The 57,671-nt window shown below is 29.9% G+C and carries 50 protein-coding genes, 1 riboswitch and 1 other annotated feature (1 of these 52 running past the window's edge); of the genes, 8 read left to right on the plus strand and 42 right to left on the minus strand.

Annotated features, from left to right (window positions below; genetic code table 11):
• Nucleotides 1–70 precede the first annotated feature (70 nt).
• The gene (locus CLCHR_RS11450) at nucleotides 71–448 is read left to right on the plus strand and encodes a CBS domain-containing protein (protein ID WP_079439938.1); all 378 of its coding nucleotides are present in this window, start codon (nucleotides 71–73) and stop codon (nucleotides 446–448) included.
• A 139-nt stretch (nucleotides 449–587) separates the two neighbouring features.
• Here CLCHR_RS11450 and CLCHR_RS11455 read toward each other — a convergent pair whose 3' ends face one another.
• The 13 genes from CLCHR_RS11455 to eno form a co-directional block, all read right to left on the minus strand.
• The gene (locus CLCHR_RS11455; protein WP_079439939.1) at nucleotides 588–1,853 is read right to left on the minus strand and encodes a helix-turn-helix transcriptional regulator; all 1,266 of its coding nucleotides are present in this window, start codon (nucleotides 1,851–1,853) and stop codon (nucleotides 588–590) included.
• A gap of 24 nt (nucleotides 1,854–1,877) precedes the next feature.
• Nucleotides 1,878–3,179 (minus strand): helix-turn-helix transcriptional regulator, encoded by a 1,302-nt coding sequence (locus tag CLCHR_RS11460; protein ID WP_079439940.1) that lies wholly within the window; start codon nucleotides 3,177–3,179, stop codon nucleotides 1,878–1,880.
• Between the two features lie 255 nt (nucleotides 3,180–3,434).
• Nucleotides 3,435–3,608: a YtxH domain-containing protein gene (locus tag CLCHR_RS24440; protein WP_119368104.1), complete on the minus strand. Its 174-nt coding sequence runs from the start codon at nucleotides 3,606–3,608 to the stop codon at nucleotides 3,435–3,437.
• A 93-nt stretch (nucleotides 3,609–3,701) separates the two neighbouring features.
• Nucleotides 3,702–4,646, minus strand: a complete 945-nt coding sequence (locus CLCHR_RS11465; protein WP_079439941.1) for a ribonuclease H1 domain-containing protein — start codon at nucleotides 4,644–4,646, stop codon at nucleotides 3,702–3,704.
• 65 nt (nucleotides 4,647–4,711) lie between these two features.
• Nucleotides 4,712–5,674: a YkvA family protein gene (locus tag CLCHR_RS11470; RefSeq protein WP_079439942.1), complete on the minus strand. Its 963-nt coding sequence runs from the start codon at nucleotides 5,672–5,674 to the stop codon at nucleotides 4,712–4,714.
• Between the two features lie 247 nt (nucleotides 5,675–5,921).
• Entirely contained in the window at nucleotides 5,922–6,752 is an 831-nt protein-coding gene (locus CLCHR_RS11475; protein ID WP_079439943.1) for a MetQ/NlpA family ABC transporter substrate-binding protein, read from the minus strand.
• An 11-nt stretch (nucleotides 6,753–6,763) separates the two neighbouring features.
• Nucleotides 6,764–7,402, minus strand: coding sequence for a methionine ABC transporter permease (locus tag CLCHR_RS11480; RefSeq protein ID WP_079439944.1), 639 nt, complete (start codon nucleotides 7,400–7,402; stop codon nucleotides 6,764–6,766).
• Nucleotides 7,402–8,370, minus strand: a complete 969-nt coding sequence (locus CLCHR_RS11485; RefSeq protein WP_079439945.1) for a methionine ABC transporter ATP-binding protein — start codon at nucleotides 8,368–8,370, stop codon at nucleotides 7,402–7,404. The genes CLCHR_RS11480 and CLCHR_RS11485 overlap by 1 nt, the downstream gene beginning before the upstream one ends.
• A gap of 150 nt (nucleotides 8,371–8,520) precedes the next feature.
• Nucleotides 8,521–8,635: riboswitch (SAM riboswitch) on the minus strand.
• A 211-nt stretch (nucleotides 8,636–8,846) separates the two neighbouring features.
• Nucleotides 8,847–12,107, minus strand: coding sequence for a bifunctional metallophosphatase/5'-nucleotidase (locus tag CLCHR_RS11490; protein ID WP_079439946.1), 3,261 nt, complete (start codon nucleotides 12,105–12,107; stop codon nucleotides 8,847–8,849).
• Nucleotides 12,108–12,311: 204 nt separating this feature from the next.
• A complete protein-coding gene (gene smpB, locus CLCHR_RS11495; RefSeq protein ID WP_079439947.1) occupies nucleotides 12,312–12,782 on the minus strand; it encodes an SsrA-binding protein SmpB in 471 nt (156 codons plus the stop codon).
• Between the two features lie 156 nt (nucleotides 12,783–12,938).
• Nucleotides 12,939–15,146, minus strand: coding sequence for a ribonuclease R (rnr, locus tag CLCHR_RS11500; protein ID WP_139376231.1), 2,208 nt, complete (start codon nucleotides 15,144–15,146; stop codon nucleotides 12,939–12,941).
• A 308-nt stretch (nucleotides 15,147–15,454) separates the two neighbouring features.
• The gene (gene secG / locus CLCHR_RS11505) at nucleotides 15,455–15,688 is read right to left on the minus strand and encodes a preprotein translocase subunit SecG (RefSeq protein WP_079439949.1); all 234 of its coding nucleotides are present in this window, start codon (nucleotides 15,686–15,688) and stop codon (nucleotides 15,455–15,457) included.
• Nucleotides 15,689–15,893: 205 nt separating this feature from the next.
• Nucleotides 15,894–17,189, minus strand: coding sequence for a phosphopyruvate hydratase (gene eno, locus CLCHR_RS11510; protein ID WP_079439950.1), 1,296 nt, complete (start codon nucleotides 17,187–17,189; stop codon nucleotides 15,894–15,896).
• A 310-nt stretch (nucleotides 17,190–17,499) separates the two neighbouring features.
• On the opposite strand from eno, the gene CLCHR_RS11515 reads away from it, so the two are divergent.
• Complete coding sequence (locus CLCHR_RS11515; RefSeq protein WP_079439951.1) at nucleotides 17,500–18,021, plus strand: cell wall-binding protein; 522 nt, start codon at nucleotides 17,500–17,502, stop codon at nucleotides 18,019–18,021.
• A 105-nt stretch (nucleotides 18,022–18,126) separates the two neighbouring features.
• On the opposite strand, the gene CLCHR_RS11520 is transcribed toward CLCHR_RS11515, so the two are convergent.
• The 14 genes from CLCHR_RS11520 to abc-f form a co-directional block, all read right to left on the minus strand.
• Nucleotides 18,127–18,726: a protein kinase gene (locus CLCHR_RS11520; protein WP_079439952.1), complete on the minus strand. Its 600-nt coding sequence runs from the start codon at nucleotides 18,724–18,726 to the stop codon at nucleotides 18,127–18,129.
• Between the two features lie 251 nt (nucleotides 18,727–18,977).
• A complete protein-coding gene (gene gpmI / locus CLCHR_RS11525; RefSeq protein WP_079439953.1) occupies nucleotides 18,978–20,516 on the minus strand; it encodes a 2,3-bisphosphoglycerate-independent phosphoglycerate mutase in 1,539 nt (512 codons plus the stop codon).
• Between the two features lie 303 nt (nucleotides 20,517–20,819).
• Nucleotides 20,820–21,566 carry a triose-phosphate isomerase gene (gene tpiA, locus CLCHR_RS11530; RefSeq protein ID WP_079439954.1) on the minus strand — a complete coding sequence of 249 codons (747 nt, stop codon included), beginning with the start codon at nucleotides 21,564–21,566 and terminating at the stop codon, nucleotides 20,820–20,822.
• A 302-nt stretch (nucleotides 21,567–21,868) separates the two neighbouring features.
• Complete coding sequence (locus CLCHR_RS11535) at nucleotides 21,869–23,044, minus strand: phosphoglycerate kinase (RefSeq protein WP_079439955.1); 1,176 nt, start codon at nucleotides 23,042–23,044, stop codon at nucleotides 21,869–21,871.
• A 129-nt stretch (nucleotides 23,045–23,173) separates the two neighbouring features.
• Complete coding sequence (gap, locus tag CLCHR_RS11540) at nucleotides 23,174–24,175, minus strand: type I glyceraldehyde-3-phosphate dehydrogenase (RefSeq protein WP_079439956.1); 1,002 nt, start codon at nucleotides 24,173–24,175, stop codon at nucleotides 23,174–23,176.
• A gap of 59 nt (nucleotides 24,176–24,234) precedes the next feature.
• The gene (locus CLCHR_RS11545) at nucleotides 24,235–25,308 is read right to left on the minus strand and encodes a sugar-binding transcriptional regulator (protein ID WP_079439957.1); all 1,074 of its coding nucleotides are present in this window, start codon (nucleotides 25,306–25,308) and stop codon (nucleotides 24,235–24,237) included.
• Nucleotides 25,309–25,673: 365 nt separating this feature from the next.
• Nucleotides 25,674–27,065, minus strand: a complete 1,392-nt coding sequence (gene rpoN, locus CLCHR_RS11550) for an RNA polymerase factor sigma-54 (protein WP_079439958.1) — start codon at nucleotides 27,063–27,065, stop codon at nucleotides 25,674–25,676.
• A 477-nt stretch (nucleotides 27,066–27,542) separates the two neighbouring features.
• Nucleotides 27,543–28,379, minus strand: coding sequence for a DegV family protein (locus tag CLCHR_RS11555; RefSeq protein WP_079439959.1), 837 nt, complete (start codon nucleotides 28,377–28,379; stop codon nucleotides 27,543–27,545).
• Nucleotides 28,380–28,399: 20 nt separating this feature from the next.
• Nucleotides 28,400–28,861, minus strand: a complete 462-nt coding sequence (locus CLCHR_RS11560; RefSeq protein ID WP_079439960.1) for a tRNA (cytidine(34)-2'-O)-methyltransferase — start codon at nucleotides 28,859–28,861, stop codon at nucleotides 28,400–28,402.
• 261 nt (nucleotides 28,862–29,122) lie between these two features.
• A complete protein-coding gene (locus CLCHR_RS11565; RefSeq protein ID WP_079439961.1) occupies nucleotides 29,123–30,610 on the minus strand; it encodes a VanW family protein in 1,488 nt (495 codons plus the stop codon).
• 182 nt (nucleotides 30,611–30,792) lie between these two features.
• Entirely contained in the window at nucleotides 30,793–31,734 is a 942-nt protein-coding gene (locus tag CLCHR_RS11570) for a glycoside hydrolase family 25 protein (protein ID WP_079439962.1), read from the minus strand.
• 76 nt (nucleotides 31,735–31,810) lie between these two features.
• Nucleotides 31,811–33,319, minus strand: coding sequence for a sensor histidine kinase (locus tag CLCHR_RS11575; RefSeq protein ID WP_079439963.1), 1,509 nt, complete (start codon nucleotides 33,317–33,319; stop codon nucleotides 31,811–31,813).
• Nucleotides 33,309–34,016, minus strand: a complete 708-nt coding sequence (locus tag CLCHR_RS11580) for a response regulator transcription factor (protein WP_079439964.1) — start codon at nucleotides 34,014–34,016, stop codon at nucleotides 33,309–33,311. The genes CLCHR_RS11575 and CLCHR_RS11580 overlap by 11 nt, the downstream gene beginning before the upstream one ends.
• A 233-nt stretch (nucleotides 34,017–34,249) precedes the next feature.
• Nucleotides 34,250–36,175 carry a ribosomal protection-like ABC-F family protein gene (gene abc-f, locus CLCHR_RS11585; RefSeq protein ID WP_079439965.1) on the minus strand — a complete coding sequence of 642 codons (1,926 nt, stop codon included), beginning with the start codon at nucleotides 36,173–36,175 and terminating at the stop codon, nucleotides 34,250–34,252.
• 427 nt (nucleotides 36,176–36,602) lie between these two features.
• Between abc-f and CLCHR_RS11590 the strand changes: the two genes are divergently transcribed.
• On the plus strand, nucleotides 36,603–37,217 hold the full coding sequence (locus CLCHR_RS11590; RefSeq protein ID WP_079439966.1) for a TetR/AcrR family transcriptional regulator: 615 nt from the start codon (nucleotides 36,603–36,605) through the stop codon (nucleotides 37,215–37,217).
• 88 nt (nucleotides 37,218–37,305) lie between these two features.
• On the opposite strand, the gene CLCHR_RS11595 is transcribed toward CLCHR_RS11590, so the two are convergent.
• On the minus strand, nucleotides 37,306–37,782 hold the full coding sequence (locus CLCHR_RS11595) for a hypothetical protein (RefSeq protein WP_079439967.1): 477 nt from the start codon (nucleotides 37,780–37,782) through the stop codon (nucleotides 37,306–37,308).
• Nucleotides 37,783–37,939: 157 nt separating this feature from the next.
• On the opposite strand from CLCHR_RS11595, the gene CLCHR_RS11600 reads away from it, so the two are divergent.
• Nucleotides 37,940–39,247: an aminotransferase class V-fold PLP-dependent enzyme gene (locus CLCHR_RS11600; protein ID WP_079439968.1), complete on the plus strand. Its 1,308-nt coding sequence runs from the start codon at nucleotides 37,940–37,942 to the stop codon at nucleotides 39,245–39,247.
• A 126-nt stretch (nucleotides 39,248–39,373) separates the two neighbouring features.
• Here CLCHR_RS11600 and CLCHR_RS11605 read toward each other — a convergent pair whose 3' ends face one another.
• Nucleotides 39,374–40,591, minus strand: coding sequence for a 6-phosphofructokinase (locus CLCHR_RS11605; RefSeq protein WP_079439969.1), 1,218 nt, complete (start codon nucleotides 40,589–40,591; stop codon nucleotides 39,374–39,376).
• Nucleotides 40,592–40,779: 188 nt separating this feature from the next.
• Between CLCHR_RS11605 and CLCHR_RS11610 the strand changes: the two genes are divergently transcribed.
• Nucleotides 40,780–41,331 carry a manganese efflux pump MntP gene (locus CLCHR_RS11610; RefSeq protein ID WP_079439970.1) on the plus strand — a complete coding sequence of 184 codons (552 nt, stop codon included), beginning with the start codon at nucleotides 40,780–40,782 and terminating at the stop codon, nucleotides 41,329–41,331.
• Between the two features lie 114 nt (nucleotides 41,332–41,445).
• Nucleotides 41,446–41,856 (plus strand): Fur family transcriptional regulator, encoded by a 411-nt coding sequence (locus CLCHR_RS11615; protein WP_079439971.1) that lies wholly within the window; start codon nucleotides 41,446–41,448, stop codon nucleotides 41,854–41,856.
• A 676-nt stretch (nucleotides 41,857–42,532) separates the two neighbouring features.
• Here the strand turns inward: CLCHR_RS11615 and CLCHR_RS11625 are convergent.
• The 6 genes from CLCHR_RS11625 to CLCHR_RS11650 form a co-directional block, all read right to left on the minus strand.
• Complete coding sequence (locus CLCHR_RS11625) at nucleotides 42,533–43,438, minus strand: D-alanine--D-alanine ligase (protein WP_079439973.1); 906 nt, start codon at nucleotides 43,436–43,438, stop codon at nucleotides 42,533–42,535.
• 215 nt (nucleotides 43,439–43,653) lie between these two features.
• Nucleotides 43,654–44,295 carry an endonuclease III gene (gene nth / locus CLCHR_RS11630; protein WP_079439974.1) on the minus strand — a complete coding sequence of 214 codons (642 nt, stop codon included), beginning with the start codon at nucleotides 44,293–44,295 and terminating at the stop codon, nucleotides 43,654–43,656.
• 16 nt (nucleotides 44,296–44,311) lie between these two features.
• Complete coding sequence (locus CLCHR_RS11635) at nucleotides 44,312–45,016, minus strand: lysophospholipid acyltransferase family protein (RefSeq protein ID WP_079439975.1); 705 nt, start codon at nucleotides 45,014–45,016, stop codon at nucleotides 44,312–44,314.
• A gap of 507 nt (nucleotides 45,017–45,523) precedes the next feature.
• Complete coding sequence (gene epsC, locus CLCHR_RS11640; RefSeq protein ID WP_079439976.1) at nucleotides 45,524–46,114, minus strand: serine O-acetyltransferase EpsC; 591 nt, start codon at nucleotides 46,112–46,114, stop codon at nucleotides 45,524–45,526.
• 141 nt (nucleotides 46,115–46,255) lie between these two features.
• On the minus strand, nucleotides 46,256–47,167 hold the full coding sequence (cysK, locus tag CLCHR_RS11645; RefSeq protein WP_079439977.1) for a cysteine synthase A: 912 nt from the start codon (nucleotides 47,165–47,167) through the stop codon (nucleotides 46,256–46,258).
• A gap of 84 nt (nucleotides 47,168–47,251) precedes the next feature.
• Nucleotides 47,252–47,510 (minus strand) — a binding site (T-box leader).
• A gap of 98 nt (nucleotides 47,511–47,608) precedes the next feature.
• Nucleotides 47,609–48,859, minus strand: coding sequence for a magnesium transporter MgtE N-terminal domain-containing protein (locus tag CLCHR_RS11650; RefSeq protein WP_182629454.1), 1,251 nt, complete (start codon nucleotides 48,857–48,859; stop codon nucleotides 47,609–47,611).
• A gap of 691 nt (nucleotides 48,860–49,550) precedes the next feature.
• Here CLCHR_RS11650 and CLCHR_RS11655 point away from each other — a divergent pair.
• Nucleotides 49,551–51,557 (plus strand): YgiQ family radical SAM protein, encoded by a 2,007-nt coding sequence (locus tag CLCHR_RS11655; protein ID WP_079439978.1) that lies wholly within the window; start codon nucleotides 49,551–49,553, stop codon nucleotides 51,555–51,557.
• Between the two features lie 52 nt (nucleotides 51,558–51,609).
• Here the strand turns inward: CLCHR_RS11655 and CLCHR_RS11660 are convergent, their stop codons facing one another.
• On the minus strand, nucleotides 51,610–52,263 hold the full coding sequence (locus tag CLCHR_RS11660) for a hypothetical protein (RefSeq protein WP_079439979.1): 654 nt from the start codon (nucleotides 52,261–52,263) through the stop codon (nucleotides 51,610–51,612).
• A 51-nt stretch (nucleotides 52,264–52,314) separates the two neighbouring features.
• Entirely contained in the window at nucleotides 52,315–53,193 is an 879-nt protein-coding gene (locus CLCHR_RS11665) for a YegS/Rv2252/BmrU family lipid kinase (protein ID WP_079439980.1), read from the minus strand.
• Nucleotides 53,194–53,495: 302 nt separating this feature from the next.
• Here CLCHR_RS11665 and pssA point away from each other — a divergent pair, with 302 nt between their 5' ends.
• Nucleotides 53,496–54,029 (plus strand): CDP-diacylglycerol--serine O-phosphatidyltransferase, encoded by a 534-nt coding sequence (gene pssA, locus CLCHR_RS11670; protein WP_079439981.1) that lies wholly within the window; start codon nucleotides 53,496–53,498, stop codon nucleotides 54,027–54,029.
• A gap of 86 nt (nucleotides 54,030–54,115) precedes the next feature.
• Here pssA and CLCHR_RS11675 read toward each other — a convergent pair whose 3' ends face one another.
• The 5 genes from CLCHR_RS11675 to yhbH all read right to left on the minus strand — a co-directional run.
• Nucleotides 54,116–54,460: a hypothetical protein gene (locus CLCHR_RS11675; protein ID WP_079439982.1), complete on the minus strand. Its 345-nt coding sequence runs from the start codon at nucleotides 54,458–54,460 to the stop codon at nucleotides 54,116–54,118.
• Nucleotides 54,461–54,541: 81 nt separating this feature from the next.
• Nucleotides 54,542–54,874, minus strand: a complete 333-nt coding sequence (locus tag CLCHR_RS11680) for a hypothetical protein (protein WP_079439983.1) — start codon at nucleotides 54,872–54,874, stop codon at nucleotides 54,542–54,544.
• 11 nt (nucleotides 54,875–54,885) lie between these two features.
• The gene (locus tag CLCHR_RS11685) at nucleotides 54,886–55,428 is read right to left on the minus strand and encodes a rubrerythrin family protein (RefSeq protein ID WP_079439984.1); all 543 of its coding nucleotides are present in this window, start codon (nucleotides 55,426–55,428) and stop codon (nucleotides 54,886–54,888) included.
• Between the two features lie 180 nt (nucleotides 55,429–55,608).
• Nucleotides 55,609–56,979, minus strand: coding sequence for a SpoVR family protein (locus CLCHR_RS11690; protein ID WP_079439985.1), 1,371 nt, complete (start codon nucleotides 56,977–56,979; stop codon nucleotides 55,609–55,611).
• 4 nt (nucleotides 56,980–56,983) lie between these two features.
• A protein-coding gene (gene yhbH / locus CLCHR_RS11695; RefSeq protein WP_079439986.1) for a sporulation protein YhbH crosses the window boundary here: on the minus strand, nucleotides 56,984–57,671 show its 3' portion. 485 nt of this gene lie beyond the right edge of the window; the window shows 688 of its 1,173 coding nt (coding positions 486–1,173); the start codon falls outside the window, past its right edge — the gene reads right to left on this strand; the stop codon is at nucleotides 56,984–56,986.

The following is a 57,671-nucleotide window of genomic DNA, read 5'->3' on the forward strand; positions in this document are numbered from 1 at the left end:
CTACATACATATCTAGTCATATATTAATTAATGATTTAGGAATACTAAATTTTTAAAAGAGGTGATAATAATGAAAATAAGTTCTATTATAAAACCAAATTTTCATACCATAAATGTAAACGATACTATAAATCAAGCTTTAGATTTAATGGACAAACTAAATGTTAATGGTATGCCAGTAGTAGATAACAAAGAGAAACTTGTCGGAATGGTAGTTAAAGCCGACATATATAGATTTATGGTACATCCAGGTCACTATGTTAGTTGCCCTGTTGAATGGGTTATGTCTAAATCAGTAATACTCGCGCAACCTGATGAAGAGATAATTGCAGTTTCAAAGCGTTTGAGAGAAAATGATATCATTGCTATGCCTGTGGTTGAAGACGAAAGAATTGTGGGTGTAATTAACATCGAAGATTTGTTAGATTATTTCCTAAAAGTTGAATAAGTTTTATATATAGTTACCATGTATCTATATAGTTACCATGTATCTATATAATTTATTAGCTATTTTACAACAAAAAGGTAGGAGGATTCTTTATAATAAAGCGTCCTCCTACCTTTTTATCTTCGGATGTCAAAAAATATTATATTTTCTTATCTACAGCTAAAGCTAAATTAAAATACTTTAATGAATCTGCTGTAGATCCAAGCTCATAATACAACTTGCCCATATCTATATATCTATTTTTCCTTTCATCTCTCGTTCCAAATTTGAACAAAGAATCTAATGATAAATTCATATATTTCTCCGCTTCGGCATATCTATTCATTCTTTGGAGAATTACTCCTTTTAAGTAATATGACTTTTCAATTAGTTTTATATTATCTGTAATAATTGCTAAATTTAATGCTTCCTCTGTAATTTTATAAGATATTTCATATTCTAAATTATCGATAAGTATTTTAGTGCAATAATTTAAAAATTCTACGTTTTTTTCTATATTATCTGTAGGAAATATTTTTATTCCTTCTTGTATTTCTGCAATTGCTTTATCTTTCTCTCCTATTTCAAAATAATATTTTCCATAGTTTCCATGTGATAACGCTAACGAAATAGGATTATACTTTTGATATTCAAAAGCTTTATTTTTATATTCATCAACACTATCCTTATTTAGTTTAATACATACAGCTGCATAGATATGATATATTTTACCTTTACTTTCATCAGTTTTAAGATTCTCAACATAACCTATGATTTCTGATAATATACTATAAGCTTCTTCTGATTTTCTTATATTCTGATAACATAACGCCTCATTATAACCTACTAAACAATATTCTATACCATCAAAGCCATCCTTTTTTTGTTGGAACATTTCTCTTAACTTACTATAGTAAGAAATAGCTTCTATGTATTCTCCATTCTGAGAAAGATACCTAGCCATATCTTTAAAATATATAACTGTATTTTCTTCATTATTATTTCTTTGGTAGAGGTCATAATACTGAGAAACTATCAATTGGATATTTTCAGCCTTATTCTCTTCCACATAATAAGAAAATAAGATGTGTATCAATTCGAAAGCTAAATCATAGTATTTATACTTAAGTGCGTAACTCAAATTATCTTTTAACTTATTTTCAGACTCTTTATCACATGAAATATTTTTTTTAATCATCTTTAGATTATTCAATATCTGCTCGTAAACATCTTCTACCAAATAGTCTAAATCAATTTCAATCTTTTCTGATATAAATTTTAATAATTCTTTATCTGCTTTAATTTTTCCATTTTCTATGCAACTCATCTTCGCTATTGATATTTTATTTTCACATAGTTCTTTTAATGTAATGCCTTTGAATATTCTAGCCCTTTTTATCTTTTCACCTATAGACAGTATTTCCAAATATATCACCCATTTACTCATTTTTTAGTTTTTAAAATTTTCTGCCTTGTTATATAACTTTATTCCTTGATTCAAATAATAAGAAGCTTCTTCCTCTTCCTTTTTATCCATGAAATATTTTCCAACCCTCATGGCTAATTCTGCTGCTTTTATTAGTCTTCCACTATTCTTGGCTAGTACATATGTATCAATTAATACACTTTCGGCTTGTTCTAACTTATCATCAATATTAAACATTGTATATTTAATAAGTTTACATTCAATTCTTCTATCAATATCGTTTTCGCCAATACTATTTTCAATATTTTTTAGTATTTTACCACACTGTTCAGTATTTTTTAGTTTTAAATAATTTTTACAAATATCAAGTAATATATCATTTAAACACCCAACACGATTTTGTACACTAACATTCTTAGATATCTCATAATGCTTGAGTGATTCATCTAAATCCCCCAATTCATAGAATAACTTACCTAAATTATGCTCTATATTAACTATGCTCCTGTTATATTGTATCTTTTTATAAACTTCTAATGTTTTCTTTGAGTATTTTATAGCATTTAATAAATCACCTTTTTTATTAAAATCTTCGGCAAGAGAGAATAGATTTTTCGCATAATCTTCATCATTATATATCTGTTCAAATCTTTTTTTAGCTGAATACGAGTACTGTAGTGCTAAATCCAATTCTTCAATATCATAATATGTTCTAGCCATATTATAATGAATCTCACCCATTAAAAATTCATCTACAATTTTATTATCTAAATAAACTTTTTCAGCTTGTTTTAAGTAGCTGCTTGAAGAATGATACGCCTTCAATTCCAAAGCTATGTTGGCTAAATTTAGAAAAGTTTTTATTATTTGTTCATGATTGGTATTCTTTACGAAGATTACGTTGGCTGATAAAAAAAACTTTTGAGCCATAGGGAAATCTTTTTTATACATATATGATTTCGCTGTTATGAAATATATCATTGCTTTTCTATATTCTAGGTTATATTTGTCACAATAATATAATGCATTATCTATATATCTTTGACCTTTTTCATAATCTCCCTGAAAGATACACGATTCTCCTACCTGCTCATAATAAAGACTTATTTTTTCTGCTTGACTTTCCTCTGATTCCATCAAATATTCGACAGTTGTGTTTAATGCCTCTGCTAAATATTCTAACAAATCTACTGATGGATTTGAACGTCCCGATTCAACTAAACTTATTTGTCCCGGAGTTATTCTGTCTCTAGCCAAATCCTTTAAGGTCATATTTAGTTGCTTTCTTCTTCTTTTTATTTTTTCTCCTAATGATAGAATTTCCATCTTTTCAATCCTTTTCTATTCAACAAATTATTTAATTCATTTAATATAATTTTCTTAATTATAACATAAATTCATAAAAAACTGCATAAAAATATAAATCTACCCCAAATATTATATAATTTAATTTTATTATCCATTTTTATGGATAAAATTATAAAGAAAATAAACAAAAATAAAAAGGCATGAAATTTACTCATACCTTTTTATTTAAAATAATATCATTTATGTTGATATTTTTATAGGCGACTCAAATCATTATCTCATCCAATCTTGAATTCCATGATAAGTAGACTCAGCCACATCTTTCATTCTTCTTCCAGCTCTTTTCATTGTTCTTTGAGTCCTTCTGTTATAGTGTGGCATCATAGCCATTTCAACAGCTACTCCTACTAAAATTCCTGCTACCATTCCCTTTGAAAATCTTTCCATAATCAATAACACCTCTTTAATATTTATTTAATTTTATACAAATAGGTTATGTATTAATTAAAAAGTTATCCAAGTTAATTTTTTCTATTTATTCTAATTTATATTATCTAACAAGTATAAAATAAACTCTTCTTTTTCTTTACTTAATAATTTGGAGATAATTTTTTTGCCCTCTTTATAGTTGCTTCTATATAAACTTATAATCTCCTCAAACTTAATAGTATTAGTAAGTTCATGTTCTTTAATTACTGTATTATTTATGCTAGCGTCAGAATTTTCATCGCTTAAAATTATATTCTCAGCAAAATTAGGTGCTAAACTTAAAATTTTAGATTTCACATCATTATTAGAAACCCTTATTGTATTTTTACTTAACCATTTTTCGATAACTTTATCCGAATTTATTCCTAAACATTCTTTACATTTTTCATCTACAAGCTCATTAAATAAATCCCCAGTATGACTGTCAACTTTTACAAAAATAATTTCAATTCCAGATTTCATTAGCTCCTGCATCTTATTATAATACTCAATAGATGACTCTTCTTTTCTCCCCCATGCTCCAGTTGCATGATGAGCTATGCCTTCATAATCATGAAATACAACAATCTTTTTTTGTCCATTCTCTATAGCATACTCAACAGCTTTAACAGCACCCTTTAATTCACCTGCTATTTGTCTTATGTCTCTTCCTCCTGATAAATTTTTCTCAGCATTACTCTCTATATACTCTACCACATTGTTGTTAACACAAACTACGCCATAAGAGTATCTTCCATCAGAAGAATTATAACTACCATCAACATAAGCATGAATACAGTCCTTAGGATATTTCTCATCACTTTTCTTTAACATTCTGTTACCCTCATTTAAGTAAGCTTTAGCCTCATCTATACTTTCAAAACTCTTATATTTAGCACCTTTAACACCTTTTACATAAGTCAAGCACTCTGCCCATGTATCTACCATAATATTTTCTATACTTCTATTATTATTAAAATCAAATCCCGATTGTATTGCATAAATTTTCTTTGCCATAAATTTTATACTTTCTCCTTTAACTGCATTTCACTTTTTTATTCTATAAAATATAAACTCTTATTTTATAAAGTCGATAAATCCTCTATCACTCCATATAACTTTTCAACATTCTTTGCCCCTGTGAAATTAATTAAATACTCAATTCCTTTTTTTAATACCAAAAGTAAATCATTTTCTCCCTGCCAATTCTCCACAATTATTGGTAATGGAACATCTTTAATAATTTTATTCACTGCAAAAAATGCAACTCCTACATCATCAATTACTCCTATAAAAGGTATATTATTGGGTATTATATTGATTGGTACTGTAATATATGTAATTGCTATTGACATAACCAGTTTGGTTTTTATAGGTACTCTTTTATCCTTAAGTAACCTATAAACTAAAGAAGCTATATCAGGTAACATAAAAATATACTCTTTATACTTTTTAGATTTTTCCGGCAACTTATTCTCTAAGATCTTTCTTCCCTCTGAATAATTATCATGCACTTTATTAACACTTTCTAATTCTGATAGGTTTTCTTCTTCATTTTCTAAAGTTTCTTTCGTTTCAATACTCTTTATTAAATTTCCCGCTAATGAAATTCTAATGCTACTAGCTTCTACCCATACTTCTGATTTTTTCATATATATTTCATTTATATTTAAATCAACAAAGGATATATCCTTAAGTATTGTATTTATATCAATTATTACTTTATCTTTATCATTGCTTATTCCATATTTTTTAAACATTTTAGATAGTTGATTTAATGCAAAACTTCTTAATATCCTAAACATACCTAAGTTTAGAATCTTCACTTTAACTATTCTAGCAACGATTTTATTATTTATACATTCTATTAATTGAATCTTAACAAAAAATTCTATGTTTAATCCCTTTTTTAAGTTTCCTTCCAATATTATTCCATCATCTATAGATACATTTTTTATACTCAGGCCTTCAATCTTAATAAATTCATTTATGATACTTAATATATCACTCCCTAATAGTTTAACCTTAACCCCCGATATATCCATACATCATCCCCCTTTAATAATCTCTTTATTAATTTTAGGTTAATTTTTCCTAAACATACTTAAAAGTATACAATATTCCAATCAATTATTAAAGGCAGGCTTTGAGGATATTATTAATATTATCACACTAAAAAAGAGAGGCATATATGTTTGCATATTCGGAATTATCCTAATTCTACACAACATGTATGCTCTCTCTATTTATAGAATATCTCTAGGCAATTTAAGTAGCTATTACTATTCTATCTTAGAATACTGGAATTACTGATCCATTGTATTCTTTTTCTATAAATGCCTTAACTTCTGGTGAAGTCATTGCCTTTACTAAAGCTTTAATTTTTTCTTGATTTTCGTTACCTTCTTTTACAACAACTATGTTTGCATAAGGCTTAGCAGCTTCTGAATTTTTATCTTCAATAATAATTGCATCATTTGCTGGATTGAATTTAGCTTCAATTGCATAATTTCCGTTTATTACAGCTGCATCAACATCATCTATAGCTCTTGGAACTGCTGCTGCTTCTAATTCATTGAACTTTAAGTTTTTAGGATTTTCTGTGATATCCTTTGGTGTAACTAATTCACCATCTTTAATTTTTATTAATCCTTTTCCTGCTAATAACTTTAGTGCTCTAGCTTCATTTGATGGATCATTAGGAACAGCAATTGTTGCCCCGCTCTTAAGTTCATCTAAACTCTTAACCTTATGAGAATATAATCCCATTGGTTCTAAATGTACAGCACCTACAGATACTAACTTAAAGCCTTTTGATTCATTTTGTTCTTTTAAATAAGGCATGTGTTGGAAGAAGTTTGCATCTAATGATCCTTCAGATACTGCAGTATTTGGTTGAACATAATCATTAAATTCTGTTATTTCTACAGTATACCCTTCTTTTTCAAGTAACGGCTTAGCTATATCCACTATTTCTTTATGTGGTTTTGGTGTTACACCAATTTTTATTACCTTATCATTTTTTGAATCTTTACTTCCTGAAGTAGCTGTGCCCCCACATCCTACTAATCCAAATGCTACTACTCCTGCTAAAACTACTGATAAAATTGATTTCTTTTTCATATTTTTTCCCCCTATTTTGATAATTTATTGTAAAAATAATTTCCTAGAACTTGTAGTCCTTGTACTACTATAATTAAAACAATACATGTTACTACCATATAATCTGTTTGGAATCTTTGGTATCCATAACTTATAGCTACTTGACCAAGACCTCCTCCTCCAATGGTTCCTGCCATAGCAGAATATCCAACAATACTTATTATTGTAAGCGTGATCCCTGATGCTATTGAAGGAATGGCCTCTTTAAGCATAACCTTAAATATAATCTGAGTATTTGATGCTCCAAAAGATTTTGCCGCTTCAATTATTCCCTTATCAACTTCTCTTAATGATGATTCTATAATTCTTGCTACAAAAGGAGCTGCTGCAATTGTAAGTGGAACTATCGCCGCTTCTGTACCTATAGATTTACCAGCAATGAATCTAGTTAAAGGTATAATTGCTACCATCAATATAATAACCGGAAAACTTCTTAATACATTAATAATTAAATCTAGAATAGTATAAATAACTTTATTTGGTTTTAATCCATCCTTCGCAGTAACTGTTAATATTATTGCAGGTATAAATCCTAAAATAAGTGAACCAATAGTTGACGCAAAAACCATTTCTAATGTCTCTATTAAAGCTTTTACTATTACCTCATTCATTATTCAATCACCTCCAATAAAATATCTTTATTTTCAAGATATTTTATAACCTTATCTTTATCTTCCTCTTTAATATTTATTACAAGCCCACCTAATATTTCACTTCTAAATTTTTCAAGTTTTCCCCAAACTATAGAAAAATCTATTTCTAAATCCCTAGCCATTTTTGTAATAAGAGCATTTTCAGAAGAATCACTTGGGAAGAACAACTTAATATTAACTCCATCTTCTGGCAATATTCCATTTTCATCTTCTTCACCTAAGAATTTTCTTAAAGATTTTCCTGGTTTTAAGAACAGGTCCTCTGATTTTCCTTCAGCCTCTATCTTTCCTCCATCAATTAACGCAACCTTTTCGCATACTTCTTTTATTACTTCCATTTGATGAGTAACTATTACTATTGTTATTCCCAATTCTTTATTAATTTTAGAAAGTAACGCTAAAATATCTTTTGTAATTTTAGGATCTAATGCTGACGTTGCTTCATCACAAAGCAATACTTTAGGATCTAGTGCTAATGCTCTTGCTATTGCTACTCTTTGCTTCTGACCACCACTAAGTTCTGATGGTTTGCTTAATTTTTTATCTTTTAATCCAACTAAATCTAATAATCTTAATACTTTGTTTTGAATTTCATTTTTACTATATCCCCACACTTCAAGTGGAAGTGCTACATTATCAAAAACATTCTTTCTTTGCATAAGGTTGAAATTTTGAAAAATCATCCCCAAATCTTTTCTAAATTCTCTAAGGCTAGTCCCTGCTAATGAAGAAACCTCTTTCCCCATTACTTTTACTGATCCTCCATCATAAGTTTCAAGTCCATTTATGCATCTAAGTAATGTCGATTTTCCTGCCCCACTATGCCCTATTATTCCATAAATTTCGCCCTCTTTAATACTTATTGATACGTCTTTTATAACTTGTGTTTCCCCAAAATTCTTGACTACATTTCTAATTTCTATCAAAACACATTTTCCTCCTTTGACTTTGTTTTGTTAGTTTCCGGATAACTAAGGTAGTAATTTAAGTAACTTTTCAGATTATTTAATTAATACCTCAAAACAAAAGCGCCAGAGAATAAATCTCTAGCGCATAAAACACCATTCAAATTTATCCTCTCATCTATCAGCTAATGCTGCTGGAATTAGCACCATATAAATATCGACTTTTATACAATATTTAGGTTGCCGGGTTTCTCAGGGCCAGTCCCTCCACCACTCTTGATAAGATATCAGATTATTTAATTTAGTTACTGAAATGATTATATAAATTTTTTTTTCATTTGTCAATCTCTAAATAATAACCATTGAATCCATTTAATCCAAAGTATTATGCTCGGATTACTATCATTATATATAGTAGATTAACATATTGCAAGAACTTTTTAATATTTACATATAAATTTTAAAATAATATTATAGTTTTATTATCAATAAGATAATTATGCTGCTTTTTTCTGAGTAGAACCATTTGTTGTAATATTCCAGTTATTTGAGTATTGTGGAGATATTTGTCCATGTTCTTTAATATAATTTGTCATCAAGCTTCTCACTTGACCGTCATCTCCAAGAACTTTACCCGAATCATAATTTACAATACTTGCATCAGTATTACTCAATCCAGCTGCTTTCATAAAACCGCCGCCACCATTATATCTATAATTGTTTATGGCAACAGTAAATTCATCACTATCTTTTACTGCCACATCATTTACTTTTAAATTTTTTATTCTATTTCCAGAAATTACTCTTCCAGTTGTTTTATCCACTATACATGAAGGCTCTGTTAAATCTATATCATAGGTTGCTCCATATAGTTGATCTAAATTATAATCTGGAATGTTTAATGCCGAGTCCTTAGCAACTACTTGATTACTGCTATTAGTTTGAGCATAATATCTAACAGAACACTCCATCCAATCTTTAAGCTGCTTACCATTCATCTTTATACCATATAAGAAATTCTCAAATGTATAAACCGCCATCATATCTTTTATTGTAATATCGCCTTTTGGTATGAATGCTGATGAACTTAAAGGTGCAGCAATTGAAATCTTAGTTCCAGCAGATTCTTTTTGAACCTTATTAATTAGCTCCATAATTGCTGTAGGCTGATTTGTTTGTCCTTGCCCAGTGAACTCTCCACTTGAAGTTCCTATTTTTGTATCTACATACTTCAAAGTTGCATCTTGATATGGTTTAATTAGAGTTACTATCTCAGAATCCTCTCCTATATTCTTATCAATAACAACATTCTTAGTTGAAATCCCTGAAAGTTTTCCATTTGAATCAATATTCATTTCAAATTGAGCAATCCCTGTTGCTCCTTTTGTTGATTCCACTATTGGCACGACTTTTCCTTCTGGATTTTTCTTAGTTAAGTCATTGACTTTTAGATGAGTATGACCTGCAACAATTGCATCAATTCCGCTTACTTGCGTTGCAATTTCGTTAATCTGATTTTCTGACAAAACATCTGCTTCTGTTTCTTCCCCACTATGAGCTGAAACTACAACAATATCTGCCCCTTTAGCCTTAACCTCTTTAACCCATTTTTTTGCTTCATCTACAAGATCATTAAACTCAAGCCCTTCATAGTGCGATTTGTCTTCCCAACTTGGTACACATTTATTTTCTAAACCTATTACTGCAAGCTTAACTTCTTTACCATTTACATTGAAGCTTTTTATAATATAAGGTTGAACAAAATTTGAATTATCTCCTTTATATACATTAGCAGCAAGAACTGATATTCCTTCACTTTGGTAATCCTTAATAACTCTATTTAATACCTCTAAACCATAATTGAATTCATGGTTACCTAAAGTCCATGAATCATATTTCATAGCCCCCATTACTTTCGCCATAGGATACTCTAAATTTTTATCCATTACATCATAATAATACGATAAAGGCGTTCCTTGGATAGTATCTCCATTGTCAATTAATATAACATTTTTATTATTTTGTCTAACATTTTTAACATATGTTGAGACTCTTGCTAGCCCTTGACCTTTCTCCGTTGCCTTTCCCATTGCGTAATCATAATCTAATACTGTTCCATGTACATCAGTTGTTGCTAATAATATTATTGAACTCGATAAGTTTATCATTCTTTCTATTTCCTTGTTAGGAATTGTATTTTTGCCATTCTTATCTTTATTATCTTTGCACCAATCAATAAATGCATCTCTTACTAAAATATGAGTATCATTAGCTACATTTAATCCACCATATTTTTTAAATGCTGTAAATGAATCTCCACCCTGAGCAACAAAGTCCGGCAATGCTACAGATAAGTTTTCAGAATCCTTAATTGCGCTTCCATCTTCTCTTGTTATATCCTTAATTCTTTCTCCAGATGGAAGATTTGAGTTATAGGTAAACTTAATTCCTGATACTTGCATTCCCTTGCTATTATCTGCAACTCCTTGTTCTAAAGCTTCTTTTAATTGAGCTTTTGTCATACTTAGTTTGTAAATGGTGTTATCAAAAGGCATAAATTGCCACATAGTACCTACTGTCATATCACCTTGTGGTATATCTATTCTTAGCCCTCCATTATTTTGAATTCCTACATCTGCGTTAACTGCATTTCTTGTGACATCTGTAGCCCAATTTCCCAAGACCGATGAACCATATGGAGAAATATTTATTTTTCTTGTAAGTTCTTTTTCATTATTGTACCCGATAACCTCATTAGTAGTTGATTTTATTTCATTATTAGCATTATCCACCATCTCATTAATATATCTATCCGTTTCTGGATTTTCGGCTTTATATCCCTTATCATTATCCAATGCTATATAAGAAGATTCTATTGTTGGCGTATCAAACTTCACTTTTTTATCACCAGTTATCTTAAACTTAGCATCTATAAATCCTTTACCTGCAGAATTTCCAATAAAAACTGGAATATTTGTGACTTTAGCAATTGCTGAAGTTTTAGTATGGCTGTGGCCACCAAATACCGCATCTATATTTTTAAGTTTGTCTGCTATATTAAATATAGCTCCAGTTGCATTATCTCCGTTATCTCCTTCATGTATTAATGCTAATATTATGTCTGCAGAATTATTCTGCTTCAATTCTCCTGCTATGGAATTAACTTCATTTGCTAAATCTTTAAATTCATAATCTTTCACATACTTAGGTGATACAATTGTTGATGTTTCTGGAGTTATTCCTCCTATTACTGCAATCTTTATTCCATCCTTAGTAACGATTTTATAAGGATCAAATATCCTTTTTCCTGTTGACTTACCATAAAGATTGCTACAAATTATTGAGTATGATGCTCCCTTCATAGTTTCATTTAAAAGTGTATCTAGTCCCCAATCAAATTCATGATTTCCAAGAGTTGTCACTTCCAGACCTATTTTTGACATAACTTCTTGAACTGGAACCCCTTTCATAATATTTGAAATTGCAGATCCCTGATATAAATCTCCACCGCCTAAAATTAGAGTTCTATCTGGATTAGAAGTTTTTATTTTATTTATTCTATCTGCTAAGACTCCTGCAACAGGCTTTCCTGATGCGTCATTTAATGCTCCATGAAAATCAGTTATTTCAACAACATCAAAAGTTTTATCATTTTCTGTTGCATAACCTTTTACGGAGACCCCAGTGAATAAAGTGATTGCGAAAAATAAACTTGTCAAAATTGATACAATCTTTTTAATTTTAAATATTTTTTTCAAAACAATTACCCTCCCCTAATTACAACTCATTTTACATATATTACCTGAAGTCAAATTATATACCATTGAATTTTGTAATACTATATGTTTATTATTTATCAAATTTGAATTTTCATTAAAAATAAATTATATAATATTATTAAATTTAGACTAATTAAAAAGCTACCAAAAATATTTCATCTATATTTTTGGTAGCTTAATTTATTAATATTTACTTCTTTCTTTTATCGCCCTATCCATATCTCTCTTATGAGCTTTTTCTAGCATAGAGTCTCTTTTATCATAATTCTTCTTACCTCTGCATACCCCAAGTGCAACCTTAACTTTACCCTCTTTTAAATATAATGATAATGGTACTAACGTATATCCGTCTTGAGATACTAAACCATCAAGTCTTCTTATTTGATCTCTGTGAAGGAGTAACTTTCTTTCTCTTAATGGATCTACGTTAAATATATTTCCTTGTTCATAAGGAGAAATATGCATATTTTTTATAAATATTTCACCATTATATATATCGGCATAGCAATCCTTAAGATTGACTCTCCCATTTCTTATTGACTTTACTTCAGTTCCAACTAGAACTAATCCAGCCTCCATTGCTTCTTCTACAAAATAATCATGTCTTGCTTTTCTATTTTCCGCTAATGAATTTTCATTTCTTTTTCTTGCCATTATAATCACCTGCTATGGTTATATTTCTATTAAAATTATATTATACCAATCTTTGTAAAGCAACTTATTTTCAATACTTAAATATAGTGATACCTTAATGTAAGTATTATATATTATGGTATCACTTGATTAATCATCTGTATAGATAACGTCTATTTATACCTCAAGTAATTCTTTTATCACTTCCTGAGTGTTTTCTTCTGGTACAAAAGATGTTTCTGATTCCTCTCTTTTAGGTTCTTGTGTAATTTTAAAGAATACTTCTCTATTTGTAATATCCACATGAACACATTCCACCTTAACTTTATCACCAAGTTTATATAACTTCTTGGTTCTCTCACCAATTAGGCTGAGATTTGATTCATTAAATATATAATAATCATCATCTAAATCAGTAATATGAACTAAGCCTTCAACTGTATTTGGAAGTTCAACGAATACTCCAAAAGATGTAACCGAAGATATAATTCCTTCAAACTCTTGGCCAATCCTCTCTTGCATATATTCAGCTTTCTTAAGATCATCAACTTCTCTTTCGGCATCTTGTGCTTTTCTTTCCATTTCTGATGATTGTTTTGATGCATAACCTACTATATTTTTCAACCTATTTATTCTATTTGCATCTATTTCCTTGTGTAAATATTCTTTTATGATTCTATGAATCTGCAAATCCGGATATCTTCTTATTGGCGAAGTAAAGTGACAATAATACTGTGCTGCAAGCCCAAAGTGACCACTGCATTCCGGAGCATACCTTGCCTGCATCATTGAACGTAACAATAAAGTACTTACAACCGTTTCCTCATTTTTCCCTTTAACTTTATCCAATATCTCTTGAAAACTTTTCGGCTGTATTTCTTCTGTCCATTGAACAGTATAACCTAAATTATAAATAAACTCCTTAAACTTAGCTAACTTTTCTTCATCTGGACTCTCATGTATTCTATATACAAATGGTAAGTGAGTTCCAAACATATGCTCCGCTACTGTTTCATTAGCCGCTAACATGAATTCCTCTATCATTCTATTAGCTATTTCACGTTCATAAGGTTTGATTTCTATTGGTTTCCCAAGTTCGTTTAAAGTTATCTTAGCTTCAGCTATTTCGAAATCAATTGCTCCTCTTCTTGTTCTCTTCTTTCTCAAGATATTACAAAGTTCTTCCATCATTTTAAAATCTTCATAAAGATAATCATATCTCTTAATCAACTCTTCATCATGATCTCTTAAAATCTTTGTAACATCTGTATAAGTCATTCTTTCATCAGTCTTTATTACAGATTCTACTATTTCATGATTTACAACATTTCCTTTTCGATCTATTTCCATGAAGCATGTTAGGGTTAATCTATCTACTCTTGGATTTAAAGAGCATATTCCATTAGATAATTTTCTAGGTAACATTGGTACAACTCTATCTATTAGATATACTGAAGTGGCTCTTTTTAATGCTTCTTTATCCAAAGGATTATTTTCTCTTACATAATGAGTTACATCAGCAATGTGAACTCCTAATTTATAATTCCCATTACCCAATTTTTCAATAGAAACAGCGTCATCTAAATCCTTTGCATCCTCTCCATCGATTGTAACCATTCTTAAATCTCTTAAATCTCGTCTTCCTTTGTATTCTTGCTCATCAATTTCTTCTGATACACCTTCAGCAAACTTCAATACTTTTTCACTAAATTCTTCTGGAAGTCCAAGTTTTTTGATGATCATTAAGATGTCAATTCCTCTATCACCTTTTCTACCTAAAACTTCTGTAACAACACCTTCTGCCTTTCTATTTCCTTCTGGCCATTTGGTTATCTTAACAGTAACTACATCGCCATCTTTAGCTCCATTTCTATCTTTTTTGGAAATAAATATATCTTTAGATATTCTAGGATCCTCAGAAACAACAAAACCAAAGTTCTGTGAGTCTTCATACACCCCAACTATTTTAGTAGTATTCCTCTCAATAATTTCAACTACTTCTCCTTCCCTTTTTTTAGTGTTTGTATCTTCTCTTGTAACTTTAACAGCTATTTTGTCACCATTCATTGCTCCATTTAAGCTGTTGCTTGGAAGGAATACATCTTTTTGTCCTTCTTCTTCTGGAATAAGAAAACCAAACCCTTTTACATGCGCTTGAAGTGTTCCTACAATTAAGCCTTCTTCTTCATTTCCTTCTTGATCTATCATATATTTATTTTTTTTATTCCTTGTTATATATCCTTCATTCTCCATCATTTTTAATGTCTTTTTAAATGCATTATATTCATTTCTCTTTATATCAAATACAGCAACTAATTCATCAATATCCATTGGTTTATATGCAGGTTCTTTCATAAAACTTGATAACATTTGTTTAATTCCCATATAATACTTACCTCCATTATACAATTTACTATATATTATTACTTTATATCTATATACTACCACATTAATGTTATAGGATATAGGTTTTATCTTAATTTATACAATTAGTATTGACATATATATACTAATTTATTTATTTACTTATTTTAAATCATCCATAAGAAAAATAAATGTATCGATAATATATTTTAAATCACAAAAAAATAAGAAGTTTATTAAAAACTCCTTTCTGTTTTCTTATTAAATTCTATCTTTAGTCAGATGATTAAATATAAAAAGGCTACTCTAAATAAAGTAGCTCAAATTAATTATTTTATTAAATTTAGTATAACTGTATTTATTGCAAAAAGTGCCATAAACATAAATGTTAATCTAACAAGAATTACTTCTTTAGTTCTTGATTTATTTTTTGAAAAGAATGTATCCTTTGTGCTTCCTTGTATTAAACCACTTAATGCATCGGCTTTACTAGGCTGCATGTATATTGTTAAAATAACTGCTAATCCTAATATTACTTCAAAGACTAATAATATATTTTGCATAGGTAACACCTCCTATAATAATCAACAATGTCTAATCTAAATAATACCACACTTATTTACTTATTACAATCTTATGTATCAAAAATTGTAAATAAGCTTAAGAATATTACATAAATTTATAAAAAAAGTTATAGGGAATTCCCCCTATAACTTTTTTTATGATTAAATTCAATTATAAGTTTTTATAATGCGTAATCACTTTTACTTATTGCTTTATATTAAAGAATGCTTTCTTACCTCTGTACTCAGCAACATCATCTAATTCTTCTTCAATTCTTAATAATTGATTATACTTAGCAACTCTTTCAGATCTAGCTGGAGCACCTGTTTTTATTTGTCCTGCATTTACAGCTACAACTAAATCAGCTATAGTAGTATCCTCTGTTTCTCCTGATCTATGGGAAACAACTGCTGTATATCCAGCTCTATTTGCCATTTCTATAGCGTTTAAAGTTTCTGTTAATGTACCAATTTGATTTAACTTAATTAAAATTGAATTAGCTACACCAAGGTTTATTCCCTTTTCAAGTCTTTCTGTATTAGTAACAAATAAATCATCACCAACTAATTGAACTTTCTTTCCTAACCTGTCAGTTATTAACTTCCAACCTTCCCAATCTTCTTCTGCCATACCATCTTCAATTGAGATAATTGGATATTTATTAACCCAATCTTCAAAGAAATCAACCATTTCAGCGGATGTTAAAGTCCTTCCTTCATGCTCTAATACATACTTACCATCCTTGAAATATTCTGAAGAAGCAGCATCAATTGCTATAAATATTTCTTCACCAGGCTTATATCCTGCTTTTTCTATTGCTTCAATTATTACATCAAGAGCTTCTGCGTTTGACTTTAAGTTAGGTGCAAATCCACCTTCATCACCAATACCAGTTGAATATCCTTTATCATTCAATATTTTCTTTAAAGTATGATATACTTCTGCACACATTCTTAGAGCTTCACTGAAAGTAGGTGCTCCAGCTGGCATTATCATAAATTCTTGTAAGTCAACAGAGTTATCTGCATGTGAACCACCATTTATGATATTCATCATTGGAACTGGCAATACCTTTGCATTTACTCCGCCTATATATCTATATAATGGCATATCTAAAGCTTTTGCAGCTGCATTTGCAACAGCTAACGAAACCCCTAAGATAGCATTTGCTCCTAACTTGCTCTTATTATCTGTTCCATCTAGTTCGATAAGCATTTTATCAATATATGTTTGTTCAAATACATTACATCCTATTAATTCTTCCGCAATAGTTTCATTAACATTTTTAACAGCATTTAGAACGCCTTTTCCTAAGAACTTACTCTTATCATCATCTCTTAATTCAACTGCCTCATACATTCCTGTTGATGCTCCTGATGGTACTGCTGCTCTTCCTACTGTACCATCTTCTAAATATATTTCTACCTCTACAGTTGGAAAGCATCTTGAGTCTATAATTTGCCTTGCAACTACATCTACAATTTCTAAATAATCTTTCATATCAATTACCTCCTTATTTTGGAAAATTCATTTGAGAATTATTATCAATTTAATTATAATACATAAATTGCTAATTTAAAAGTACTTTTTTTAACTTACCACAATATTATTAGTAAATTCCCTAAGTAATATTCATATTTTCTTCTTTTCAATATTATTTATTCTATTCTTTATGCAAAATAAATATTCTCAATAACTATCATGCTAAAGTAAAGATCAAACTTGTTTAAGCACATTTCTTGATTTTCTTTATAATAAGTGCGATAATATATTTTGTTAATAAATGGAATTAAACTCAGGGGGTTTTAAATTGATCAGAAAAATTATATTTGCGGTCCTAATATCAGGAGTGACAGCTCAAACTTTCATACCTACTATATCAGTCTACGCAGATAATCGAGATTATTATGTCAGCGATAATTCAAAATTTCTAGGCCAAACAATCCCGCCAACAGGCAAAGAACATGGTTGGTATAAGTTCCCTGATGAAGAATGGGGGTATTATATAGATTACGGAAAACTCTTAAAAGATGTTTGGGTAAATGAATCTGATGGCGACTATGGTATCGGTGACAATGGTAAAATGGTAAAGGGATGGTTTAAAAACGCTATAGACAATAACTGGTATTATTTTAGTCCAGATGGTAAAGTAAATAAGGGATGGCTTCAAATGGATGGTGTATGGTATTACATGGACAGTAAGGGAGCTATGCTAACCGGTTGGCAGTTAATTAAGCAAAGGTGGTATTATTTTGATACAGTCACAGGGGTGATGGCTTCAAACCTCAAAGTCGATAGTTATTACCTATCAGGTGATGGTTCTTTACAATAATAAATATCCCTTTTTATTTATACCATATAGTATATAAATAAAAAGGGTCATCATCAAGAATCGTATATTTAAGCATATTATTCGTAACACTTGAAAATTCACTTACTATTCTAGCAAAGACAACTGTTGCATGTCACAATATCTTTTAAACTTCAATTCCCATTCTATTGCTTTTTTAGGATTTATTTTTTTTACTCCATAAAAGAATTCTTCCAATACGCCTATTTTATTTAAGCCTTTCATTAAATGCCTAGGATAATCAACTTTTCGTGTATAAGCCTTCTTAGGATCTATTACCATTAGTTTTTCGCCGCCTGAAACATAAATATCCTTGCACCTGATATCTAATTTTTTAAATTTAAGCCTTTTTAATTCTAAAAGTAGTTCATATATATTTTTAGTCAATCTGTCACTTAAACCACTTTGCCTTATATACTTATCTAATCTTTTCCCCTCTACTAAGTCTCTTACCACATAAAATTTTCCCCGATTATATAAACGTGGAAAATACTTCGATCCATTAGTTCTCGCAAGAATGCTACCCTCATCGGTACAAACTTTTCTCTTTAGAAATATTTTTATAGCCTTTTTATTTGGCAATTCATAAACTACTCCATTATGTCCTTCGCCTAAATAACTTGCTTCTCTAAATAACTTTTCTGTAACTTCATCAAAATCAGCGGAATATGCATAGCTTTTTTTCATACTACCAACCCTAAATCTTTTTTATAAATATATTAATTTAGGATTCAGTTTATGCAAATTTAATTAAAGTATTCTCTATATGCCATCAAAAATCCTATTTTTCAAATATTTTATTCGCTTAAATTTGTCTTAACAGAGAATAAACTTGTATACTTCCAACAATATCAAAACATTTATTTCAGTTAAATATTTAAAATAAAAAAAGACTCCCTAAATATAAACTTAAATTATTTAAAGAGTCTCTTAACTATTTATTTATTTATTACTAAATTTTCTCCAGTCATTTCAGCAGGAACTTCAAGTCCAAGTTGATTTAACATTGTTGGTGCAATATCTGCAAGCTTTCCATCATTTAGCTTTTTACCTTCTGTATGATTTGATACCCAAACAAATGGCACTGGGTGTGTTGTATGCGCTGTGAATGGATTTCCTGTTGAGAAATCTATCATAGTTTCAGCATTACCATGGTCTGCTGTAATAAATGCGCATCCATCCATTTCTAATACTTTATCTACGATTTTTCCTACACATTCATCTACTGTTTCAATTGCTTTAACAGCTGCTTCTACAATACCTGTATGCCCAACCATATCTGGATTCGCAAAATTTAAAATTATCATATCATATTGATCACTATCTAATCTATTTAATAACTCTTCAGTTACTTCATAAGCACTCATCTCAGGTTTTAAATCATAAGTTGCAACTTTTGGTGAAGGAATTACTTTTCTGTCTTCACCTTCGTTTTCTTTTTCTACACCACCATTAAAGAAGAATGTAACGTGAGCATATTTTTCAGTCTCTGCAATTCTTAATTGCTTTAACCCTTTGCTGCTTACATATTCTCCAAGTGTATTATTCAAAGTTTGAGGACTATATGCAACATTAACCCCTTCTAATGTTTTATCATATTGAGTCATTGTTACGAAAGTAAGGTTTAAAGTTTCTCTCTTAAATCCTGCAAATTCTTTATCATTAATAGCTCTAGTTATTTCTCTTGCTCTATCAGGTCTAAAGTTAAAGAATATAACCGAATCTCCATTTTTTATATTTGTGATTGGATTACCATTTTCAGTTACTACTGTCGGTAATACGAATTCATCAGTTTTATTATCGTGGTACGATTTTTCTATAGCTTCTACTGCACTGTTTGCAGTTTCACCTTTACCTAAAACTAATGCATTATATGCAAGTTCTACTCTTTCCCATCTATTATCTCTGTCCATTGCATAGTATCTACCACTTACTGTAGCGATTTTTCCTGTACCTATCTCTGCTAACATTTCTTCAGTTTTTTCTATAAATTCTTTTCCTGATGAAGGCGGTACATCTCTTCCATCCATAAATGCATGAATATATACATTTTGAACACCTTCTTTTTTAGCAAATTCCAAAAGTCCTTTCAAATGTTCAATATGTGAATGAACTCCCCCGTCCGATAATAATCCCATTAAGTGTAAAGATGATCCAGACTTTTTAGCATTATCCATTGCAGTCTTAAGAGCTGCATTTTCGAAAAAGTCTCCATCGCTAATTGCTTTTGTAATTCTTGTTAATTCTTGATATACAATTCTTCCTGAACCAATATTCAAGTGACCAACCTCTGAGTTACCCATTTGACCTTCTGGTAATCCTACTGCTAAACCACTTGCTTGTAATTGTGAAGTAGGGTATTTTTCAAGTAATTTATCTAAATTTGGCTTTTTTGCTAGGCCTACTGCATTTCCTTCTGATTTTGGTGCAATTCCAAAACCGTCTAATATCATTAACATTACAGGTTTCTTTGACATCTTCCTATCCCTCCAAATACTTTTGTTAAAAATCATAATATATATTAATAATTCTATATCTCTATACTAATATATTAAAATAGACTATTCTCTCTAGATTTTACTAGCATTAATATATATTAAATATTATTATTTTTTTTATTTATCATACTATTAATCATATAAATTATATTATCTTTTTACACTTATTGCAACTTATAAACTCTAAAAGCCAAATTATTACTTTTTACTCTAAACTACGATATTACTAATTACAAAAGACTATAAACATTATGTTTATAGTCTCCTTTGCTATACTAACTATTAATAATTTACTATTGCAGCAAAATCAGCTGGAACTAAGCTAGCTCCACCAACTAATGCTCCATCGATATCAGACATTTCCATTTGAGCTTTTATTGTGTTTGGCTTAACTGATCCACCATATTGGATTCTTGTTTTTTCAGCAGCTTCTGATCCATACATTTCTGCAACCATAGCTCTAATTGCTTTGATTGTTTCATTTGCTTGTTCATCTGTAGCTGTCTTACCAGTTCCGATTGCCCATATTGGTTCGTAAGCAATAACAAGTTCTTCTACTTGTGCATTAGTTAATCCAGCTATATCAGCTTTGATTTGAGCTTCAATAACTTGATTAGTAGTTCCGTTTTCTCTTTGTTCTAAAGATTCTCCACAACAAAGAATTGGAGTTATATTATGTTCAAAAGCTTTTTTAACTTTTTTGTTTAATGCTTCATCAGTTTCATTGAAGTATTCTCTTCTTTCACTATGACCTAAAACAACATATTCTATTCCCATAGCTTCAAGCATTCCTGGAGAAACTTCTCCTGTGAATGCTCCACTTTCTTCAAAATGCATGTTTTGTGCAGCAACTTTTATATTTGATCCAGCTACAGCTTTTTTAACTGCATCTAGGCATACAAATGTAGGGCATACAACTACATCACATGTTGCATCCTTAACTAATGGTTTTAATTCTTCTACCATTTTAACTGCTTCATCAATAGTTTTATTCATTTTCCAGTTTCCTGCGATAATTGCTTTTCTCATCTTCTTCACCTCATAATTTAATTTAAATTTATTAAACAAAAAATTCTTTTACAAAGGACAAGCTTAAGGAAAGTGATCAATTTCCCTTAAGCTTTATATATATCTGCTGAAATTCATAAATCTACTCTTAACAGCTGAATCCTTGGCCTTGGATTCATCAAATCCCGTCGAATTTGTCTCCTAAAAATCAATTTATTCTTTTCTCAGTATATAGGTATTAATTCTTCAAAGAATTTATAATTTAATAAAAGTTACAAATTTCTTTTTAAAATATTGCTTACTTAAGGCTAATTGTTTTGAAATTAGTCATTTAATGCAGCGATTCCTGGTAATACTTTACCTTCTAAGAATTCAAGAGATGCTCCACCACCTGTTGAGATGTGAGTCATCTTATCTCCAAATCCTAAGATATTAACAGCAGCAGCTGAATCTCCACCACCGATTATAGTAGTAGCATCTGCATCTGCCATAGCCTTAGCTACTGCAATTGTTCCCTTGTTGTAGTTTTCGAATTCGAATACTCCCATTGGTCCATTCCAGATAACAGTCTTAGCATCTTTTATAGCATCAGCATATAAAGTTTCTGTTTTTGGTCCGATATCTAATCCCATATTTCCAACTGGGATGTTTTGATCTTCTGTTACTGTAGCTTCAACATCCTTAAATTCTGCAGCTACTCTGTGATCTACTGGTAATAAGAATTTAACACCCTTTTCTTCTGCTTTAGCTATCATTTCTTTAGCATAATCAAGTCTATCTTCTTCTACTAATGAAGTTCCTATTTCATATCCTTGAGCTTTTAAGAATGTATAAGCCATTCCTCCACCAATGATAATAGTATTAACTTTATCTAAAAGATTGTTAATAACAGCAATTTTGTCAGAAACCTTTGCTCCACCTAAGATAGCAACAAATGGTCTTACTGGGTTTTCAACTGCACCACCTAAGAATTTTAATTCTTTTTGAATTAAGTATCCACATACAGCAGTATCTAAGTAATCAGTTACACCAACTGTTGAACAATGAGCTCTGTGAGCTGTACCAAATGCATCATTAACAAATACGTCAGCTAATGAAGCTAATTCTTTAGAGAAGTCTGCAATATTTTTAGATTCTTCTTTTCTGCATCTTGTATTTTCTAATAATACAACATCTCCATCTTTCATATCAGCAACAGCTTTTTTAGCGTTTTCACCAACAACTTCTTCATCTCTAGCAAAAACAACTTCTTTTCCAAGCATTTCGCTTAATCTTGTAGCAACTGGTGCTAATGATTTTGAAGCATCTTTTCCTAAATGTGAGCAAAGAATAACTTTTGCACCTTTTTCAACTAAATATTTAATAGTTGGAAGGGCTCCTACTAATCTATTTTCATCAGTTATAACACCATCTTTTAATGGCACGTTAAAATCACATCTTACTAATACTTTTTTTCCGCTTACTTCAATATCTTCAATTGTTTTTTTATTGAAATTCATGTATTTTCACCTCTAACATTTATTTTGGACTATTTTAAAATAGTCTGGCTTTATAGCCTTATACTACAAAACCAGACTTATTTACTTTATAACATAAATTTGCGCTTTTATGTTTAAATACGGTTCAAATTACTTTAAGTTAGCGAAGTATCCTAAAGTTCTGATTAATTGGTTAGTGTATGACATTTCGTTATCATACCAAGAAGCAACTTTAACTAATTGTTCTCCATTAACTTCCATAACCTTAGTTTGTGTAGCATCGAATAATGATCCGAAACTGCTTCCGATGATATCACAAGAAACTATTGGATCTTCAGTATATCCGAAAGATTCAGTTGCAGCTTCTTTCATAGCAGCATTTATTTCGTCTGCAGTTACGTTCTTTGATAAAGTACAAACTAATTCAGTTAATGAACCAGTGATTGTTGGAACTCTTTGAGCTCCTCCGTCTAATTTTCCAGCTAATTCTGGGATAACTAAACCGATAGCTTTAGCAGCACCAGTTGAGTTAGGAATGATAGAAGCTGCAGCAGCTCTAGCTCTTCTTAAGTCACCATTTCTGTGTGGAGCGTCTAAAGTATTTTGATCGTTAGTGTAAGAATGGATTGTAGTCATGAAACCTTTTGTTAATCCAAATTTATCGCTTAATACTTTAGCAAATGGAGCTAAACAGTTAGTAGTACATGAAGCACCTGAAATAACTGTATCTTCTGCTTTTAATATATCGTGGTTTACGTTGTAAACTACTGTTGGTAGATCATTTCCTGCTGGAGCTGAAATAACAACTTTCTTAGCACCTGCTGTGATATGAGCTGAAGCTTTGTCTTTTGTTGCAAAGAATCCAGTACATTCTAAAACGATATCTACGTTTAATTCTCCCCATGGTAAGTTTGCTGGGTTAGAATCTGCAGTAACTTTGATTTCCTTTCCGTTTACTACGAAAGCTCCTTCTTTAACTTCGATTTCTCCATCGAATCTTCCTTGAGCTGAATCATATTTGAATAAGTGAGCTAACATTTTAGCATCTGTTAAGTCGTTGATTGCAACCACATTAAATTCAGGGTTGTTAATCATCAATCTTAAAGCTAATCTTCCTATTCTTCCAAAACCATTAATTGCTACGTTTACCATTACAATTACCTCCTAAAAAATGCTTTTCTTTTTTATAAAAATAAATTTTACAAACTAAATTAATCACTGAATTGATTTTCTAATGTACTTATTATTCCTTTAGCCGCAGCTTCATCGGTAACTAATACACCACTAAAATCGTTATATTCAGTTGCTATAATAGACTCAACTTTATTCTTCCCACCTGCTACTGCAATATGTGTATTTATTTTTCTTGCTTCATTAATTTTTATTCCAATTGCGGTAGTTTCTGAGATTATTTTAGAGTCTTTGTTAAAATAACACCCAAACGCTTCTCCAACGGCTCCGTTATTTATCAAATTATCTATTTCTTGCTGTGGAACGCCTCTTTTTCTAGCCATTTGCACAGCATTTCCTATACCATAAATCAAAACATCTGCTTTATGTATAGTATCGATAACAACTTTAACTGCCTCTTCTTTAAGTAAAGTATCTATTATATCTAGACTTAAATTTTCTGAGATATGAAGCATCTTATACGTGCCATTTAATTTTTTCGCTAAAGTTGCGGCTAATGAATTTGCCTGGGTTTCAACTTTTTTCCCCATTCCACCTCTAGCGGGCACTACTTGTATTTGGGATAAATTTGTTATTCTAGGAAAAGCTTCTACAACTTCTTTTAATGTACTCCCACCTGTTAAAGCTATAATAGAATTATCTTCTAAAACATCTTTAACATAATTAGCACATGCCTTTCCTAAATCCTTTAATACTAAAGGATTTTCTTCTACGTCTCCTGGGACTATGATCACTTTTTTTAAATTAAGAAAAGATTCTATTTTCTTTTCTACTTCGGAAAGTCCTTTTATTTCATGAATGAAATCATTTAATTTGTGTATAATTTCCACACCTTCACTTGTAACTGTCATTCCAGAAGTATTAATCTCAATTAAACCTTGATCCTTTAAAAAACCTATTTCAGTTCTAACCGTTCTTTCACCAACATTTAACATATCAGCAAGTACTCTTCTTCCTATAGGTTGATTATGAAAGATTGTTCTGAGTACGTTATACCTTTTCTCCAATGTATTTACAAGCTCAGGAACTATCTTCTTTTGTAATTCTAATATTTCCTGCAACTCAAACACTCCTTTGGTCTCTATGTGTCCCATGCTATTTCTTTATGTCCCACATTTATTATTATAAAACACCTTTATAAAATTTGAAAGCCTTTCGCAAAACTTTTTTTATAATATTTCAAAAAAAACAAAAAAACTCTAACAAAATTAATTATTAGCAATCTTTTTTGTAATTATTTACAAAAATTCATAATATAACTTTTAATATATATTATGTAACCATTTTCTTGATTAATTTTAAGAAAGGGTATTCTACCAAGAGTAAAATACATATACTCAAATTGCTAAAACTCAATCATCGCTGCTTTTCTTTAGAATTCATAATTGAATATTAGCAATCGAGTACCTGTAACAAATAAGTATATTACATTAATTACTACAAACTAAAATATAATATACTACAACCTTTTTCTCATCGATGATGATTTAATTGCCATCTCCTCTCTGTACTTAGCAACGGTTCTACGTGAAATATTCATTTTTTTATCAGCTAACATAGAACTTATTATTTGGTCTGAAAGCGGCTTGTTTTTATTTTCCTCATCTATTATTTTCTTTATCTCATTTTTTATTTTTATGGTTGCCATATCATCATCGTTATTTGAAGAAACACCACTTGCAAACAAGTCTTTTATCTTGATTGTGCCAAAACTCGTTAACACATATTTATCTTTAATTGCTCTACTTACAGTTGAATCATGAAGATTAATAATTTCTGCAACTTCTTTTAGTGTTAAAGGTTTTATATATTGTTTGCCAGATTTAAAAAAGTCTTTTTGTTTATCAACCACGCACTCCAATACTTTGTATAATGTGTTTTTTCTTTGCTCAATTGATTTAATTAAAAATAATGCTTGATTAATTTTATCTTTTACATAAGCATTTGTTTCAGAATCTTGATTATTTTGTAAAACATCTTTATATGTTTTATTAATCATAAGCCTTGGCAAAACACTTTCATTCATAATTATAAAAAATTCGCCATCTATATTTTTCACTTCGGCATCTGGAATTATGTAATTTACTTCTTCTCCAGTATAAAACCCTCGTGATGGCTTTGGCTCTAGCTTTTTAATTAAATCACCATATCGTTGAGCTTCTCTTGGCGTGATATTAAGATCCTTCGCAACCAACTCATATTTATTATCTGCAACATTTTCTAAATGATTTAAAATTATTTTCTCTATTATATTATCTAGAATATTTAATTTTAAACTCTGAATAAGTAGGCACTCTTTGATATTCCTAGCACCTATTCCATAAGGTTCCAATGACTGAACTATTTTCAAAGCTTTTTCTGCTACTTCTTCTGGTATTTTTAACTCCTTGGAAATCTCTTCTATTGGTATTTCCAAATATCCTCTGTGATCTAATGATTCTACAATATATCTACATATAATTAAGGTATATTGATCTACATTTGTCTCGACTAATTGCTCTTGCAAATAATCCTTTAACGATATCTTTTTTTCAATAAAATTAAGCGGAGAAACTTCCTCTGTAGAATAGTTTATTTCTGATTTATCTCTATAATTATCAGCATATAATTCTTCAACTAACTTTTTATGATCGTATATTTCCTGTGTACTTATTTCCTCACTAACTTTTGAGTCATCATATGAATTTATCTCTTCATTGACCTCTAATATTGGATTTTCTGAATACTCATTGTCAATATACTCTCTCAGATCATGAAGAGACATTTGCAATAGTTTTATAGACTGCTGCATGCTTTGTGTTAATATCATTCTCTGTTCCTGGGTCATCTTCATGCTATAATCCAAATTCATAACTCTCCTCCTTATCAATTGAAACCTGATTTAGTCAGCTTTTTAATCCCCCATCTAAATCTTGGTTGAACTTATACCCTCAAGGGCTAACTTGTCTAGTATCTAGCAACTGTTATCTTGCGCTTAAGGAAATGTGAACGTATAGGAACTAGACATTAGATAAATTGTACAGTTTATCTTTAATTTAATTAAACGTATTCATAATGGTCATATTGATTCAGAACGAATCTTTCTTTAAGTATACCTGTCTCTATTTAGTATTGCAAGTGTGCTCTTTATCTCGATAAAAGGAATTTAGACTTTTCCTTAAATTTATACTCCTAAAATCCCCTTACTATTCTTAATAATCTTTTTGTTATATTTCAAAACATGCTTTAAAATATAATCATACATAGTTTAACTAGCAGTATCTTAATAAATTATTTAAACTATTATAAGTATATACTTAAAAGCATGTCTTTATTTTATATTATTATTTTATTTAGTTAAAAATGTAAGACCACAACATCCTGGACCTGAGTGTATGCACACTACTGACCCAACTGGACATTCAATATAGTTTATATTATTATTTTTTAAATATTCTTTAAGTGCTTCTTTAATTTCAACATTGTTAACATCAATTAATAATACCGGTAATTCATCATCTAAATTCGCACTTTCCAAATCACTAATAATTTTCTTAATAGACTTTTTATTTCCTCTAACTTTATCTTTTACAGACATTATCCCAGCTTTTATCTCGAGTATCAGCTTAATTCCAAGCATACCGCCAACTATTCCAGCTGTTTTAGAAATTCTTCCACCTCTCACAAGATACTCCAAAGAATCAAAATGAACCGAAAGTTTTATATTATCTTTAACTCTATTTAATTCTTCTTTCATTTGGATAATGTCATATCCTCTTTCTTTAAGTTTAACTGCCTTTAGAACTAATATTCCAAGTGCTGCTGTAACACTTTGAGAATCAATAACAATTATATCTTCGCTTTCTAAAGTTTCTTTCGCAATACACGCCGATTGATATGTTCCGCTCATTACAGAAGACATATGAATTGATATAATTTTATAACCTTCTCTCAAGTACTTTGTATATGCTTCAATAAATCTGTTAGGAGTTACTTGAGCAGTAGTAGGAAGTATATTAACTTTCTCTATTTTTTCAAAAACTTCATTAGCATTTATTTCGATTCCATCCAAGTAGCTTTCTTCTCCAAAGTTTACCAATAAGGGCAAAACCTCTATATCATATTGCTTATATATTTCTTTTGGTAAATCAGCAGTGCTATCTGTTATGATTTTTATCTTTTCCATATATCTTCATTCCTCTTCATTTATTTCATATTAGGAAATCCTATCTGTCTTAAAGCCTCATAAGCTACTATAGCTACTGTGTTGGATAAATTTAAACTTCTAGTACTTGATTTTACCATAGGTATTCTAAATCCACTGTGCCTTGTATGCACTTCTGGTGGCACCCCACTAGATTCTCTTCCGAACATTATAAAATCCCCTTCTTTAAAAGAAACTTCGTCAAAATGAGCATCTCCATGAGTTGTAGACAAATATATTTTATTATGTCCGTATTTATCGATAAAATCTTCATAGCTTTCATGAATTTCTAACTCTAAATCCTTCCAATAATCTAATCCCGCTCTTCTTACTTGTTTCTCATTTATTTCAAAACCCAAGGGCTTTATTAAATGTAGCTTACTATTCGTAAGAACGCAAGTTCTCGCAATATTTCCTGTATTTTGAGGTATTTCAGGCTCGTATAATACTATATTTAAATTCAAAATTTCACCTTCTTCTATTTTTGTACAAAAAAAAATTAGTCTTCTATGTATTTTAAAATTATACTATATGGTTCATAACAAGTCAAAAATATTCATTTCACCTTTTTACAGTAATATATGAAACTATAACAAATTTATATTCATACCTTTTTAGTTTTATATTAAATTTATACACTAATTTAATCTTTTATAATTTCCTAAATAGTAAAAGCATATTTCCTTAAATATTTATACATTAAGAAAATATGCCCTAATTTCTTTTTATTGACCGGCCTGAACTACTGGTGGTACTATTGGCTGAGCCTGGTCAGCTGGCACGGTTGGAGTCGTTGATGCAGCCGCCGGTTGAGTGCCTTTTCTTACTATTACCCCAACACTTGCATAATTATCCGTCGAGATAACTTCACGTTTTACTTCAACACCCTTTTCATAAGTAATCTGGTATGATTTAGCTTTATATCCCGTCATTCCTGCGCCATCTTTTTCTTCTTTTCCTTCTGGTAAAGTACTATCAGGAACAATTTTGGTTTCTGGAGGTATAGTTTGAAGAATTTCGCTTACCATATCATATGTCTTTCCATTAAGAGCATTAGGATCTCCGTATATATTATAAGTTAGTGTTTTTCCTGATGTAAATCCTTGAATATAAATCGGAAAGTCGTATGTATTTTTGAATTTATAATCTAAATACCCATAAGAAACTGTTGCATCAAGTCCTGGCTGAGCGTATCCCACCACCATAGAATGATTAGTTCTTTCAATAGATCTTAAATTAACTTTCATTGCTGCTCTATAAAGTGTAGTAGATACTTGACATATACCTCCGCCAATTCCCGGTTCCACTTTATTTCCTACATATGTCCCTGCCTCCTGATAACCCCTTTCAACAGTTCTAGGTCCAACAATATCGTTAAAACTAAAAATTTCTCCTGGCATAACTACACTTCCATTTATTACAGAAGTTGCTATTTCAATATTATTACATCTGCCTGGTGTAGATGTAGCATAACTTGTTGAAAAAGTTCCCATTATCCCTTTAATCTTAGACAGATCCTCTTTAGTTATTTTAGGCTTCGTTATTTCAATTTCAATTTCAACTCTATTTTCCGAATTTATTTCACCATTTAAACTTTCTTTTAGTTGTTTGTCTAACGTCTCTAAGTTTATTGTTCTTCCTTCGCTTTCGGGTTTAATTACAATATTATTTTTCTGTATACTAACCTTCGCATCACTAGCTGATTGAGTGGCATCATTTATTAATTTTTCCTCATACTTTTTTAATTTTTCTTCATCATATGAAAAACCTAATTGAACTTCACTTTTTTTGCTACTGCCACTTCTTATGGTCATATATTTCTTCAAAATCCCATCTTCTTTTCCGAATTTATACGCATTTTCCACAGTTTCATCTATATCATATTTAGGTATTATATCAGAATAAATAAGTTCGTATTGTTTGTCCCCTACTGATATAGATAGTTTCTTATTCCCTATAACTGTTTCAAATGATTCGGTAAGCTTGTTTTTTGCTTCCTCCTTAGTCATCCCACTAAGATCTACTCCTTGTACAGTTACTCCTGGATATATCTTATTATCCCACTTTGTAACTATATTTTTAATTGATAATGAGTATCCTGCTAATGCGGCCGCACATATTACTATCAGCGCTACAATTCCCAGCATAATTTTCTTTTGCTTATTAAACGCCTTTTTTGAGACTTTCGCTCTTTTGCTAGTCCGTTTTTCCACTCGTTCTTCTCCTTTCGAGAAATTTAGTCTTATAAAAATATATTTTAATCATTAATTTAGACATATTAATGATTAAATTTACATTAATATTAAAATGTTATCAATATTCCCATTATATCATATTTCAACTGTTATATGATAGTCTATTATATACCCAGCTGAAATATGATAGATTGTTTGTATTATAAATTTACCTTTGAACGCACTTTTGACGTTTCTCCATCATAGTCAAAAGCTTCAATTGATACTTCTATTGGTGTATTCTTCTTCACATTGACCTTATTACTAATTATTGTAAAGTTAGTGGCATTTTCATCTACTGTTCCAACCCACTCCTTATTAATAAATAAGTTATAACCTAATAAATCTACATCATTATTTCTATTCCACGAGACATTTATGTTGCCATTCTGAAATCTTGCTTGTAAGCCTGTAACATTATCAGGTTGAGTCAATAAATCAATATTGTCTGGACCCCAATTTGCATCTACTGGATTTCCAATACCCTCTACTGTTTCAGATTCACTGTATTGCCATATTTTCCACCTAGTCCATCCTCCTACATTCGGTGGTATTCTTGGATTTGTAGGTACTCTCAAATACATAGCTATCCATAGAGGCATATTTTTCAAGGGAAATCCACGCCCAGGAATATTAAAATTATTATAAAGTTCTATAAAAAATAATCCTGTGTACAACATGAGCCTTCTTCTAGTTTTTCTCTCAAATCTTTTTCTAAACCTATCAATCCAATTAATTAACACAGTAGTTGATATTGATTTATCTACAGGTGTTTCTACATCTAAAACTGGAAATAATTCACCATAATCGCGGTTTCCAAAACCTTGTTGCAACACATTTATAAAGTCGTCACATTGTCTATCAGCATCTGTTAAATCATAAGAAGGGACTCCAAAATGATACGCTCCAACTGGGATTCCATAATTTCTACTAGCTGCTGCAAATTCTAAAAACCTCCTATCTACCCTAAACCTCCCAGTAGCCGAGCCTGAAGATCTTAAATATAGAAAGTCTACTTTGGTTGCTATTACATCGAATTGAACATTTGTAGTATATTCATTTATGTCTATCCCAAAAAGACTTCTAGGATTTCTGTCTTGCATATTTCCTCCAAATAAAAATACTCCTATAATATAAATATTAATTTATATAAAAAAAGTGCCTATAATTATTAAATAATTATAGGCTTAATTGAACATAAAAACTTATATTATTACCTACAGATTCAGCCCATATCTTTCCTTCATGTAATTCCACGATATTCTTTGAAATTGCAAGACCTAAGCCAGATCCCCCAGTATTTGTATTTCTCGATTCATCTAATCGATAAAATCTATCAAATAGCTTATCTGTTTTTTCTTTTGAAAGATGATCTCCTTTATTTCTAAATAAAACTATTGCGAAATTATCTTTTTCATATAATCCTATCATTATTTCTCCTGGTTTATATGAATATTTAATAGCATTAGTGATTAAATTCTCAAATACTCTCAGCATCTTTAATGTATCTATAAATACATATATCTTCTCAGACTCAAATTTCTTATATACGGTTAAATTATTTTCATCAAATAATGGTGTTAATTCCTCAACTAATTGTGATAAAAACTCTGCTAAATTAACTTTCGTTTTTGTTAAAGTTATTCCATTATTATTAAGTTTAGTATATTCAAATAAATCTTCAATTAACAATTTTAATCTTTCAGCTTTATTAAAGGCTATACTCAAATATTCTTTCATTTCATCTTCATCTTTATATCTTTTTTGCAGAACAAGTCCTAGGTATCCCATCACAGAAGTTAGCGGTGTTCTCAAATCGTGAGATACATTTGTTATTAAATCTGTTTTTGTTTTTTCCGCATCTCGTTCAGTATTAATTTTCTCTCCTATCTCCTTTGCCATATGATTTATATTAAAGGCGATATTCTTAATTTCATCTGTTCCCCTTTCTTGAATTCTATAATTTAGATTCCCACTAGCAATTATCTTTAAACCAATTGCAATTTCATCTAAATACTTCATTTTATTATTAGTTATAACTACAAAAGAAACTATAAATACCACAAATGTTAAAATCAGAGCAAGCGACGAATTAGAAGTATTAATCGTACTATATGTTATATTAGCTTCAGGTATTTTGGAATATATTAAATAAATTCTTTCCCCTCCTATTTTTAATGGCATTATATAATTTTTTTCCTTTACTTCACCAGACTTTTCATAATTAACATTTGTCATCGCACTTTTTAACGCACTATATATGTCTATATTTTCTTCCACCACATTTTTAGTTTTATATAATACTTTCCCATCTAAATCAGTTATGTAGCTCTTATCTCCTCCTGATACATTTTCCAAAATATTATCGATTTTGCTTTTATCCTTTAGCGTTAAATTTTCTTCTGATTCTATTTGCTTCGCTAGATTGCTCGCAGTCCTTTCAATAGAATCATAATCGTAAGTTATTTTAGGCTCGTTATATTCCTTTTTAAGAAAGTTATTGGTAAAGCTATAAAAAATAAATGATATTAAGAAACATATACCAACAACCATCATCAATTCAAACCTTATGCTTTTCTCGATTTTTTCTTTTGTGATACTTACCATTTTTTCAATGTACTGCAGTATCTTTGAATCAGAGACATTATCTTTCAAGTTTTTATGATTCTTTAGTTCGCTATTTTTCAATTTTATAGCCTACCCCCCACACAGTCTTTATAAATCTAGGATTTCTTGGATTCTCCTCTATCTTTTCTCTTATTTTTCTTATATGGACCATTACAGTATTATCTGATGTCATAAATTCCTGATTCCAAACACTCTCGTAAATATTTTCTATAGAGAATACCTTTCCGCGGCTTTGAGCAAGTAATGATAAAATATCAAATTCTGTTGGGGTAAGTTTTAATAAATTATCTCCTAATAACACTTCATGCGTTTCTAAATTTATACTTAAATCTTCTATTTGTATTAGGTTTTTATCATCTGCAGTTGAAGCACTTTCTTTCTTTCCAAACTTATAAAATCTTCTTAACTGAGATTTAACTCTTGCCACAAGCTCTAATGGGTTGAATGGTTTTGTCAGATAATCATCGGCTCCCATATTAAGACCTAGTATCTTATCAATGTCTTCACTCTTAGCTGAAAGCATTATTATAGGCATTTCTTTCATTTCTCTAATTTTCAAACAGGCTTCTATACCGTTTAAGTTAGGCATCATAACATCTAGAATAATTAAGTCTATTTCATTTTCTTGAAGTATATTAATTGCCTCTAATCCATCACAAGCTTTGATCGTATTATATCCATCACTCTTAAGATATATATCAACTAAATCTCTTATTTCCTTCTCATCATCAACTATTAAAATTGTTCCTTTATCCAAAAAGATCATCTCCTATTTCAAAATTTCTATGCCTAATTCTATTATAATTTCATTTTAACTGAAAGACCTTAAAAAAATCACTAATAGTTCTTAATATTTTCTAAATTATAAACATACTTAATTAAGCAACACATTTATATTAATTAATAAAATTAATATAGATAATTAATGACTTGATTTTAAATAAATCACTGTTATCATTAATTATCTATTCTTTATTTTTCTATTAAATTTTAATCTATAGTTGAGAGTTCTTCCCATTTTTCATAAAGCTTTTCAATACTTTCTTCAATAGCTTTGATTTCCTTATTAACTCTTCCACTTTCAACAGGATTAGAATAAACCTCTTCTTTGCAAAGTTCCTCTTGTAACTTTTCAAGTACTTCTTCATTTTCCGTTATTCTAGATTCTATCATCTTAACCTCATTTTGTTTTGCCTTAGCTTCTTTCTCTAAAGCTTTTTTCTTTTTCTTTTCCTCATTTATTTGAGTTTTAGTCTTTCCAGTTGCTAAGCTCTCATAGGTTTCAAATCTCTGAGGATTCTTTTTCTTTTCAGTATAATAAGTATAATTTCCTAGATATTCATTTACTCCGTTTTCTTCTAGTTCTAATATTCTATTAATTACTTTATTTAAGAAATATCTATCATGGGAAATTACTATTAGCGTACCATCATAACTTAAAATTGCTTCTTCAAGCGCTTCCCTTGAAGGAATATCTAAATGGTTTGTAGGTTCATCTAAAAGAAGCAGATTTGATTTAGACAACATTAGTTTTAAAAGATTTACCCTGCATCTTTCCCCACCACTTAGCTTGTTTATCTCCTTAAATACATCATCTCCTCTAAAAAGAAACGATCCTAGAAACCCTCTAAGTTCACTTGTAGTTAACTCCGGAAAATCATCCCACACTTCATTTAAAACTGTTTTATCAAGATTAAGATTAGATTGCTCTTGATCATAATATCCCACATTAACATTTACCCCTAATACCTTAACCCCAAAATCGCTCTTAACCTTATCCATTATTATATTAAAAAGAGTTGTTTTCCCTCGCCCATTTTCTCCTATTAGTGCAACCTTTTCTCCCCTTTTTAAGTCAAAAGATAGATTAGAAAATAGTTTTTTATCACCATAACTCTTCGCTAACTTTTCAAGATGTAGTACATCATACCCACTTTTAACTGATGCCTCAAATTCAATTTTAGAAGCAGACTTTTCCTTATCCGGTGCATCTACAAGTTCCATCTTATCAAGAGCCTTTTCTCTACTTTCAGCAGCTTTAATACTCTTTTCTCTATTAAAAGATCTAAACTTTTCTATTATCGCTTCTTGTCTTTTTATTTCTGCCTGTTGTAAATTATAGGCCTTTAACTTAGAATCATAATCTTTTTTCATGAGTTCTAAAGACTTTGTGTATGGCGCATGATAACAGTTCACATGCCCATTTATAACTTGGAATGTTGATGTTGTTACAGAATCCAAGAAAAATCTATCATGTGAAATAACAATAACAGTTCCTTTATAAGCCTTTAAATATTCTTCCAGCCATTCAATTGCTTCCAAGTCTAAATGATTTGTAGGCTCATCAAGTAATAATATATCCGGTTTCAATAGTAGAAGTTTACAAAGGGCAACTCTAGTTTTCTGTCCACCACTTAATGTTGATATAGATTTATTAAAATCTTCTTCTATAAATCCAAGACCTTTAACTACACGAGAAATTTCTCCCTTGTAAGTATATCCTCCTCTATTTTCATAGAGGTCATGCGCCATTCCATAATCTTTTATATTTTTTTCATGGTAAGAGGCGTTTTTTTCATCATAAGGCTCATTCATTTTTAATTCTAAATCTGCAATTTTCTTTTCTAATTTTTGAAGATCTTCAAATACTAGAAGCATCTCTTCATATATAGTATTACATGTATCTAAAGCCAAATGTTGAGCAAGATATCCTAATGACCTATTCCTATCAATAAAAACTTCGCCCTCATCCTGAGCTAGTTCCTTTGAAAGTATTCTAAATAATGTTGTCTTTCCTTCTCCATTTGATCCAATAATACCAACTTTATCTCCTTCATTAATTGAAAATGTTATATCTTTTAAAATAGTATCTATTCCATAACTTTTACATATATTTTTACAACTTAAAACAATCATTTTTTATCCTCCGGTAATTTAACTGAAAATCAAAATACACTTAAGTAAAATTTAAATTAATAATTAGCATAGATCCACAATTAAAATTCTTTGTAGCTCTTAATAAACCTAATTGTGCTGAAACAATTTTGATTGCGCTTTAGGATTTTTTCAGCAGTTCTAACTTTTTCTATCTGTGAGAAGTTCTTAATTGTGCTTAATAAGTTCCGAATTACACTTCTCGCTCTTTCTATAGGTGCGCACTTTTTTTATCTGTGTAGATTTTCTTTCTTAATTATACTATTTTCTTGCTGTTATATCAATTTAAGCAAATTTGAAAGATAATGTCTGTATGTATATATACACTTTCGCTTTGATTAATATATAATTTGGATTATTAATTAATTTGATTTATAATTAAAGTGAAAGTATACTCTGGAGGCAGCATATGACTTTAAAAAATATAACAACAAATTTCACAAAAAATAAAAAACAACTTAAGGAGAAAGAATTATTTTTATCAGCCTATGATTTATTTCTCAAGAATGGCATAGAAAAAACTTCTATTGATGATATTGCCAAAAATGCTGGTGTTGCTAAAGGTACTTTCTATTTATACTTTAATGATAAATATGATATTTTAAATAAACTGATTCTCCAAAAAAGCAATGAAATCATAAGGGAAGCTTTAGCTAAAACAAATAATTCAGGAATTAAAGATTTTAGGGAAAGAACACTATTTTTTATAGATTATATAATAAACTACTTAAAGAATAATATATCTTTACTAAAAATAATAAATAAGAATATTTCATGGGGATTATACAGAAAAGCTATAATGAAACCAGAATCCTATGATGATGTAAATAAAGTACTTGATATTTTCATTAAAAACTTAACTAGTGAAGGTATGAGCAAAGAAGAGGCCGAAATGACACTATTTATGATAATTGAATTAGTGGGAAGTGTATGCTTTACAACAATTATTCTTAAAGAACCTACCGATATTGAAAGTATAAAACCAATCTTATTTAAAAAGATTCTAGCAATGATAAAAGTTTAATTTTAAAATTATATAATTAAGAATCCTCTAAAAACTTTAAATAAATTAATTTAAAACTTTTAGAGGATTTTTACATCCAAGTACATGTTTATTTATGTTTATAACCCTTATCACAGTATGCTAATGTTAATTTTATTAACCTTTTAACTACCACTCTTACTATTGGTCGTGGAATTCTATATGAGTAAAGCGTAGCAAAGATACCTGGGTGTGCTCGTTCAATTTTTGAATAGATTTTATTTACATCATTTTCAGATTCAGCTCTTTCAAGATCTTCTGATTCATTTAAATCAAAATCTAAATTTCTAAGAACATCAAATGTACTCGGTATCGTATCATTAGCTATATTGTAATCATCACCTCTACTAAAAGCATCATTAGGATTATCAGAATAGTAACATAATTCTGGAAGTCCTGTTTCAGACGGAAATAAATCTAGACTACGATTTTCACTTCTAGAAAGAAAGTTATCATAAATGTTACTTTCCATAAATGATGGTGGAACAAATCTAATGTCACTATCATCTTGTCTAACTTGAGACATATATTTCTCAGCTGGATTCATTTTGAATTACCTCCTATAAATAATATTTACTACTTTTATTAATATGCATCATAAATATATATAGTACAGAATTTTAAAGAAAAGGAATGAATTTTAGTCCATTATTAAGTGAACAATATATATATTATAGGAATAATATATATTGGAGGAGATGCATATGAAGATAGAAAACAAAGAAGACATCAGAGACTTATTTGTTGGATTAGATGAAAAAGTTTGTGACTGTAATGGTAACTGTATAGATGCAATAAATTTTGATAATGCAGCCACAACTCCGCCTATTAAGTCAAGTATTGAATATATAAAACAATTAAGCAATACTTATGCCTCTATAGGTAGGGGAACTGGACAAAATGCTGAAATAACTACCAATTTATATAGAGAATCTAAAGATTTTTTAATGAATTTTTTTAATGTAAAGGATAAGGAAAAGTATATTGTAATCTATGTAAGCAATACTACTGAAGGTATAAATAAATTAGCAAACACTCTTTCAAAGAGTCCTAATGAATTAATACTAACTTCAAGAATGGAGCATCACTCAAACGATTTACCATGGCGAAAAAGAGGAGAAGTAGATTATATTGAAGTAGATGAACACGGCAGACTTAAAATTGACGAATTAGAAGAGAAACTAAAGAGAAATAATGGCAGAATAAAGTATGTTTCTATTACCGGTGCCTCCAATGTAACAGGCTATAAGAATGAAATCCATTCTATAGCAAAATTGGTTCATAAGTACAATGCTAAATTAATTGTGGATGGTGCGCAGCTTGTACCTCACACCAGAGTTAATATTAGCGGAGAAACAGACGATGAACAAATTGACTTTTTAGTATTTTCATCACACAAAATTTATTCTCCTTTTGGCGTTGGAGTGATAATAGGTTTAAAAGAAGATTTTATTAATCCAGATCCAGATTATATTGGTGGTGGAACAGTTGAATTAGTTCTTGATAATGAGATAGCACTTCTTCCTCCACCAGAGAGAAATGAGGCTGGAACTCCGAACTTTTTAGGAGTAATGGGGTTAATCAATTCACTAAGAATTGTAAATAGTATTGGATATGATAATATAGAGCAGCATGAACGAATTCTATTAAAGCATACTATAGAAGGTTTAAATGAAATTCCTAAAATTATAAATTATGGTGATACCGAAGATATTAGTGACAGACTTGGAATTACAACCTTTAATCTAGAAGATATGTATCATCATGACTTGGCAAATATATTAGCTAAAAGAAAAGGAATTTCAGTAAGGCATGGATGGTTTTGTGCTCACCCTTATTGTAGGAGACTTATGAATGTAAGCGAAAATGAGGCGAAAGAATTTCTTCAAAATCCTGCAAAAAAAATGTTTGGAATGGTAAGGGTAAGTTTTGCTCTATACAATACAATCGATGAAGTAGATATTTTTCTCAATGTTATAGAAGATATAAGTCTTGGAAAGATACAACGATAAGTCTTTATTTAAATCTGCACCTAAATATATTATAAGTTAGTTATCATTTAGATTAATTATTATTATTTTAGGGATGTAATTAAAATAATATTTTAATTACATCCCAACTTTGATAATCAATTATGCTTACTGATTAAATACTCTATACTTAGGAAGATTCCCTTCAAATGTTAAGCTAGGAAGTTCCTTGATAAGTGGTTCAAAATAAGAGTACGCTTCACTAGTCACAAAATTCCCTTCTTTATTAATCCATTCTGTCGGGAAGTATTTCACATTATTCGCTACATCTTCAGCGTTAACTAAGGAATACGAAACTGTATATGGTTCGCTAACTTCCCTATTTATACTAACCATTTTTCCTGTCTCACCTTGTACCGCATATTTTAGAGCCATTTTACCTGCATTATAGGCTTCTGTTAAATCTGTATCTGACGCACAATGCATCGCACAACGTTGAAGTATTCCAAGTTGTAGTGCTTTTACTCTTGTTGTAACACCAGCATCAAGAATTAACTTCCTTAAATAATTTGAAACACCACCTAACTGAGCGTGTCCAAAATTATCTTGAGATACACATTCAAATTCAGAAACAAAGTTATCATTTTCATCTTTTATACCTTCTGATACTATTATGTAAACTTTATTTTGTTCTTCGAATTTTCTTTTGACATCAGTTAAGAACTTAATCCTATCAAAAGCTGCTTCAGGAAGATATATAAAATCCGCAACTGGTTTATCATTTATTTTAGCTAGACATGCGGAAGCTGCAAGCCATCCTGTATCTCTCCCCATAGTTTCTAATATAAATATACCATTATTAATATAAACTGAAGCATCTAAATATGTCTCTAACGCTGTAGTACCAATAAACTTCGCTGCACTTCCAAAGCCTGGAGTATGATCAGTAAATTTTAAGTCATTATCAATAGTTTTAGGAATACCTATAAATTTTATATCAATGTTATTTGCCCTTGCATACTTAGAAAGCTTGGCAATAGTGTCCATAGAATCATTTCCACCAACATAGAAGAATGCTTTAATATCATATTCTCTAAGGATTTCTATTAGAGATTCATATTCTTTACTATTGGAATTAACATCCTTTAATTTGTATCTGCAAGATCCTAATCCTGATGATGGCGTAAATCTAAAATTATGTATATCTTCATCACACACAGATGATAAATCAATTATATTCTTATTTAATATTCCCTCAATTCCATTTAAACCGGCATATACCTTTTCAAAAGCTTTTTGTTCTTTATTCGCATTTAAAAGTCCCACCACACTTGAATTAATTACTGCTGTTGGACCTCCTGATTGGGCTATTATACAATTTGACATGAAATTTCCTCCTTGTCTGTTATACTAAACAGTTCGAATATGATATACTATTTCACTCATAGTAATACACTATTTATTAATATACAATAAAAAAAGTATTTAATAAAGACTTTTTTTAAATTTTTTGCATATATTAAAAGATTTTTAATTATTATAGAGTAAGTTTAATATTTAGAGGGGATGAGAATATGAATTTATATGATGTTATAATAATAGGCATAGCATTAGCCATGGATGCCTTCGGAATTACCTTAGGTATTGGTCTAAATTCATCAGTTAACAGACAACATAAGGTTAAGTTTTTATTATCTTTTGCATTTTTTCAATTTTTATTTACATATGTAGGAGGAAGTTTAGGATATTTATTTGATACTTATGTTACAAATATCCCCTCTATTGCAGGTGGAATAATCATGGGAATTGTAGGAATACTTATAATGATTGATGGATTTAAAGAAAAAGAGAATGAAATACTAATAAAAAATAGTACCTGTATCATACTTGGAATCTCTGTAAGCATTGACGCTTTAGTGATTGGTTTTACTGCATTTCATCATATTCAACGAAATTTACTACTTTGTGTTAACTCAATTTTAATAGGGTTAATCACATTATTTATTTGCACTTTAGGATATTTTATTTGTAGATATATAAAAAAAATAAAATTTGTGACAACATATGCAAATTTCTTTGCCGGTATTGCGCTTATATTTTTTGGACTTGAGATGATTTTTTTCTAAATAATCAGTATATCAAGTAAAAAATTATGAAATATTTAGCTTATTACTATTTTCATGTGCTTGCTTATATATGCTATAATATACTTAATTATTTAGCTGTTAGGGGATATCAAAATGGAGTCAAGAAACATTCTAAAAGAAAAAGGTATTAAAATAACAAAAGGAAGAACAGAAATCCTAAATATATTGCAGACTTCTGAAAATAGTTTGTCAGCTGAAAAAATGTATCAAATTTGCAGGGGCAATAATATAGATATTAATCTAAGTACTATTTATAGAACACTGGAATTATTCGAAGAAAAGGAAATTGTAGAAAAAATTCCTTTTAATGATGGAGTATTCTCTTATAAACTCAAAGGAAAAACTCATAGACATCATTTACAATGTGATATTTGTCATAAAGAAGTTGATATTCCATGTCCTATGATTCAAATAGAAGAAATAGTTCAGAATTCAACCGGTTTTACTTTAACAGATCACGATTTAGTAATGAAAGGTGTATGCAAAGACTGCAAGAGTAAATAGCATCTTCCATAATATAAATTGCTAAGAACCTGAAACATAAAAATACTTGTAGTCTTATGAAATTTTAAGCTTACTGCTAAGCAACCGAAAGGGAATATATGTGTTTGCTTCGGTTCTTAGAATATTTTGCTGGGTGATTCTACGATTATAAGCTGCATCCAAGGTGCTTGCCTCAAAAACTACGTTTTTGAACAAGCACATTTGGAACAACTTATAATCTAGAATCACAGCCAGCAAAATCTTCTTATGAACACTGCGCAAAAACATATATTCCCTTTCTTTGTTTAGTATTAAGCTTAAAATAAATATATATTCATACAAGTATTTTTATATTTCTGTGATTGCAATACCTTAAATTATATTTGTAGCTTTTTATATAATATATATTCCACACTTTTTCAGACTAGGTATTGGTAAAAGACCTAAAGTGATAGCAAAACAAAGAAATAGAACACATATATGTGGAGCAGGCATTGAAAAATAAGCTGCTCTGAATATCTTAATGGGAAGTTGTTCCGTTTTTGCTTGTCCTGTGCTTGCCACAGGAACATTCAGAAATGGGTGCAACTTTCCCATTTAGATATTCCCAGTGATATTTTTCATAGTCCTGAGGAACATATATGTGTTCTATTTCGGTTGTTCATTGCCTCACTCTAAGTTCTTTACAATACCTTTATTATCTGCTGATTTTGATTGAGTCTTCTATAATCATATCTATTAATTGAGAGAAACTTATATTTAGGGCTGCTGCACTCTTAGGGATTAAGCTATTTTTAGTCATTCCTGGAAGTGTATTCACTTCTAATATATACGGTGTTCCCTCTTCTGTAATTATCATATCAACTCTTGAATATATTTCACATTTTAATGCTTTGTAAGTTTCTAAGGCCATTTTTTCTACTTCTTCGTGCAAGTTCTTTTCTAATTCAACAACAATTTCTTCTGCTCCGCCATCTTGATATTTTGAAGCAAAATCAAAAAATTCTGCTTTTGGCTTTATTGCAATTACAGGAAGCATTTTATCCCCATAAACCGGACATGTTATTTCATCACCTTTTATAAATTTCTCAATCATTACTTCACTGTCCCATTTAAATGCTTCTACAACACAACTCTGGATTTCGCTTTCTTCTTTTACAATGAATGTAGCCACACTTGATCCTCCATGAGTTGGTTTAACTACAACTGGATATCCTAATTCGTTTATCTTATCAAAATCTATACTGTCACCTTTTCTTAGATTAATCCAAGGAGCTGTTCTAATCCCGGCAGCTTTCAAAGTTGATTTTGTTATATCTTTATCCATACACATCGCACTACTTAAAGGACCACATCCTGAATAAGGTATTCCTAATGTTTGTAAAACTGCTTGAACTGTTCCATCTTCCCCAAATTGGCCATGCAATGCTAAAAGTGCAAAATCTATTTCTTTGGTTTTAGTTATTATATCATCTTTTTTATCTATTATTATTGATACTACTTCGTATTTATCTCTATTTATATTTTCAATTATAGAATTCCCACTTTTTAGTGATATTTCTCTTTCCGATGATATACCGCCCATTATAACTCCAATTTTCATTGATTTCCTCCAACCATTTATTTATAGTTATCAATATTCTATAATTATAATTATAGAATATTGATAACTAATTCTTTTATCTATATTAATTTTAATTTACTATATATAAATTTAAAAGAACCACTAGTTAGATAAATTATCTTAATTGTGGTTCATATTTTTAGTATGTATTTTTATTATAATTATTAATACTTAATAGCAACTATTAGATATCTTTATTCCTTGTTTTTATATACCTTCGCCTTATATTTACAGAGTTCATTTAACGGACACCCTCCGCAATTAGGATTTCTAGCACTACAGCATCTTCTTCCATGAAATATTAGAAGATGGTGCATAAGTGTCCACTCTTTCTTAGACAATTCTTTTTGTAGATGTTTTTCTACTTCTAATACATTTTCTGAATTTGCTAAACCTAATCTATTTGATACCCGAAATACATGAGTATCTACAGCTATAGATGGCACATTAAAAGCATTTGATAATACAACATTGGCTGTCTTTCTTCCTGCTCCTGCAAGAGATATTATCTCTTCCATAGTCTTTGGAACTTCTCCATTAAACTTTTCCTTAAGCTGATTAAACATAAGGATTAAATTTTTAGACTTATTTCTATATAAACCTATTTGTTTTATCCGTCCCTCAAGCTGGTCATTTGTTAAAGTTAATAAAGAATCTAAATCTGGATAATCTTTAAATAAATCCTTTGTTACTTCATTTACTTTCTTATCTGTTGTCTGAGCAGACAATATTGTAGCTACAAGTAATTGAAGTGGTGTTTCGTAATTTAATTCGCATTTTGCATCAGGGTATGTTTCCTTCAAAATATCTACAATCTTTTTTGTCCTTGCTTTCATATCTTTTGTAATCTCCTTACTTATAAATTCCCTTATACTTTTCAGGCAAAAGATTTGCTATGCTCCTCATTAGAATATCCATACACTTGTCATCATATTCATGTTTATCTTCATCCTTTTGCTTAGGAGGAAATATAATTTTCCCGCCTATATTTATGGTAACATCTGCAGGCTGCCACTTTTCCGAACCCATATTTCCATCTTTACTTATTGGTAGCAATACATCTGTACCAGACATACCAATTGGAATTATTTCTGCCTTTGCCATTCTGGCAAATAACAAAATGCCTTTTTTCCCCTGTATAAGTCCACCAGTTCTACTTCTAGTTCCCTCTGGAAATATCAAAACATCATTACCTTCTTTAAGTGCCTTAACCACCCTAGTAATAGCTTCTTTATCAGCCGAGCTAGGCTTGATCGGTATATTTTTGACTATCTTAGTTCCTAGTTGTGTTATCGGATCGTCTGATAACTTTACTCCTGCAACAAAGTAAGGATCACTTTTTTCTTTTAATACTCTTGACAAAACCAATCCATCAGAGTTACTCAAATGATTACAGACAAATATTCTTGGCTTTTTAGCCTTCTCTATATTATCTATTCCATGAATATTTATTCTCGCATATTTTCTTATATAATTATTTACTATACTTTTCGCTATTTTTATAATTAATCCTTCAGGCATCATTTTTATTATTTTTATTGCAATTGGTGATAACATTACATTCCAACCTTTCTTAATAAGCACATATATATTTATTATATTATGCAATACATAATTTTCCAATAAAAAAATAGTAATTTCTACTCATATCTTAGAAACAACGCATAATATATTTGAGCCTATATCAATATACATTATATATTCTTTCAAAAATCTATGCAATTCTTAAAATATTAATAACCATATTGTAAGTTTTTTGTAACAATCTCAATCTGCAGATGTTAATAATAATGTTCTACATAGTTTTTATTAAAGTAAAAAACTAATATTTTTCATAATATTTTATCCAAATGAAAAAGATATGAAATCTAAACTTATTAGTTTATTCTCTCATACCTTTGTATAAAGTTATTCAATAATTATTAAATAATATCAAACTAAAATTACTTAACACTAAATTTAAATAAATCTTCTAGTCATAGAAACTTCTCATAATTTAAACCCACTGAATCTATATTAAATAAATCACCACTAACCTATCCAAATACTCCCATACATATATCACTAAATTACCATATCATTAAATATTTTCTTTTTATGGCCTTTTACATCACTTATTTCGATTATAGTCGCACTTGCTGTTGTTCGAACAATATTTTTGGCTTGACTTCCTACTGCAGTTGCTTTTGCTGGTACGTTTTTCACAACTACCGCATTAGCTCCTATTTTAGCTCCCTTTTCTATTGTTATAGGACCAAGAACTTTAGCTCCAGTACCAATTAATACATCATCCTCAATAGTTGGATGCCTTTTCCCTTTATCTTTCCCTGTCCCACCTAATGTCACTCCATGATAAATAGTAACATTATTTCCAATCTCAGCAGTTTCTCCTATAACCACACCCATTCCATGATCTATAAATAATCCTTTTCCTATTTTAGCTCCTGGATGAATTTCAATTCCTGTAAAGAATCTAGATAATTGAGAAATTAATCTAGCTAGAAAAAACCTCTTCTTCAAATAAAGAAAATGTGCTATTCTATATGATATTAATGCGTGGATACACGGATATAGTAACAATACTTCTATTTTACTCTTAGCTGCTGGATCTTCGTTTAAAACCCGTTCCAAGTCATAATTCAATTTTTTAAACACAGCGTATTCTCCTTTTCTATAGTTTTCAGTAGAGCTTTTGTTTAAAGTGAAATTACAATTTATATTTAATGCATTTTCTAGTATTTAACTTTCCCAAAAGATCATAAAATAATTTATTTTCTCTTGTAGTTAATTAATTGCCTAGTCATATAATCCCATTGATATATACTTCTCTCCTCCATCTGGTGCAATAGCTAATACTTTTTTGCCTTTTCCGAGCTTCTTAGCAACCTGTAAAGCTGCATACACTGCTGCTCCTGATGATATACCAATTAGTACGCCTTCTGTTTGAGCAAATGATCTTGCTGTTTTAAAAGCATCTTCATCCTTTACTTGCAGTATTTCGTCCACATAATCCTTTTGATAAATTCCCGGAACAAATCCGGCACCAATACCCTGAATCTTATGTCCACCTGGATTTCCTCCACTTAACACTGGTGAGTTAGCCGGCTCAACTGCAAACGTTATAAGCCCCTCAATTTTCTTTTTTAAATTTTTAGATACTCCCACTACAGTTCCACCACTTCCAACTCCTGCTACAAATGCATCTAAATCTGGAATGTCTTTATATATTTCTTCTGCTGTTGTTTCATAATGCTTTTCAGGGTTAGCAATATTCTCAAATTGTTGAGGAATAAAATACCCTTCCCCACTTCCTATCTCTATTGCTTTCTCTATTGCACCTTTCATACCTTTAGCGCCTTCTGTTAATACAAGCTCTGCCCCATATGCTTTTATCAAATCTCTTCTTTCCTTACTCATTGTTTCTGGCATCACTATAATAACTCTATAGCCTTTTAGTTTTCCTATAAGAGCGAGTGCTATTCCTGTATTTCCACTTGTTGGCTCTACTATTATTGACCCTTGCTTTAATATACCCTCTTTTTCAGCTCTTTCAACCATTCCTAAAGCCGCTCTATCTTTAACACTTCCACCTGGATTGAATTTTTCTAGTTTAACATATACCTCAGCAATATTTTCATCCTTAGTTAAATTATTTACTTTTATAATTGGTGTATTCCCTATTAATTCAAGTCCTCCATTATAAATCATACTATTATTATCCTCCTTAAATTTCTACTAAATTATTTCATGTTTTTCATTTATATAACAAAAAAACTTCATCCTCTATAAAATTATAGAGACGAAGTAAAATTCGCGGTTCCACTCTAATTGGATTAAATAATTAATCCCTCTCAACTCAGGCACATAAAATGCCGTATCACTGTAACGGGCGAACCCGGAGAATCTTACTTAGGCAGATGTAAAATGATATGCCTATGTTCAGACTTCAACTCCAAAGGGCACTTCACACAAATTCTTGATGAAAAGTTCTCAGCTTCCTTTTCTCTCTGTAAACGTCCTCTATGTTACTTTCCTTTTTCCTAGTTTTTAATTCTTAGTGTTTTGATAGGGTTTATAATATTATTATATATAATTTATATAAAAAAAGTCAACACTTTTTAAGAAATTTCCTCAAAAGTGTTGCTTGCATTAATTTTTCTTTTTCCAAAGAGGATATAAAAACTCGTCTATTAAATCATGAATTATAACTATACCTATAAGCCTTTCATTCTGATCTATTACTGGTACAGAATTTAGATTGTATTTTGCTGCGACTTCTATAACTTCATTTATCTTATCATCATGCTTTACTCTAGATACTACACCATCCATTATCTCTTTTATTTTAACATTGGTATCATTTATTATCAAATCCCTCAAAGGCACTACACCTTGAATATGCTCCTCTTCATCTGTTATATATATATAATACATAACTTCCTCATCTGGCTGCATTTCTTTTAGTATTTCAATTGTATCTCCAATAGTAATATCCAGGTTTACAGATATAAATTCCTTACTCATTATACTACCAACAGTTTCATCTTCATATTGCAAAAGTTCTTTAACTTCATCTGCATCTTCTTTTTCAAGATTTACTAATATTTTTTCTCTTTCTTCTTCATCTAAATCATCTAATAAGTCAGCAATCTCATCGTTAGGCATATTCTCTAATACTTCAACAGCTTTACTATCAGATAATTCTTTGATTATAGCCCCCTTATACTCAGAGTCAATCTCTTCTAATGTATCAGCGGCCAAATCTTCATCTAAAGACTCCAAAACTTGTTTTCTTGAATTAGTATCAAGATTTTCTAATATATCCGCAAGGTCTGCTGGATGCATTGTAGATAACTTTTTGTATGGGACAGCTAATTTTAGGTTGTTATCAACCATTTCTAAAGACTCAACGTCTTCCCATCTTAAAACTCTATCCTCAATATCTTTTCTCATTATTTTATAGAAAAACTTCATAATGCCTGCTACTTTCAATCTTCTATATCTCGCTAAAGGGCCTGTTTCAACTGCAATTACTCTGTATTCTCCAGCTATTCTAGCAATTCTTAAATCATTAACCCTAACGACTTGTTTTCCATTAATATCAACGATCTTTTTGTCTAGAAGGTTTTCAGATAGAAGATAGCTATATCTCATTGGAAGTATTTCCTTACTTCCTCTGGTTTTTATTTTGAACTTCCCCTCTTTTTGAGTGAACTCTATATATCTGAATTCATAATGAAAGGTAACTCCATCTTTCTTAAGCTTATATCCGATTACTCTAGGATAACCATCCTCCGTAGTTACATAAATATCCCTTATGCTCCCTAAAACATCTCCAAATTCATCATAAACTTTTCTATCCAAAATGTTTGTGTATAGAAATGTAGTTAATTCCATCATAATAATTTCCTCCCCACTTTCACGCAGAAAGGAAGTCTTTAAGTGGAATTCACACTTATAAACTGAACTTTAATATAGTTATTTACATTTACACTAAATATGAATAACCATAAATAGAAGACTCCCCTTCTGAATATATTTAGTTTTTGCTGTATTACATTTTATATTCTGAGGTCCATCCTCCATCTTGTACACCACCTTGTATATCGAAATATTCTATTCTCTAAAATGATTTATCTCTACTTATTATATTACATAGAAGTAAAAAAACAATATGTTTTTGCAACTTAATTAACTTGAATTAATCGTTACTCCTCCTATCTTGTCCCTAATACTGTATAACTTATATTTATGCTTAATTCATAAATTGAATACATTTTTTTACACTTATTCATTAGTTCAAATATTTTGGATTCCTTTTGATATATTTCATTAAACTTACAAAATGATTATTGATACATATTATTTGTAAACTAATTATTGTTATGTTAATATACTTTAAGAATGGGCTTTAAAAGCCTATTCTCAAATCATTGATAATTATGATAAGTAATGAATATTATACTTATTGGAAACTAAAATATTCATTATAAATTATCATCTATTGACTTATATATACTATCTTAAAGTTAGATAATTTTAACAATAAATGATTTTAATAAAATAAATTAAGAATTGGAGTTAATAATATATGAAACTTTGCAAGGAATTTTTACCCATTAGTAAAGAGGACTTAACAAAAAGAAAAATTGAACAATTAGATTTTATAATAGTTTCTGGCGATGCTTATGTGGATCATCCCTCTTTTGGTACTGCAATTATTGGAAGAACTCTTGAAGCACAAGGTTTTAATGTTGGTGTAATAGCTCAGCCTGACTGGCATAGCTCTGAGGATTTTAAAAGATTAGGAAAACCGAAATATGGATTCTTAGTTAATTCAGGAAATATTGATTCTATGGTTAATCACTACACTGCTGCGAAAAAAACACGACGTGAAGATTTATACTCGCCTGGCGGTGAAGCTGGCCATAGACCTGATAGAGCACTTATAGTATACTGCAATAGAATACGTGAAGCCTACAAAGATACTGCCATTGCAATTGGCGGAATAGAAGCAAGTCTTAGACGTTTTGCACATTATGATTATTGGGATAATAAAGTTAGACGAAGTATCCTTGTTGATTCTAAAGCCGATTTATTAATGTATGGTATGGGTGAAAAAACTGTAGTTCAAATTGCCGATCTATTACGATACGGTGCAAATATCAAGAATATTACAACCGTACGTGGAACTTGTTATTTAACTAATGATATAACTAACATAAAAAATTCAATTATAGTGCCTTCCTTTGAAGAAGTATCTACTGATAAAAAAGCCTACGGCGAAGCTTATAAATCAGAATATTATGAACAAGACTCCATTCACGGAAGAGCTATAATACAAAAATATGGAGATCGATATTTGGTTCAAAATCCCCCTCAAGAAAATTTAACTCAAGAAGAAATGGACTTAACCTACGACCTACCATATACAAGAACGTATCATCCAATTTATGAAGCAAAGGGTGGCATACCTGCAATACAGGAGGTCAAGTTTTCAATAACAAGTCATAGAGGATGTTATGGCTCCTGCTCGTTTTGTGCATTAACTTTCCATCAAGGAAGAGTAATTCAAAATAGAGGCCAAGAATCGATTATTGATGAAGCAAAGCTTTTAACAACTTTACCAGATTTTAAGGGATACATCCACGATATCGGAGGTCCTACTGCAAACTTTAGGCATAGAGCCTGCAAGAAACAAATAGAACATGGGACTTGTAAAAATAAACAGTGTATGTTCCCAGCCCCTTGCAAAAACTTAATAATAGACCACACTGAATATCTTTCACTATTAAAAAGAGTAAGAAAACTTCCTGGGATAAAAAAAGTATTTATCCGTTCTGGACTTAGGTATGATTACTTAATACATGATAAAAATGATGCCTTCATGAAAGAATTGTGCGAGCATCATATTAGTGGTCAATTAAAAGTTGCTCCAGAGCATGTTGTTCCAAAAGTATTAAATCAAATGGGTAAACCAACAAGGGAAGTATATGATAGATTTGTAAATAAATATTTTCAAATAAATAAGAAATTAGACAAAAAACAATTTTTAGTTCCTTATTTAATGTCTTCTCATCCTGGTTCTGATTTAAACGCTGCTATAGATCTTGCTTTGTACATTAAAGAAATGGGGTATACACCAGAGCAAGTTCAAGACTTCTACCCAACACCAGGTAGTCTATCAACTACAATATATTATACTGGTATTAACCCTCTAACTAATGAAGAAGTTTATGTTCCAAAGACACCAGAAGAAAAAGAAATGCAAAGAGCATTAATACAATTTGCTATACCTAAAAATTATCAAAAAGTAAAAAAAGCTCTGATTAAAGCTCATAGAGAGGATTTAATCGGAAATGGAAAAAATTGCTTAATAGGCTTTACTCCTGGAAAACTTGGGTATCAAGGTAAGCATAAATCCAATAATGACTCAAAAGATGATTCAGCTAGGAACACTAAGAATGCTGATAAGTTGAATTATAAAGAAAAGACTTCTTCTAGCAATAATCTAAATAAGGGTTCAGCTAAGAATAATAAAAAATCTTCAGCTAATCATACATCTAATAGTTCTTCTAAAAAAAGAAGAGTTCAATAAAAAAAATCCACCAACTAGGTGGATTTTTTATTTTTTAGCCTCTTTCAATTAATCATTTTTTTGACGATACCTTAAATCCTTTTAGTACCAAATCCAAAATTATCAGAAATAACAATTCTCCTAATACTGAATAAGGGAATACTTTAATTCCACCTAGAATAATAACATCTTCTAACATTACTATTGTAATAGCTATAATTATAAACCATATTCCTTTCTTATTAGCAAAAGGCTTATCTAATAAAATTACATTTAATATTAATAGAACCGCTAGAAATATTAATGAGAATAGGAATAAAATCGTTCCTCTATTTATTTCTAATATGAATCCATACAAATAGTTAACTTGTACTGTAACTTTTGAGTTCTGCATTATAGCTGCATATATTAAACACGCAACTCCCGCAATAGCATAACTGCCGCCAAAGTTTAATTTCTCTGACCGTAAGTAAACAAAAGTTATAGCAAGCACAATAAGTGGAATAGCTAAATGATTTAAAAATATTATTGGCTTTAAATAATATATTACAGTACTATTCTCAAGTATGCATAAAAGAAATAGCGCTATATGTCTTAATAAAAATAATGTAATTACTATGGCTAGATATATTTTTATTTTCTTTGGTGAAACTTCTAAATTCTTTTTTATAATCGAAATAGACAAAAAAATTATAAGTAACAAAAATAAATAATATGCAAAGTTCACAAACTACGCTCCAATCCATATTCCTGTTACTTATATTTATTATAAATTATGTTATTTTATACCTAAAAGTTTAATTCCACCTTCAATACATTTAATTCTCAAAGGAAAATCTGGCCCTCTCTCCCCATCAATATCTGTGACTATATCTTCTAAAGATTCAATATATAAATCATCTGTTTTAAAATAAACTACTTTATCTGAATCTAAGTGTTCACCTTTTAAAAGTTTTATAAATAGCGGCAATAATTCTATTACTTGTATGGCCTTAAATATTATTACGTCTAACTTACCATCTGTAATTTCTGCTTCTGTGGCTAAATTAAAGTTTCCTGCTGTTTTACCATTAAACACTAAAAGTAAATACATTTCTCCATCATAATTACATTCTCGAGACAATAATTTAATTTTTAGTTTTCTAAAGTTAGGCAGTTCCTCAAGCCCTTTCAAATAATATGCTAATTTTCCTATTGTATTCTTTAAATTTACATCTGTCTTTTGAGATACATCCGTAAAAAGCCCGGAGCTGGCTACATTTATGAAATACTTATCATTTATTTTACCTACATCAACAGCTACAGGCTTTGAATCTAGAATTTGTTTACATGCCTGTTGTATATCATTAGGCATATTAATAAACTTACCAAAGTCATTTGCTGTTCCTACAGGTAATATCCCTATAGGTATATTTATGTTTTTATTTTTCATGGCATTTACAACAGAATCTACAGTTCCATCTCCACCAGCTATCAAAATATAACTATATGTTTCATCTATTATGTCCAATGCCTCTGCAAGATCTTTGCCTTTTTGTATTCTATACGGAACAACTGTTAAACCCACTTCTTGATGTAACTTTATGACATTATCTAATTCACTTATTATACTATTTTCTCCTGAGTATGGGTTGTATATGAATCTTACTTTTTTCATAAAATAACCTACCTCCAATAATTTTCTTAAATCAAAATTTAATTATATATAAAGATTTCTAGAAAAATTTAAAAATATTTATAGCAATTTGATTAACAAAGTTGTAAATCTTTTAAGTTTCTAATAAAATATATTACATATAATGGCTATTTGACGACCTTTATTATATCATTATACTTATTCAATGTCGATACTAGATAATCTTAATAAAATCTTAAAGTTAATTTATACCTTATATTATTTTAAATAATGTGTTATAATAACTCTTTGTAAGTATTTTTTATAATTTTAGGAGTGATTTTATGAGGAAAAGTTGTATTCCTAATGTATTTACCTTTATTAATTTGTCTTGTGGAATTATATCTATATTATCAGTAATGAATGATAAATATGAATTATCAGCTATATTTATATTACTTGCAGGATTGGTAGATAGATATGATGGTAGGATAGCTCGTTTTTTAGATGTCTCCAGTGATTTAGGTAAAGAATTAGATTCTTTAGCTGATTTAGTTTCATTCGGAGTAGCTCCATCTATATTAGTATTCATACTATTCAATCTTGAATCTTTTGGACCTAAAGGCTTATTAGGATTTATAATACTATTATTATTTCCAATATGTGGAGCATATAGATTAGCTAGATTTAATACTGCTCAATTTGATGGTGTATTCACTGGTGTTCCAATAACTATAGTTGGCTGTTTTATAGCGCTTATTTCGCTAATCATAGTCATGCTTGACCTAAAATTGGCAATGTTAATTTATCCTGTTGTCATATTAATGATTGTCGGCTCATATTTAATGGTAAGTAAACTTCAATTGAAGAAATATTAAGGAATAGATATTATTGTTATCTAGAAGATTTTCTTCTTTATAAAAAACTCTGTCTTATAACTTGAGACAGAGTTTTTTATTAATTTCTATTCTTCTCTTTCTGAATTTTGAAAGTTTAGCTCATTATCTATTTCAGTGAATATTTTATCTTTCTCAGTTGTTGTAGTAATGTAATCATTTTTTATCTTACAATATCTTAAGTATGCCCCTTCACATCTATCTAATGTGCTAACCAGTTTATCAATCAACTCGCCTACATTCTCAACTCTCTCTAAAGCTTTTCTCACTTCACTTTTCTTTGTCAAATTCACATTATATAGCTCTGAAGCTCCTGCAATCAACAATCTATAAACATCTACGTAACTTTTTAGCAACGTACTTAGATTATCTATATCTTGATACTGCTTTTTAGCTAAATCTTCAAATTTCATAATCATTCCTCTACAATTTTAATATTCACTATTAGTATATTTATAATTGCATCGATAAATAATTAAATATATAATTATTTATTATATTCTTAAAGTCTCGCTATTTGCATATTCATCATCTATATCACTTAATATATACTTAGCATTTACATCATCTAAATTATCATCAATTAGATTATCACAACATATTTTTTTATTATAAGTATCTTCATCACTATTAAAAGAATAAATATAAATGTCTTTTGATTTCTCATTTTTATTTATATGAGAAGTTTTATCTTCCTCTGATTGATCAAATGGAACTATTGATTCATCCATATATAAATATTTAACTTCCCATTCTCTATATATTGGATTTAAATCTTTCGTATAAACAACAGGAACTACAAAGTCTTCAGGATATTCATAAATCATATATTTGCCCCCTATTTGCAATCCTCATCATCATTTTTCTTAAAATATGATCTTGGATATCTGCATAATGGACATCTCATAGGTGCTTCCTTACCTTCATAAATATAGCCACAATTTAAACATAACCATTCTGACTCTCTATCCAATTTAAACATTTTCCCATCTTTCACCCTTTTAGCTAGCGCCAAAAATCTTTCCTTATGATGCCCTTCCACTTCCTGAAGTTCTTTATAAAAATCAGCTATTTCTTCAAAACCTTCTTCTCTTGCTATTTCCTCAAATTCCTTGTAAATAACTTTATTCTCTTCTGATTCTCCAAGTGCGGATTCAATTAAATTATTTTTTGTATTATTAACTCTATCTAAAAATCTTCTATATACCTCTCTAGCATGAGCCATTTCATTGCCTGCTGTTTCCTCAAAAACATTTGCTATATACATAAATCCTTCATCTCTTGCCTTTTCTGCATAAAATGTATATTTATTTCTAACTCTGGACTCTCCAGCAAATGTCTTAAATAAATTTTTCTCAGTTTTACTACCTTTCAAGTTCATCTTTATCTCCTAAGACTATTACTTTCTTACATAAATAGAATATTCATTTCTACCCTTTTGGTTACTTTTACGTAAGAAATTAAAGTGGAAGAAGCTGTTACAAAGATGAATATTCTACTAAAATTTCATTTTGTAACAACTCCTCAAAATAATTAGCATATTCTATTTTAATTGCAATTCTTAGGATACAATTATTCTCTTTTCTTGATTACAAGTTAAAATCACATCCTGCTTATCGGTTGATTTAGTGATTAGCTTAACATCATGTCCCCACAATTCTTGAACATACTTTAAAGTTTCCTTTGCATATGAAAGTTCTAGGGCTCTACCATCAAAAACATTTTCTAATGTTAATGTATAATTTTTCTTATTCAAATCTACAACCCTAATATATGGTATATTACCCACACCAGCAGTATAACTTAAAGTATCTCTTATTGCTTTCCAGCCAGTTTCATCTGATATTTCCTCTATAACAATATCAAAAGTCCTTTCGTTATATTGGAACAAGTTAAGTTCTTCACACAAGTCACGAGTTAAATAGCGTCTTAAGAAAGATGAATCTCTTTCAACTTCTCTAACCTCAAATATTTTATCTCTTCCATATCTTCTTTCTATGTCCTCAAATACTTTGAAACCAATGTAATATGGATTTAATCCTCCTATTGCAGGCGCTATTACATCATTGTGTCTTTTTAAGAATTCAAGATGTAATTCTTGAGGTAGATCTAGTTGTTTTAAAAGATTATAATGTGAATAACTTGCCCAGCCTTCATTCATTATTTTAGTTTCGATTTGTGGAATAAAATATTCCGTTTCTCTTTTAACTATCCTTAAAATAGTTTTCTCCCATTCCTGAAGGTGACCATACTCTATTATAAATCCTACAAGATCATCAACAGGTTCTAAAGGAATCTTCTCTAAATCAGGTAACTGTATATCCTGGTACGCATCGAGAATCCCTCTATTTTCTCTTTTACTTTCATACTCTTTTAATATATTTTCTTTAATTTCATCATTGGATAGTTCCCTAATACCAATGCTTCTTTTAGCTTGATATCTTATAGCATGGGCAGCATCTAATATTCTTTCTACCTCAGAATATCCTATACTTGGATCGTCAATGTATCCTCTTATTATCTTCGCATCCAAATTGAACATTTCTAAAGTGTATTTTGCATTTGTCCCCTGTTTAAATAACCTATTATTTTTGAAAAAATCATTATGTCCATATACATGTGCCATAGTTAATATTTGTAGCAATAATGTATTATCTTTCATCAAATATGCCAAACAAGGATCTGAATTAATTACCATCTCATAAGGGAGACCCGTAAGGTTTAAAGAGTAAAGGGTTTTGTTCTTTTCATAAGATTTTCCAAAGCTCCAGTGAGGGTATCTTGAAGGCATTCCTACATAAGCCTCGTACCCTATCATTTCATTGAAATTTATCATTTCAAATTCTTGAGGATAACAATCTAGTCCATATTCTCTAACTTTTTTCTCTATTTTCTCATTCCAAATTTCAATATCCCTAAAACTATATTCCAATTTCTTATTCCTCCTTTAACTCCTTCCTAAGCATAATCTTAAGTGCTTCCCATAAATCTTTCTTTTCCTTTATAATTACAGGAACAAACTTCTCATTTGTAATCTCTTTCCGGAACTTGTGATACATTGTAGTTGTATATGTGGACGGTAAAAGTTCTGCATATCCAAACATGTTACTAACTTCACATATGTTTTTAACTGCAGCAACAGCTCTCTCGTTATCTTCAGACCAGTTATCCCCATCACTTGCATATATACTGTATATATTCCATGCAGCTGGAGGATACTTTTCTTCAATTACCTTTAAAGCTTCGTTAATACCACTTGATATATACGTACCACCTGATTCGGATTTATGGAAAAATTCATATTCATCCACCCTCTTTGCGACAGTAGTATGGTATATGAATTCAAAGGATATATTATTGTATTTTCTTTTCAGAAAAGTAGCTAATACAAAAAAGTAGGAACGAGCTAAATACTTCTTTGTTATATCCATTGAACCAGAGGCATCCATAATAAACAGCATTACCGCATTACTATCTTTCCTCGGTTTTAATTTAACTCTATAATACCTTAAATCTTCTTCTCTAAATGGGAACCTCTCTAACTCCTCTTCACTTTCCAATTCTTTTAATGCTCTTTTCTTCCCTTGTTTTCTTGCAATCTTAGACATAACTGTTTTCTTTTTT

Source organism: Clostridium chromiireducens (assembly GCF_002029255.1).
In the GTDB taxonomy this organism is placed as follows: Bacteria; Bacillota; Clostridia; order Clostridiales; family Clostridiaceae; genus Clostridium; species Clostridium chromiireducens.

What these genes read in the sequence shown, in the direction of transcription:
- CLCHR_RS11685 (WP_079439984.1), bottom strand. Translation starts at nt 55,428, where the DNA reads ATGAACTTGAAAGGTAGTAAAACTGAGAAAAATTTATTTAAGACATTT.
- CLCHR_RS11605 (WP_079439969.1), bottom strand. Translation starts at nt 40,591, where the DNA reads ATGTCAAATTGTATAATAGCCCAATCAGGAGGTCCAACAGCAGTAATT.
- CLCHR_RS11520 (WP_079439952.1), bottom strand. Translation starts at nt 18,726, where the DNA reads ATGAAAAAAAGCTATGCATATTCCGCTGATTTTGATGAAGTTACAGAA.
- gap (WP_079439956.1), bottom strand. Translation starts at nt 24,175, where the DNA reads ATGGTAAACGTAGCAATTAATGGTTTTGGAAGAATAGGAAGATTAGCT.
- pssA (WP_079439981.1), top strand. Translation starts at nt 53,496, where the DNA reads ATGAGGAAAAGTTGTATTCCTAATGTATTTACCTTTATTAATTTGTCT.
- CLCHR_RS11625 (WP_079439973.1), bottom strand. Translation starts at nt 43,438, where the DNA reads ATGAAAATTGGAGTTATAATGGGCGGTATATCATCGGAAAGAGAAATA.
- CLCHR_RS11535 (WP_079439955.1), bottom strand. Translation starts at nt 23,044, where the DNA reads ATGAATTTCAATAAAAAAACAATTGAAGATATTGAAGTAAGCGGAAAA.
- CLCHR_RS11610 (WP_079439970.1), top strand. Translation starts at nt 40,780, where the DNA reads ATGAATTTATATGATGTTATAATAATAGGCATAGCATTAGCCATGGAT.
- abc-f (WP_079439965.1), bottom strand. Translation starts at nt 36,175, where the DNA reads ATGATTGTTTTAAGTTGTAAAAATATATGTAAAAGTTATGGAATAGAT.
- secG (WP_079439949.1), bottom strand. Translation starts at nt 15,688, where the DNA reads ATGCAAAATATATTATTAGTCTTTGAAGTAATATTAGGATTAGCAGTT.
- CLCHR_RS11460 (WP_079439940.1), bottom strand. Translation starts at nt 3,179, where the DNA reads ATGGAAATTCTATCATTAGGAGAAAAAATAAAAAGAAGAAGAAAGCAA.
- CLCHR_RS11600 (WP_079439968.1), top strand. Translation starts at nt 37,940, where the DNA reads ATGAAGATAGAAAACAAAGAAGACATCAGAGACTTATTTGTTGGATTA.
- CLCHR_RS11615 (WP_079439971.1), top strand. Translation starts at nt 41,446, where the DNA reads ATGGAGTCAAGAAACATTCTAAAAGAAAAAGGTATTAAAATAACAAAA.
- rpoN (WP_079439958.1), bottom strand. Translation starts at nt 27,065, where the DNA reads ATGAATTTGGATTATAGCATGAAGATGACCCAGGAACAGAGAATGATA.
- CLCHR_RS11650 (WP_182629454.1), bottom strand. Translation starts at nt 48,859, where the DNA reads ATGATGGAATTAACTACATTTCTATACACAAACATTTTGGATAGAAAA.
- CLCHR_RS11635 (WP_079439975.1), bottom strand. Translation starts at nt 45,016, where the DNA reads ATGTTATCACCAATTGCAATAAAAATAATAAAAATGATGCCTGAAGGA.
- CLCHR_RS11470 (WP_079439942.1), bottom strand. Translation starts at nt 5,674, where the DNA reads ATGGATATATCGGGGGTTAAGGTTAAACTATTAGGGAGTGATATATTA.
- tpiA (WP_079439954.1), bottom strand. Translation starts at nt 21,566, where the DNA reads ATGAGAAAAGCAATTATCGCAGGAAACTGGAAAATGAATAAAACTATT.
- CLCHR_RS11480 (WP_079439944.1), bottom strand. Translation starts at nt 7,402, where the DNA reads ATGAATGAGGTAATAGTAAAAGCTTTAATAGAGACATTAGAAATGGTT.
- CLCHR_RS11450 (WP_079439938.1), top strand. Translation starts at nt 71, where the DNA reads ATGAAAATAAGTTCTATTATAAAACCAAATTTTCATACCATAAATGTA.
- smpB (WP_079439947.1), bottom strand. Translation starts at nt 12,782, where the DNA reads ATGGCAAGAAAAAGAAATGAAAATTCATTAGCGGAAAATAGAAAAGCA.
- CLCHR_RS11545 (WP_079439957.1), bottom strand. Translation starts at nt 25,308, where the DNA reads ATGGGACACATAGAGACCAAAGGAGTGTTTGAGTTGCAGGAAATATTA.
- CLCHR_RS11570 (WP_079439962.1), bottom strand. Translation starts at nt 31,734, where the DNA reads ATGCAAGACAGAAATCCTAGAAGTCTTTTTGGGATAGACATAAATGAA.
- CLCHR_RS11555 (WP_079439959.1), bottom strand. Translation starts at nt 28,379, where the DNA reads ATGGAAAAGATAAAAATCATAACAGATAGCACTGCTGATTTACCAAAA.
- rnr (WP_139376231.1), bottom strand. Translation starts at nt 15,146, where the DNA reads ATGGGAATTAAACAAATGTTATCAAGTTTTATGAAAGAACCTGCATAT.
- CLCHR_RS24440 (WP_119368104.1), bottom strand. Translation starts at nt 3,608, where the DNA reads ATGGAAAGATTTTCAAAGGGAATGGTAGCAGGAATTTTAGTAGGAGTA.
- CLCHR_RS11590 (WP_079439966.1), top strand. Translation starts at nt 36,603, where the DNA reads ATGACTTTAAAAAATATAACAACAAATTTCACAAAAAATAAAAAACAA.
- CLCHR_RS11675 (WP_079439982.1), bottom strand. Translation starts at nt 54,460, where the DNA reads ATGAAATTTGAAGATTTAGCTAAAAAGCAGTATCAAGATATAGATAAT.
- eno (WP_079439950.1), bottom strand. Translation starts at nt 17,189, where the DNA reads ATGAAAGATTATTTAGAAATTGTAGATGTAGTTGCAAGGCAAATTATA.
- CLCHR_RS11655 (WP_079439978.1), top strand. Translation starts at nt 49,551, where the DNA reads ATGAAACTTTGCAAGGAATTTTTACCCATTAGTAAAGAGGACTTAACA.
- CLCHR_RS11665 (WP_079439980.1), bottom strand. Translation starts at nt 53,193, where the DNA reads ATGAAAAAAGTAAGATTCATATACAACCCATACTCAGGAGAAAATAGT.
- CLCHR_RS11680 (WP_079439983.1), bottom strand. Translation starts at nt 54,874, where the DNA reads ATGATTTATGAATATCCTGAAGACTTTGTAGTTCCTGTTGTTTATACG.
- CLCHR_RS11595 (WP_079439967.1), bottom strand. Translation starts at nt 37,782, where the DNA reads ATGAATCCAGCTGAGAAATATATGTCTCAAGTTAGACAAGATGATAGT.
- gpmI (WP_079439953.1), bottom strand. Translation starts at nt 20,516, where the DNA reads ATGTCAAAGAAACCTGTAATGTTAATGATATTAGACGGTTTTGGAATT.
- CLCHR_RS11465 (WP_079439941.1), bottom strand. Translation starts at nt 4,646, where the DNA reads ATGGCAAAGAAAATTTATGCAATACAATCGGGATTTGATTTTAATAAT.
- CLCHR_RS11475 (WP_079439943.1), bottom strand. Translation starts at nt 6,752, where the DNA reads ATGAAAAAGAAATCAATTTTATCAGTAGTTTTAGCAGGAGTAGTAGCA.
- nth (WP_079439974.1), bottom strand. Translation starts at nt 44,295, where the DNA reads ATGAAAGCAAGGACAAAAAAGATTGTAGATATTTTGAAGGAAACATAC.
- cysK (WP_079439977.1), bottom strand. Translation starts at nt 47,167, where the DNA reads ATGATTTATAATGGAGGACTTGAATTAATAGGGAATACACCAATTATA.